Origin of the sequence: Comamonas sp. E6, assembly GCF_001010305.1 — a bacterium.
GTDB lineage: Bacteria > Pseudomonadota > Gammaproteobacteria > Burkholderiales > Burkholderiaceae_C > Comamonas > Comamonas thiooxydans.
Window position 1 is genome coordinate 228,185 of sequence record NZ_BBXH01000008.1, and the last position, 57,671, is coordinate 285,855.

At 60.9% G+C, this 57,671-nt stretch carries 47 protein-coding genes (2 of these 47 running past the window's edge); 22 read left to right on the plus strand and 25 right to left on the minus strand.

Annotated features, from left to right (window positions below; genetic code table 11):
• The 4 genes from CSE6_RS07710 to dsrO form a co-directional block, all read right to left on the minus strand.
• Window positions 1-618, minus strand: the 5' portion of a protein-coding gene (locus CSE6_RS07710) for a hypothetical protein (protein ID WP_034384266.1). It extends 57 nt beyond the left edge of the window; 618 of the gene's 675 nt are visible here — the first part of the coding sequence; the start codon lies at window positions 616-618; its stop codon lies off the left edge, out of view.
• A 729-nt stretch (window positions 619-1,347) separates the two neighbouring features.
• A complete protein-coding gene (locus CSE6_RS07715) occupies window positions 1,348-4,539 on the minus strand; it encodes a tetrathionate reductase subunit A (RefSeq protein WP_059440254.1) in 3,192 nt (1,063 codons plus the stop codon).
• A gap of 107 nt (window positions 4,540-4,646) precedes the next feature.
• The gene (nrfD, locus tag CSE6_RS07720) at window positions 4,647-5,687 is read right to left on the minus strand and encodes an NrfD/PsrC family molybdoenzyme membrane anchor subunit (protein WP_034409983.1); all 1,041 of its coding nucleotides are present in this window, start codon (window positions 5,685-5,687) and stop codon (window positions 4,647-4,649) included.
• Window positions 5,688-5,700: 13 nt separating this feature from the next.
• On the minus strand, window positions 5,701-6,549 hold the full coding sequence (gene dsrO, locus CSE6_RS07725) for a sulfate reduction electron transfer complex DsrMKJOP subunit DsrO (protein WP_059440255.1): 849 nt from the start codon (window positions 6,547-6,549) through the stop codon (window positions 5,701-5,703).
• A gap of 594 nt (window positions 6,550-7,143) precedes the next feature.
• Between dsrO and CSE6_RS07730 the strand changes: the two genes are divergently transcribed.
• The 3 genes from CSE6_RS07730 to CSE6_RS07740 are packed head-to-tail and all read left to right on the plus strand — an operon-like array spanning window position 7,144 to window position 8,258.
• The gene (locus CSE6_RS07730; protein ID WP_004340823.1) at window positions 7,144-7,455 is read left to right on the plus strand and encodes a DUF883 domain-containing protein; all 312 of its coding nucleotides are present in this window, start codon (window positions 7,144-7,146) and stop codon (window positions 7,453-7,455) included.
• 25 nt (window positions 7,456-7,480) lie between these two features.
• A complete protein-coding gene (locus tag CSE6_RS07735; RefSeq protein WP_080746035.1) occupies window positions 7,481-7,882 on the plus strand; it encodes a phage holin family protein in 402 nt (133 codons plus the stop codon).
• A 1-nt stretch (window position 7,883) separates the two neighbouring features.
• Complete coding sequence (locus CSE6_RS07740) at window positions 7,884-8,258, plus strand: hypothetical protein (protein WP_034355842.1); 375 nt, start codon at window positions 7,884-7,886, stop codon at window positions 8,256-8,258.
• Between the two features lie 78 nt (window positions 8,259-8,336).
• Here the strand turns inward: CSE6_RS07740 and CSE6_RS07745 are convergent, their stop codons facing one another.
• On the minus strand, window positions 8,337-9,383 hold the full coding sequence (locus CSE6_RS07745) for a quinone-dependent dihydroorotate dehydrogenase (protein ID WP_059440256.1): 1,047 nt from the start codon (window positions 9,381-9,383) through the stop codon (window positions 8,337-8,339).
• A 34-nt stretch (window positions 9,384-9,417) separates the two neighbouring features.
• Here CSE6_RS07745 and rpiA point away from each other — a divergent pair, with 34 nt between their 5' ends.
• Window positions 9,418-10,116: a ribose-5-phosphate isomerase RpiA gene (rpiA, locus tag CSE6_RS07750; RefSeq protein WP_034355848.1), complete on the plus strand. Its 699-nt coding sequence runs from the start codon at window positions 9,418-9,420 to the stop codon at window positions 10,114-10,116.
• A 123-nt stretch (window positions 10,117-10,239) separates the two neighbouring features.
• Here rpiA and CSE6_RS07755 read toward each other — a convergent pair whose 3' ends face one another.
• The 5 genes from CSE6_RS07755 to CSE6_RS07775 form a co-directional block, all read right to left on the minus strand.
• Window positions 10,240-10,935, minus strand: coding sequence for a glutaredoxin family protein (locus tag CSE6_RS07755; RefSeq protein WP_059440296.1), 696 nt, complete (start codon window positions 10,933-10,935; stop codon window positions 10,240-10,242).
• Window positions 10,936-11,162: 227 nt separating this feature from the next.
• Complete coding sequence (locus tag CSE6_RS07760) at window positions 11,163-13,214, minus strand: M3 family metallopeptidase (protein WP_059440257.1); 2,052 nt, start codon at window positions 13,212-13,214, stop codon at window positions 11,163-11,165.
• 199 nt (window positions 13,215-13,413) lie between these two features.
• Complete coding sequence (gene folD, locus CSE6_RS07765; RefSeq protein ID WP_034355854.1) at window positions 13,414-14,268, minus strand: bifunctional methylenetetrahydrofolate dehydrogenase/methenyltetrahydrofolate cyclohydrolase FolD; 855 nt, start codon at window positions 14,266-14,268, stop codon at window positions 13,414-13,416.
• 148 nt (window positions 14,269-14,416) lie between these two features.
• Window positions 14,417-15,070 (minus strand): response regulator transcription factor, encoded by a 654-nt coding sequence (locus CSE6_RS07770; protein WP_003055354.1) that lies wholly within the window; start codon window positions 15,068-15,070, stop codon window positions 14,417-14,419.
• On the minus strand, window positions 15,067-17,634 hold the full coding sequence (locus tag CSE6_RS07775) for a PAS domain-containing sensor histidine kinase (protein ID WP_012838307.1): 2,568 nt from the start codon (window positions 17,632-17,634) through the stop codon (window positions 15,067-15,069). The genes CSE6_RS07770 and CSE6_RS07775 overlap by 4 nt, the downstream gene beginning before the upstream one ends.
• Window positions 17,635-17,943: 309 nt before the next feature.
• Here CSE6_RS07775 and aceE point away from each other — a divergent pair, with 309 nt between their 5' ends.
• From aceE to CSE6_RS07810, 7 genes are all read left to right on the plus strand, one after another.
• Window positions 17,944-20,658 (plus strand): pyruvate dehydrogenase (acetyl-transferring), homodimeric type, encoded by a 2,715-nt coding sequence (gene aceE / locus CSE6_RS07780; protein WP_059440258.1) that lies wholly within the window; start codon window positions 17,944-17,946, stop codon window positions 20,656-20,658.
• An 18-nt stretch (window positions 20,659-20,676) separates the two neighbouring features.
• Window positions 20,677-22,368 (plus strand): dihydrolipoyllysine-residue acetyltransferase, encoded by a 1,692-nt coding sequence (gene aceF / locus CSE6_RS07785; RefSeq protein WP_034391506.1) that lies wholly within the window; start codon window positions 20,677-20,679, stop codon window positions 22,366-22,368.
• Window positions 22,369-22,483: 115 nt separating this feature from the next.
• The gene (locus tag CSE6_RS07790; protein WP_059440259.1) at window positions 22,484-23,359 is read left to right on the plus strand and encodes a hypothetical protein; all 876 of its coding nucleotides are present in this window, start codon (window positions 22,484-22,486) and stop codon (window positions 23,357-23,359) included.
• 92 nt (window positions 23,360-23,451) lie between these two features.
• On the plus strand, window positions 23,452-25,290 hold the full coding sequence (gene lpdA, locus CSE6_RS07795) for a dihydrolipoyl dehydrogenase (protein WP_012838311.1): 1,839 nt from the start codon (window positions 23,452-23,454) through the stop codon (window positions 25,288-25,290).
• A 323-nt stretch (window positions 25,291-25,613) separates the two neighbouring features.
• Window positions 25,614-25,895, plus strand: a complete 282-nt coding sequence (locus CSE6_RS07800; protein ID WP_034391508.1) for a helix-turn-helix transcriptional regulator — start codon at window positions 25,614-25,616, stop codon at window positions 25,893-25,895.
• Complete coding sequence (locus CSE6_RS07805; protein ID WP_059440260.1) at window positions 25,885-27,183, plus strand: type II toxin-antitoxin system HipA family toxin; 1,299 nt, start codon at window positions 25,885-25,887, stop codon at window positions 27,181-27,183. Before CSE6_RS07800 ends, CSE6_RS07805 begins: the two co-directional genes overlap by 11 nt.
• Before the next feature lie 235 nt (window positions 27,184-27,418).
• Complete coding sequence (locus CSE6_RS07810) at window positions 27,419-27,895, plus strand: GFA family protein (RefSeq protein WP_083994691.1); 477 nt, start codon at window positions 27,419-27,421, stop codon at window positions 27,893-27,895.
• Between the two features lie 132 nt (window positions 27,896-28,027).
• Here the strand turns inward: CSE6_RS07810 and CSE6_RS07815 are convergent, their stop codons facing one another.
• The 5 genes from CSE6_RS07815 to CSE6_RS07835 form a co-directional block, all read right to left on the minus strand.
• Window positions 28,028-29,398 carry an MFS transporter gene (locus CSE6_RS07815; protein WP_083994692.1) on the minus strand — a complete coding sequence of 457 codons (1,371 nt, stop codon included), beginning with the start codon at window positions 29,396-29,398 and terminating at the stop codon, window positions 28,028-28,030.
• Between the two features lie 760 nt (window positions 29,399-30,158).
• Window positions 30,159-30,515 carry a zinc ribbon domain-containing protein YjdM gene (locus tag CSE6_RS07820; RefSeq protein ID WP_034355880.1) on the minus strand — a complete coding sequence of 119 codons (357 nt, stop codon included), beginning with the start codon at window positions 30,513-30,515 and terminating at the stop codon, window positions 30,159-30,161.
• A gap of 129 nt (window positions 30,516-30,644) precedes the next feature.
• On the minus strand, window positions 30,645-32,501 hold the full coding sequence (locus tag CSE6_RS07825; RefSeq protein ID WP_059440261.1) for a hypothetical protein: 1,857 nt from the start codon (window positions 32,499-32,501) through the stop codon (window positions 30,645-30,647).
• Window positions 32,501-33,568, minus strand: coding sequence for an AAA family ATPase (locus CSE6_RS07830; RefSeq protein ID WP_059440262.1), 1,068 nt, complete (start codon window positions 33,566-33,568; stop codon window positions 32,501-32,503). Before CSE6_RS07830 ends, CSE6_RS07825 begins: the two co-directional genes overlap by 1 nt.
• An 87-nt stretch (window positions 33,569-33,655) precedes the next feature.
• Window positions 33,656-34,567 carry a LysR family transcriptional regulator gene (locus CSE6_RS07835; protein WP_034355889.1) on the minus strand — a complete coding sequence of 304 codons (912 nt, stop codon included), beginning with the start codon at window positions 34,565-34,567 and terminating at the stop codon, window positions 33,656-33,658.
• A gap of 204 nt (window positions 34,568-34,771) precedes the next feature.
• Here CSE6_RS07835 and CSE6_RS07840 point away from each other — a divergent pair, with 204 nt between their 5' ends.
• The 5 genes from CSE6_RS07840 (at window position 34,772) to CSE6_RS07860 (ending at window position 41,536) form a co-directional block, all read left to right on the plus strand.
• Complete coding sequence (locus CSE6_RS07840; protein WP_059440263.1) at window positions 34,772-36,115, plus strand: DUF3100 domain-containing protein; 1,344 nt, start codon at window positions 34,772-34,774, stop codon at window positions 36,113-36,115.
• Between the two features lie 15 nt (window positions 36,116-36,130).
• Window positions 36,131-37,306: a M20 aminoacylase family protein gene (locus CSE6_RS07845; RefSeq protein ID WP_059440264.1), complete on the plus strand. Its 1,176-nt coding sequence runs from the start codon at window positions 36,131-36,133 to the stop codon at window positions 37,304-37,306.
• Window positions 37,307-37,706: 400 nt separating this feature from the next.
• Window positions 37,707-38,990 (plus strand): cation:proton antiporter, encoded by a 1,284-nt coding sequence (locus tag CSE6_RS07850; RefSeq protein ID WP_004340874.1) that lies wholly within the window; start codon window positions 37,707-37,709, stop codon window positions 38,988-38,990.
• The gene (locus CSE6_RS07855) at window positions 38,980-40,134 is read left to right on the plus strand and encodes a YbdK family carboxylate-amine ligase (protein ID WP_034391522.1); all 1,155 of its coding nucleotides are present in this window, start codon (window positions 38,980-38,982) and stop codon (window positions 40,132-40,134) included. The genes CSE6_RS07850 and CSE6_RS07855 overlap by 11 nt, the downstream gene beginning before the upstream one ends.
• 172 nt (window positions 40,135-40,306) lie before the next feature.
• Entirely contained in the window at window positions 40,307-41,536 is a 1,230-nt protein-coding gene (locus tag CSE6_RS07860; RefSeq protein ID WP_034355898.1) for a GGDEF domain-containing protein, read from the plus strand.
• A 6-nt stretch (window positions 41,537-41,542) separates the two neighbouring features.
• On the opposite strand, the gene CSE6_RS07865 is transcribed toward CSE6_RS07860, so the two are convergent.
• The 3 genes from CSE6_RS07865 to CSE6_RS07875 form a co-directional block, all read right to left on the minus strand.
• Window positions 41,543-41,857: a DUF2322 family protein gene (locus tag CSE6_RS07865; protein WP_004340880.1), complete on the minus strand. Its 315-nt coding sequence runs from the start codon at window positions 41,855-41,857 to the stop codon at window positions 41,543-41,545.
• Between the two features lie 61 nt (window positions 41,858-41,918).
• The gene (locus CSE6_RS07870) at window positions 41,919-42,671 is read right to left on the minus strand and encodes a hypothetical protein (RefSeq protein ID WP_059440265.1); all 753 of its coding nucleotides are present in this window, start codon (window positions 42,669-42,671) and stop codon (window positions 41,919-41,921) included.
• Between the two features lie 88 nt (window positions 42,672-42,759).
• On the minus strand, window positions 42,760-43,611 hold the full coding sequence (locus CSE6_RS07875; protein WP_034384136.1) for a DUF2167 domain-containing protein: 852 nt from the start codon (window positions 43,609-43,611) through the stop codon (window positions 42,760-42,762).
• A gap of 200 nt (window positions 43,612-43,811) precedes the next feature.
• Here CSE6_RS07875 and CSE6_RS07880 point away from each other — a divergent pair, with 200 nt between their 5' ends.
• Window positions 43,812-44,666 carry an aldo/keto reductase gene (locus tag CSE6_RS07880; RefSeq protein WP_193751105.1) on the plus strand — a complete coding sequence of 285 codons (855 nt, stop codon included), beginning with the start codon at window positions 43,812-43,814 and terminating at the stop codon, window positions 44,664-44,666.
• Between the two features lie 33 nt (window positions 44,667-44,699).
• Here CSE6_RS07880 and CSE6_RS07885 read toward each other — a convergent pair whose 3' ends face one another.
• Window positions 44,700-45,407, minus strand: a complete 708-nt coding sequence (locus CSE6_RS07885) for a hypothetical protein (protein ID WP_059440267.1) — start codon at window positions 45,405-45,407, stop codon at window positions 44,700-44,702.
• Window positions 45,408-45,584: 177 nt separating this feature from the next.
• On the opposite strand from CSE6_RS07885, the gene CSE6_RS07890 reads away from it, so the two are divergent.
• Entirely contained in the window at window positions 45,585-46,799 is a 1,215-nt protein-coding gene (locus CSE6_RS07890; protein WP_059440298.1) for a CynX/NimT family MFS transporter, read from the plus strand.
• Between the two features lie 166 nt (window positions 46,800-46,965).
• On the plus strand, window positions 46,966-48,720 hold the full coding sequence (locus CSE6_RS07895; RefSeq protein ID WP_059440299.1) for an amidohydrolase: 1,755 nt from the start codon (window positions 46,966-46,968) through the stop codon (window positions 48,718-48,720).
• Between the two features lie 48 nt (window positions 48,721-48,768).
• On the opposite strand, the gene CSE6_RS07900 is transcribed toward CSE6_RS07895, so the two are convergent.
• From CSE6_RS07900 to CSE6_RS07925, 6 genes are all read right to left on the minus strand, one after another.
• Window positions 48,769-49,839 carry an aromatic acid exporter family protein gene (locus CSE6_RS07900; RefSeq protein ID WP_224650997.1) on the minus strand — a complete coding sequence of 357 codons (1,071 nt, stop codon included), beginning with the start codon at window positions 49,837-49,839 and terminating at the stop codon, window positions 48,769-48,771.
• Between the two features lie 115 nt (window positions 49,840-49,954).
• Window positions 49,955-51,367: an APC family permease gene (locus CSE6_RS07905; protein ID WP_059440268.1), complete on the minus strand. Its 1,413-nt coding sequence runs from the start codon at window positions 51,365-51,367 to the stop codon at window positions 49,955-49,957.
• Between the two features lie 288 nt (window positions 51,368-51,655).
• Entirely contained in the window at window positions 51,656-52,144 is a 489-nt protein-coding gene (locus CSE6_RS07910; protein ID WP_034355920.1) for an EVE domain-containing protein, read from the minus strand.
• A gap of 30 nt (window positions 52,145-52,174) precedes the next feature.
• Window positions 52,175-52,780 carry a hypothetical protein gene (locus CSE6_RS07915; protein ID WP_034384151.1) on the minus strand — a complete coding sequence of 202 codons (606 nt, stop codon included), beginning with the start codon at window positions 52,778-52,780 and terminating at the stop codon, window positions 52,175-52,177.
• Window positions 52,781-52,846: 66 nt separating this feature from the next.
• Complete coding sequence (locus tag CSE6_RS07920; RefSeq protein WP_034355925.1) at window positions 52,847-53,098, minus strand: GlsB/YeaQ/YmgE family stress response membrane protein; 252 nt, start codon at window positions 53,096-53,098, stop codon at window positions 52,847-52,849.
• Between the two features lie 197 nt (window positions 53,099-53,295).
• Window positions 53,296-53,922, minus strand: a complete 627-nt coding sequence (locus tag CSE6_RS07925) for a C40 family peptidase (protein ID WP_034349623.1) — start codon at window positions 53,920-53,922, stop codon at window positions 53,296-53,298.
• A 374-nt stretch (window positions 53,923-54,296) separates the two neighbouring features.
• Here CSE6_RS07925 and CSE6_RS07930 point away from each other — a divergent pair, with 374 nt between their 5' ends.
• From CSE6_RS07930 to CSE6_RS07940, 3 genes are all read left to right on the plus strand, one after another.
• Entirely contained in the window at window positions 54,297-54,899 is a 603-nt protein-coding gene (locus tag CSE6_RS07930; protein ID WP_004340903.1) for an isochorismatase family protein, read from the plus strand.
• A gap of 352 nt (window positions 54,900-55,251) precedes the next feature.
• Window positions 55,252-57,144 carry a propionate--CoA ligase gene (locus CSE6_RS07935; RefSeq protein WP_059440300.1) on the plus strand — a complete coding sequence of 631 codons (1,893 nt, stop codon included), beginning with the start codon at window positions 55,252-55,254 and terminating at the stop codon, window positions 57,142-57,144.
• A 243-nt stretch (window positions 57,145-57,387) separates the two neighbouring features.
• Window positions 57,388-57,671 carry the beginning of a phosphomannomutase/phosphoglucomutase gene (locus tag CSE6_RS07940; protein WP_059440269.1) on the plus strand. Its footprint extends 1,105 nt past the window's final position, so only the first 284 of its 1,389 coding nucleotides appear in the window; it begins with the start codon at window positions 57,388-57,390; its stop codon lies off the right edge, out of view.

Here is a 57,671-nt window from a genome sequence, read left to right on the forward strand (position 1 = left end):
GGAGCCTCCGAAGGCTGTACCCAGGCTGAAGCCGGTAGTTGTCGCGTTGCCAACGGAGGAGGCGCCAGAGTTATTGCTGGTCGAGGTTCCTCCCGGCCCCGAGATCGCCTGCGAGTTCGCTCCAAAGTAGGAGTTGGTATGGGCAGTGCTGTTCACCACCGCAATGCCATTGCCGATGGACGCGGTTCCAGCCACATTGTTGGTGCTCGAGTTTGCATAGCCTCCGGCGCCACCGCTGACCAGCTTGCCGGGAGCTTGGCCGAGGTAATTGCTACCTACGTCCGAATGTGCGTTGGCATTGGTGGTTCCGTAGCCGCCGGCAACGCCGCCCCCGCTGGTCGCGGCAAGACTGGTGACGGTTCCTGTGGTGGAGGCGCTTCCTCCGACACTCGATTGGCCCGAGGCCACAGGCCCCCAGGAGCCGGTGGTGCCGGTGCTGGTTCCAAAGCCGCTTGCTTGAGCGCTGGCCGTCGCACTATTGAAGCTCACAGCGCTGCCCGTGCCGGAGCTGGCAGCCGAGGAATAAGTTCCTGAGGACGCATTGGTCCCTGTGTTGGTTGCAGCAGATGCCACACCAGCCAAGGCAGCAACCGCCATGACAATCAAAGACTTTTTCATGATCATTCCTTTGAATAGCGAGTTCTCAGACCACGGGGATGAATTCAGGCGAAAGACCATTTGTCATTGCACAATGATCAATGCCAACCGGAGTTGCGCTTTGGCTTCGCAGATGCCTGTTCCAAAACGTTCTTTCGGTTAATGGCAGTTTCAATAAGCCGGAGGAAAACAGAAATACCTTGTTTGGGCACGAAATAGGATTCTGTTGATCTGCTATCGTTATTTGTGCAATTTATTGGAATTCAGAACTGCATTGCTATCAACAATGAAGCGAAATCAGATGATTCCATTATTGTTTTTAAGTGTAATTTTCAAAACAATATAATTGTCTATATTGAGATTGCTGTATACGAATATTTTCCGAGAAGAAAGCAATCTTGTTCTTCTCGACTTTTAATACCAATATTCAGTGGTTTTTAATTGTAAATAATGTACTGTCCAATTCGATTGAATAGTATTTCATGGATTCATTACCATTTTTTTTGAGTTTTCGTAGAAGCTGAAAGACGGACACTCAGGAATGGTGCCTGTGGTTTGCCATGTCCGATTTCGGGACGAACCTAATCCGGCCCCGATTCTTGTTGCAAGCCAATGGGCGGCAATGCGGTTGATCCTCGGCAGGTTCAAGATATCGCCGCGATTTGTTGGCAGTCGTTTCAAGGCCATCCCTCGTAGATGCGAGCGACGGGAATTTCTGTCCCGATCGCCCGCCAGAGCTTTAGGCCCTTATCAAGCCTTTCTCACTCTCACTGGCAACCCTTGCCTGACCACTGCCCCCGATACCCAGTCGATCCAGACATTGTCCTTTGCAGGTCGGGTCGGATCGGCAAAGCCCAGAGCATTGAGATTCACGCCATTGCCGTGCTGTGGGTTGGCATGGGTGGGCTGGCCGTCAACCTTGTGGGCCATGGTACCCAGTTGCTTGTGACCGTAGCCGTGCTCAATGGCGATCGCACCGGGCGCAATACCCGCGCGTACCAAGGCCACGCCTTGGAGTTTGCCGCCGGGGGTGCTGAGTTCGATGTGGTCGCCATTGGCGATGCCCAGCTTTGCAGCGTCGGCCTTGTTGATGCTCACTGGATTGTGTGGGTGCACCTGGCGCAGGCGTGAGGCGGCGATGGACATGCTGCTCATCAGGTTTGACTTGTAGCTGGTCATGGTCAGCGGCCAGTCTTGTTCGGAAAACACTTGGCGCATGTCCGAGCCGTCGGCCAGGCGCGTGGGGTACCAGGTGGGGCAGCCGCTGTAGCGCTCGCCGGTCATGGAGTGGCGCATCCTGGACAGACCTTCGTGCCAGAAAGTGGCCGGGAACTTGGCCTGCAGCTTGAGCTGGTCGTCCGTCCATGCGTCTTCAACCTTGTCGAAGCGGCCGCCACGGCTCATGACCATGGCGACGCGGCGTACTTCTTCGGGGGCGACACGCTGTTCCAACGATGGCATCCATTTCTCGAGGCCGGTGATTTCTATGTCGTCATCGCTGGCTTCGGGTACAGGCTTGCCCGCCTGATAGGCGATATTGCACATGCCGCGCAGGTAGAAGTCTTCGGCGTTTTCCAGGTCCAGCAGCTCGCCTTGCTTGGTGCTCATCGCATTCTTGCCAAAACCTGGCAGACCCAATTGCTTGGCCACGGCAAAGATGAAGGTCTCAAAGCTGATGGCTTGGCCGTCTGCCGTTTTGGCCGTGGCGGCTTCTACCGTGGGCCAGCGCACTGTGCTGCTCTTGGCTACGACGTCGGCCCAGGGCGCGCCAATGCCCCAGCTCTCATAGGTGACAGTGTCTGGCACGATGTAGTCGGCCAGAGCAGAGGTCTCGTTGATGAAGGGGTCCACCGAGACAAACAGCGGTAGCTTTTTCACGTCCTTGACCGAGTCTGCCAGCGCATTCTCGAAGCCGCACATGGCGTAGATGGGGTTGCTGATGTGGTTGATCCAGGCCTTGACCGGGTAGGGGTAGCCAAGCATGCCGGCGGCCAGCATCTCGCTGGAAAGGCCGCCAGGCGCGGGGTACCAGGGCGCCTTGGCGGGATAGGGGTTCTGGCCCGCCTCCTTTTTGCGCTTGAATTCGCTGGTCTTTTCGTAAGGGAAGCGCGTGCGCGACAGGGCCACACCCCGGGGTTTGACTGCGCCTTCAAACTGCGCAAAGTTGTATTTCGGTCCCGGGCCAAAGGGGCCGAACGGGCCGGCATCCATGACCCAGCCGCCGCGCACATTGAGGTTGCCGATGAGGTTGTTGAGCATGGCAATGGCATAGGCTGTGTAAAAGCCCGAGCCATTCATGGTGCCGCCGTGCGAGTTGGCCACGGCCTGTTTGCCATGGCTGGTGAATTCGCGCGCCAACTCCTCGATCTCCTTGACCGGCACGCCGCACATAGCTGCGTATTCCTCCAGCGTCTTCCTGCGTGCTTCGGCACGCAGCTTGACAAAGGCGGTGCAGACGGCCATAGGCGCAGGCTCTTCGATGGCGTCGGCAGCCTTGATGGGTGTGAATTCGCGCTCGGCAACCAGCTCGGCAGGCTGGGCCACGGTATGGGCGGCCAGGCTGCCATCGTTCAGCTGCACCACATATACATCTTCGGCGGGTGTTTTTTCGTCGATAGGATCTGGCATGGGCAGACCAATATCTGCGCCGCGCAGGAACTGGCCGTAGCGCGGATGCTTGGGCTCGTTGACCAGCAAGTGGGTGGCGTTGCTCCAGCTGGCTTCGCCAACGCTAGCCATGGCTGCGGGGCCGGGCTGGGTCAGAAACTGCTTGTCGTAGCGCTCGTTGTCGATGATCCAGCGGATCAGGCCCATGGCCAGTGCCAGGTCGCTGCCGGGTTTGACGGGCAGCCAGCGGTTGTTGTCACCTGCCGCATGACTGGACGAAGTGGGCAGCATGGGCGAGACCACTACGTATCGATAGGTGTTCTCGCCGCGCGAGCGGGCTTCGGCCAGCTCGCGGCCCACGCGCTGGAACGGGTTGCCAGACTGAGCCGGCGAGGTGCCGATGAACAGGCCAAATCGCGAGCTCTTCCAGTCCGGCTTGCCGTGGGGCATGCCGGCCATGTCGCCCAGTGCCGCGCCCGTGCCTACCCGGTAGGTCTGGCCGCAGTAGGAGCCGTGGTTGGACACGTTGATGGTGCCGAACGATTGTTTGGCAAAGCGGTTGACCAGCGGAGTACGGCCTTCGTTGGCGGCCTCCGTCACCAGCAATTGGTTGGACTTGGGGCCGTATTCGGGATTGGCTTCATCGATCAGCGTGTTGACGTCGCGGATGGCGCGCAGGCCGTCCACATGGCCTTCGCCGAAGAGATCGCCGCCTTCGCAGATTTCCTGAACCAGCTCTTCGAGCGTGATGCTCTTCCACTGGCCGGAGCCGCGTGGACCGACGCGCTTGAGCGGCTTGAGAACACGGTGCGGTGCTTTTTGGTGCTCGAGCATGGCCGAGCCGCGGGCGCAACTGGTGGCACGTCCTTCCAGGCCGTTGTCACCGCCCAGCATGGCATAGACCTCGCGAACCGGTGTTTCCATGGGGGCGGGGTGGGTGGTGGCCAGGGGGTGATAAGGGTTGCCGGCGATACGGATGATACGGTTGTCGGCAGTATCGACGCGCACACGCACGCCGCACTGTGTCCAGCAGCCCAGACACGAGGAGGGGCTGACCACCTGGCCGGGCTGGGTCGTAAGCTTGCCGCTGACGGGGTCTATACGGAATTCGGGCGTCAGCGAGTTGCCGCGCGTGGCACTTTGGGTGGCTTTGCCCGAGCTGCCGGTGATCAGCCCTTTGGCTCCCTTGGCCACGGTTTCGCCATAGCCTGCGGCAAAAGCTGCCAGACCGCCTGCGACGGCGCCGCCGCGCAGCAGCATGCGGCGGCGGTTGGCATCGGTGCGATCGGCCTCGACGTCTTGTGATTGTCCAGGGGAGAGTTTCTTGTCAGTCATTGTCTTGCCCTTTGTGTGAGGGAAGGGCAAGCGCTGCAGCGTTTCTATGGTGTTGAGAGCTGCTGGCGCCTGCTGGTATTGCGTTAGATGTGTACTTGGCTTGGTTTTTAGGCAGCGCTGGCGGGCTTGCGGGCCGGGAACAGCTCCAGCGCCCAGGTGGTCAGCGCAACCAGTGCCACGCACAGGCCTGCCATGCCCAGCATGCCCATCAGGCCTTCACCGCCCAGAGGCATGCTGTACAGATACAGGCCGGCTCCAAACTTGGGTACGCCCTGCACGCCCATGAACAGTGCCCAGCGGAAGGCCCATGCCGACGCCGCCAGGCCGGTGCCCAGCACCAGGGTGTAGCCCTTGGCTGCCAGACGATGCTCGCCGCGCAGCAGGGCCATCACCACGGCTGCTCCAAACACGGCCGAGCCCAGCATGGAGACGCGCCAGACAGGGAACTCTTTGAACAGGCGCACAGCCATGTCGAATGAAGGACTCTGGCCCGCGATGCCGGCAATTCCCCAGGTCAGGGCGCTGGCAATCAGGCCGGTGGCCAGCCACAGGCCCAGATTGCGCAGCCCTTGCAGGGCTGCCGCATCGGGCTGCAAGGATCGGGGCAGAAAGCGGTAGAGCACGAAGCCCATGCCCACGGTGGCCAGCCAGCCGCTGAGTGTCAGATTGATCGGTACCCACAGCGTGTTCCACAGCGGGCGCGATCGGATGACCATGATTTCGGCGCCCGTGTAGACCACGATGCTGAGCGTGGACAGCACCAGTACAGGCACCAGCAGGCGCATCAACCGCTGCTTGCCCAGCCACCACAGCGCGCACATCAACACGCACAGCCCGACAAACGTGGGCATGAGCACGGCACCCAGGCTCATCCACGACCAGGGCGTGAGGTGGGCATAGAAATGCCAGAAGCGTGCAGGCTGGTGCAGATCGGCCAGCAGGGCCACCGGCGCGGCAATCGCACTCATGGCCAGCACCAGCACCGCTGTGGGCAGCAGGCGCTGGAGCAAGCCTTGGGCCGGCCCGAACGCACAGGCCGAAGTCAGCAGTGCGGCCCCCGTGGCCATGCCGACCAGAAAGAAGTACTGCACGGCCCATGGCAACCATGCCGCTTCGTAGGCCGGGGTCAGGAGTTCAATGATTTGCATGAGGGCACTCCTTTCACAGATGTTCGGCAACAAGGCGAACCGTGGCCTGACCATCGACACCGTTCACAAACTCATCGGGCAGACCGATGTAGAAGACGTGCGGCTTGGTCTTCATGCCCGGCTTGAGGACCTTGATATCGTCCTTGTGAGCATTGATGCGCTGGTTGATTTCGCTGTACGCGTCGTTCAGATCGCCAATCACGCGCGCGCCACCCACGCAGCTTTCCACGCAGGCGGGCAGCAGACCGGCTTCCAGGCGGTGTTCGCAGAAGGTGCATTTGTCGGCTGTCTGCGTTTCGTGATTGATGAAGCGCGCGTCGTAGGGGCAGGCCTGCACGCAATAGCCGCAGCCCACGCAGCGCTCGTTATCGACAAGAACGATCCCGTCGGTGCGTTGAAATGTGGCTTGCACCGGGCAGACGGGCACGCAAGGCGGTTCATCGCAGTGGTTGCATAGCCGCGGCAGACTGACCATGGCGGCAGCCGTGTCGCCGGCCTGGTCGATTTCGTATTGCAGCACCGTGGTGCGGAACTGGCCGATGGGGGGCTGGTTTTCGACCGAGCAGCTCACTGTGCAGGCCTGGCAGCCAATGCATTTGCGCATATCGACCAGCATGCCGAAGCGCTTGCCTTGCATGCCGGGTCGGCGCAGGGGCTGGAAGCTGGGGTCGCCGGGCAGCGCTGCGCGGGCGCTGCCCGCAACACCGAGGCTGGCGGCCATGGCAATCAAATCCTGCAAAAAACCGCGCTTGGTGGGCGCAGTCACTGCCTGCTGAGGTGCCTGGGTAATGGATGGAGTGCTGCAGGTGCAGGCCGAACTGCTGGTTGCGCAGTCGGAGAGTTCTCGTTTCTGAAGTGGCATGGCCCTTCCTTTCATCGTCGCACTGGCACCAGAAAGCCCTGATGCTTTAAACATAAAAGAGTATTAAATTAATATCTTTTATGTCTAATTGACTATATGAAAGTTGCCGTTTGTGACACTTGATTTGAGTCAAGTCTTCGCTTGCTGAAGAGTTTTTTTGAATGGAACTCCCGCAAGCAGATGACTTGTTGCCGAGCATGCAGCCACTTTATTAATGAACTGTTAAGCAATCAGTGTGTTGCCGTATGTAATCCGCTTTGCTTGGCGGCAGATGCTGGAGATCAAGCTATGCATGCACGGCATGCCTGAGCTCAGGCTGAGGTCGCTCTGCTGCGCCAACGTAAAGGCTGCTGCAGCAAACAGATTGGTTTGGAGCCTTGAACGGCTTTATATTCCTTGACATGAGGCAGTTTCGCTGCTGTCCGACAGTGCCGCAGGCCCGCGAGTTTCTTGTAGGCGGTGCGTTTTCTGTAAGATGTTCACATGCTGCAGGTTTTATGAGCGGCCGGCCCTGATGCTTGCTGTCTCGCAGCTATCTTGGTGCACTGCCAAGTGCATGCGATATTCCAATTTCGTCACATTGAAAGGATCGATATGTCACGCTCTGTTTCCGACGCCGTTTCCACCGCCCAAGACGATCTGGAAAAACTGGTCAGCGATCTGCGCGGTCTGCTGTCTGCCCGTGAACTGGACAAGCTTCCTGAAATCAGCGTGCTTCGTCAGCGCATCGACGACGGCATGGCCAACGTGCGCGAGTCTGCCGTGCGTGCGGCTCAGGACGCCGCTCGCCAGGCGCGCGAAGCTGCCGATGTGGCGGATCGTTATGCCCACGACGAACCCTGGCGCGTCGCCGGTGCCGCGCTGGCAGTGGGTGCACTGCTGGGTTTCATGCTGGGCCGTCGCTAAGCATTGCTGAGCTGCAAAAGGACAAGTGCCTGTGAATTTGATTTCACTACTAGGTCTTGATTCCCTGCTGGAGCGCTGGCGTGCCAATCTCAACGAGGCAGCGATCGCGGCCGAAGATCGCGTTGATCTTGCGCAGCTTGAGTGGCAACAGCACAAGCGCAGCATGCAAACGCTGGCGGTGCTGGCCATTGTGCTCGGCGCACTCACCGTGGTCGTGCTCATTGTCCTGTCCATGGCTGTGCTCGTGCAGTTCTGGGATAGCGAGCATCGTCAGCTGGTGGCGTGGCTGCTGGTCGGTGGCTGGGTTCTGGTCTGGGGCCTGGGGCTGTGGCGACTGCTGGCAGCTGTCAATCAACTCTCCAGTCCTTTCAGGCTCACGCGGCGCGAGCTCAAATCGGATTGGCAGGCGCTGAAGGAGAGGATTTAGCATGAACAGCATCTCTCCCGATTTGCGATCCACAGAGTTGGAGCCCGTCAAGCCCGCAGGCATGGATGCTCGGCTCTGGGATGAAGCGACCGCCGAGCAAAAGCTGGTGCTGTCGCGCATTGCCAAGCAACGCGCGCGCGTCAAGGCCCGAGCCGCTGCCAAGGCGCAGGCGCAGGCCTTGCGCAGCACGCAGCCTGCGCATGTGGACGCCGATGCTCCCCTGCCCGAGCGCCTGCTGTCTTTTGTGCGCCTGCATCCGCTGGCAACGGCGGCAGCGGGGGGCTTGCTCATGGTTCTCGGGCCGCGCAAGCTGATTCGCTGGGGCAGCGCAGCACTGCCCTGGATTCTCAAGCTGCAGCAGCGCGCACGCGGCTGAAGGGTCCTGGAAAAACAGCCCGTCAGGCTCAGGCATGACGGGCTGTTTCTTTGTGCGCAGCCAGGCCACGCGTCAAGTTCAGTGCATATGGGCGATGGCCTGGGCGGCTTCGGTCACAAGATCGGGACCGCGATAGATCAGGCCGCTGTAGATCTGCACCACATCAGCACCTGCGCGGATCTTGCTCACGGCGTCGGCGCCGCTCAGGATGCCGCCCACGCCAATGATGGGAAAGCGGCTGCCAAGGGCTGAGCGCAGCTGGCGAATGATCTGGTTGCTGGCTTCGAGCACGGGCGCGCCGGACAGTCCGCCGGCTTCTTCGGCATGTTGCAGACCCTTGACGGTATCGCGGTTGATGGTGGTGTTGGTGGCAATCACGCCATCCATGCCGTGGCGCTCCAGCGTCGCCGCAATCACGCCGACCTGTTCCTCATCGAGGTCGGGAGCGATCTTCACGAACACCGGCGTGCGCTTGCCATGCTGGCTGGAAAGCTGTTCGCGGCGATTGGCAACCGCACCCAGCAGAGCATCCAGCGCCTCGTCGCTTTGCAGCGCACGCAGATTCTTGGTGTTGGGTGAGCTGATGTTGACCGTCACATAGTCGGCATGAGGGTACACGCCGTCCAGCGCCTTGATGTAGTCACTGGTGGCCTCTTCGATGGGGGTTGTGGCGTTCTTGCCTATGTTCAGGCCCAGCAGCATGGCGCCGCCATTGGCGCGCACTTGCGAGCGACGCACATTGGCCAGAAATGCATCCAGGCCTTCGTTGTTGAAGCCCAGGCGGTTGATCAGTGCATTCTTTTCAGGAATGCGGAACATGCGGGGCTTGGGATTGCCGGGCTGGGGGCGGGGCGTGACGGTGCCCACTTCCACAAAGCCGAAACCCATGGCGGCCAGCGCATCGATGCAGCGCGCATTCTTGTCCAGGCCTGCGGCCATGCCCACACGGTTCGGGAACTTGAGGCCCGCCAGCTCGATGGGATCGTTGATCAGAGGGCGCGCCCAGGCCTTTTGGAGCAGGGTATTTTGACCCTTTGCCATGAAATTCATGGTGAGGTCGTGGGCCGCTTCGGGGTCCATGCCGAAAAGAATAGGACGCGTCAGTGAGTAAGGAATAAGAGACATGGGGATAATCGCAGGATTACCTGGATTTTCCCTCATGACGACATCTGCTGCACCTCTTTCTCAAGATGAACTGAAAACTTTGGTCGGACAAGCTGCCCTGAAATATGTGGTCGCCGGTGAAATTGTGGGCGTGGGCACAGGCTCCACGGTCAACAAATTCATTGATGCACTGGCCACCATCAAGGATCGGATTCCTGGCGCCGTCTCCAGCTCGGTTGCCAGTACCGAGCGCCTGAAGGCGCTGGGCATCAAGGTGTTCGATGCCAATGAAGTCGCCAGCCTGGCCGTCTATATCGACGGTGCCGACGAGATCGACGGCAAGGGCTATATGGTCAAGGGCGGTGGTGCGGCGCTGACGCGCGAAAAGATCGTGGCGGCGCTGGCTCAGCGTTTTGTATGCATTGCCGATGAGTCCAAGCGTGTGCCGGTGCTGGGTAATTTTCCGCTGCCCGTGGAAGTCATTCCCATGGCGGCGGCCCAGATCGCGCGTCGCTTTGAAGCCATGGGCGCCGACGTGACGGCGCAGATTCGCATGAAGGATGGTGCGCCGCTGGTGACCGACAACGGCCAGCATATTCTGGATGTCCGCGGTCTGAAGATCGCAGAGCCGCTGGCCTTCGAGTCCGAAGTCAATCAGTGGCCCGGCGTCGTGACCGTGGGCGTGTTTGCTCACCAGAAGGCTGCGGTGTGCCTGCTGGGAACCGCACAAGGCGTGCAGACGCTGGAATACTAAGCAGCAATCTGCGGCCGGAAAGCCACCTGCTTGCGCAGGTGGTTTTTTTTTTTGTGAAATTGATAGCTGCTAACGCTTTATTGGTAAGCGTTAGAGACTGATTTCATTGAAAGTTCATGAATCCTAGAAGCGCAGGCCCGCGGGGTTGTCAGGTGTGGATGCGCCAGGGGGTGGGGCTGCTGGCGCCGTGATGCGTGCAGGACGTTCGGCGGGCTTGGCTGCTTCGGCAGCAACTGGTGCCGGCATGGTCAAAGGCTTGGCTGCGGGGGCTTTGTAGTTCTTCGGCAACTGGGGCTGCTTGGGGTAGCCAGCCGCGCTCAGGTACTGGTCCCAGCTGTCGGCGCCAAAACCCTTGAGGTGCTGGTTGCCGATCGTGGCAAAGGGCAGGCTGTCCTGCCCGCTGAGCTTTCTGAGTGCTGCAACATCGCTGCTGGTATCTATGGTGCGTTCGTTGAACGGGATGCCACGGTTTTGCAGATGAGACCGGGCCTCGTCGCAGGGGCCGCAGTCCTTGCCCGTATAGATCGTGACGGGATAGCGGTTGGCAGTCTGGCGCAGCTCGTAGGGCAGCTGTGCGTTGGCCGAAGATGCCGGGCCATCGGTGTTGCTCACGGCTTCGGTACTGGGCTTGGAGTTGGGGCCGATGGCACGGTCGGAATAGGTGACTCGCCCGTCGGGGCCTACACTGCGATAAAGGTTCTGGGCCTGGCCGACTCCGCTCGCCAATGCGGCAAAGGCGGCTACAAGCATTGTCAGCAACAGGGCGTTGCGGGAGGTCGGTTTCTCGGCCGAAGGCCGGGCAATGAAAGATCGTGGCATCTCAATCTTGGTCAATGAAGTGCAGTGAAGAGGTCTGAGGACGCGAGCGCCGATGGGCAGAGCATAGCTTGCATGGAGGACTGTCTGCTCCCATGCTCCGGCTTGTCTTGATCCGACCTCGGTGCGTGAGTCAGCTAGCGTCAGTCTTGGGTCTCTCTTATTGGGGCAATGGCAGACATGAAAAAGCGCCCGGGAAGGGCGCTTTTGGGCAGGTGGCAGCAGAAGACTCAGGCGGCCTGGCTCATACCTTGGTGGCGAAGCAGTGCGTCAATCTGTGGCTCGCGGCCACGGAAGGCCTTGAAGGACTCCATGGCAGGGCGGCTGCCACCGGCCTCCAGAATCGACTCGCGGTACTTGCGGCCGGTCTCGGGGTTGGGCGAGCCATCGGCCAGCATGGTTTCTTCAAAAGCCGCATAGGCGTCCGCGCTCAGCACCTCGGCCCATTTGTAGCTGTAGTAACCGGCGGCATAGCCACCGGCAAAGATATGGCTGAAGGTGTGGGCCATGCGGTTGTAGGCTGGCGATTGCAGCACGGACACCTCGGCGCGCACCTGGTTCAGCAGCGCCATGAAGTCGTCTGCGGGATTGTGCTCGGTGTGCAGGAGCATGTCGAACAGCGCAAACTCGATCTGGCGCAGGGTCTGCATGCCGGACTGGAAGTTCTTGGCGGCAATCATCTTGTCGTACAGCGCGCGGGGCAAGGCCTCGCCCGTGTCCACATGGGCAGTCATGTGCTTGAGCACATCCCACTCCCAGCAGAAATTTTCCATGAACTGGCTGGGCAGCTCGACTGCATCCCATTCCACGCCGGCAATACCCGAGACATCGCGTTCATTGACCTGCGTGAGCATGTGGTGCAAACCGTGACCGGTTTCGTGGAACAGGGTGATCACATCATCGTGCGTGAGCAGCGCGGGTTTGCCGTCCACGCCGGACGCGAAGTTGCAGACCAGGTGGGCCACAGGCGTTTGCAGCTGATGGGAGTCGGGGCGCAGCCAGCGTGTGCGCACATCGTCCATCCAGGCGCCACCACGCTTGCCCTTGCGCGCCTGCGGGTCCAGGTAGAACTGGCCGACCAGCTGAGTGCCTTGCTCGGTGGAGCGCTCGATACGGTAGAACTCCACGCAGGGGTTCCAGACCGGAGCTTCGTCGCGGCGGATGGAGACTTCGAACAGGGTTTCGACAATCTTGAACAGGCCTGCCAGCACCTTGGGTGCAGGAAAATACTGCTTGAGCTCCTGCTCGCTGAAGGAATAGCGGGCTTCCTTGAGCTTTTCGCCGATGAAGGCCCAGTCCCAGGGCTGGGGGTCGGCAATGCCGAGCTCAGTCTTGGCAAAGGCACGCAGATCGGCAGCATCCTTTTCTGCATAGGGACGGGCTCGTTGTGCCAGATCGCGCAGAAAGTCAATGACCTGCTTGGGCGAATCGGCCATCTTGGGCACGATCGAGACTTCGCCGAAGTTGCTGTAGCCCAGCAACTGGGATTCTTCCAGGCGCAGGGCGAGGATTTCCTTCATCACGGCGGTGTTGTCAAAGCGTTTGCCATCGCCATCGGCCTGGTCGGAAGCTCGGGTCACATAAGCCTGATAAATCTTCTCGCGCAGTGCGCTGCTCTTGGCAAACTGCATCACTGGCAGATAGCTGGGCATCTTCAGCGTCAGCTTGTAGCCTTCCTTGCCATCTGCTTCGGCGCCGGCCTTGGCCGCGGCGATCACATCGGCCGGAACGCCGTCCAGCTCGTCAATCTTGGCGTAGTAGGCAAAGGCATCGGTGGCGTCCAGCGCGTTCTCGCTGAATTTCTGGGCCAACTCGGCCGAGCGTGCCTGGATCTGCGCAAAGCGTTCCTTGGCTGCGCCCTGCAGTTCGGCACCCGAGAGCACAAAGCCGCGCATGGCATGCTCCCAGGCGGCGCGCTGTTCCTTGTTGAGGCTGGTCGGGTCAATGGCCTTGTACTTGGCGTACAGGCGTTCATCGGCGCCCAGATTGGTCCAGAACTCGGTGACCTTGGGCAGGGCTTCGTTATAGGCCGCGCGCAACTCCGGGGTGTCGGCAACGCTGTTGAGGTGATTGATGGCCGACCAGGCGGTGCCCAGCTTTTCAGTCGCCACGTCCAGCACGGCAGAGATGGTCTCCCACTGTGCGGGGAAGTCCGGTGCAACCACGGTCTCCAGCGCCTCACTGGCACGGGCCAGCAAAGTGTCGATGGCGGGTGCCACATCCGCAGGCTGAATGCGGTCAAACAAGGGCAGGGAGGAGGATTCGAGAAGTGGATTGCTCATGCTGTATTAAGTGCCGGCAAGGTCGGGAAAATCAAGCGCTCTCAGGGTATTTATTGCTATCGCGTTCATAGCGTCAGCCTGTGGTCAGAAGCGTGCTCACGCTAGGACTGCGTGCAAGCGCCACCGCGCAGCAAAGCTGTCGTCCCCCTCGTGCAATCAGAGCCAGAGAGGGAGAAGTCGCGGGGCGGCTCGGAGGGCGTCAGGCAGCGGCGCGCTCTGCCGATTCCATGGTGTTGACCAGCAGCATGGTAATCGTCATGGGGCCGACACCACCGGGCACAGGGGTGATGTAGCCAGCAACTTCCTTGACGCCGTTGAAGTCGACGTCGCCGCAGAGCTTGCCTTCGGCATTGCGGTTCATGCCCACGTCGATGACCACTGCACCGGGCTTGACCATGTCGGCGGTCAGCACATCCACCTTGCCCACGGCCGCGACGATGATGTCGGCCTGGCGAGTCATGGCAGCCAGATCGGCGGTGCCGCTGTGGGTGACGGTGACCGTGGCATTGGCGGCCAGCAGCATCATGGCCATGGGCTTGCCCACGATGTTGGAGCGGCCGATGACCACGGCGTGCTTGCCGCGCAGATCCTTCATGCCGATGGATTCCAGCATCTTCATGCAGCCATAGGGCGTGCAGGCCTTGAAGCCGACTTCGCCGACCATCAGTGCGCCGGCGCTGGCCACGTGGAAGCCGTCCACATCCTTGGCGGGGGAAATGGTTTCGATGACCTTGTGGTCGTCAATGTGCTTGGGCAGGGGCAGTTGCACCAGAATGCCGTGAATGCTGGGGTCGTTGTTCAGCGCTTCGACACGTGCCAGCAGTTCGGCTTCGGTCATGGAGGCATCGTACTTTTCCAGCACCGAGTGGAAGCCCACGTCTTCGCAGGCCTTGACCTTGTTGCGCACGTAGACCTGGGAGGCCTGGTTGTCGCCCACCAGAACTACGGCCAGACCGGGCGTTACGCCCTTGGCCTTGAGCGCTGCCGCGCGGGTGGCGACTTCCTTGCGCAGTTGTTCGGAGAGGGCTTTGCCGTCGATGAGTTGGGCTGTCATTGCTGGAGTACCAATAAAAAATGCTGCTAGCCCTTGATGAACAAGCACTAGCAGCTATCAGAATAGGAGTTGGCTAAAGCGCGAGGCCTGGCCAGTGCTCCTTGGATTATCTCGCGATTGGAGTGGCTTCCGATTTCGCGGGGAGCACTTAATTGACGGCAGCCGCCGCTTTGGCCGCAGCGCTGGTCTGGCCCTGGCCCAGTGCGATCTTGAGCAGATCGGCCACGGTGTTGGCGTTGAGCTTTTCCATGATGTTGGCGCGGTGGGCTTCCACGGTCTTGATGGAGATGCCCAGATCGTCGGCGATCTGCTTGTTCAGGCGGCCGGCGACGATGCGCTCGAGCACCTGGGCTTCGCGGCCGGTGAGCTTGGCCAGCAGAGCATCGCGGCTGGCGGCCTGTTGGTGGCCGGTAAAGGCTTCGCGGGCGTGATCCAGCATGCGCTCGACCAGACCCAGCAGCTCTTCTTCGTTGAAAGGCTTCTGGATGAAGTCCAGCGCGCCTTTCTTCATGGTGTTCACGGCCATGGGCACATCGCCGTGACCGGTGATGAAGACGATGGGCAGAGGAGACTTGCGCTCGATCAGTCGGTCCTGCAGTTCCAGGCCGGTCATGCCGCCCATGCGGATGTCGACGATCAGGCAGGCCACTTCGCGTGGGTCGTAGCGCGACAAAAAGGTCTCGGCGGAGTCAAAGCAACGCACGCGGTAGTCCTTGCCTTCCAGCAGCCATTGCAGCGAATCACGGACTGCTTCGTCGTCGTCAACTACGTAAACAGTGCCTTTTTTGGGAATCAAACTCATGCAATCGTCCTCTTTATGGGTTCGCTTGTCGTGGTGAGTGTTGTCGTCTCCACACCCGTTGCCAACGGTAGCCAGAATGAGAACCGGCAACCAGTGACTTCGCTTCCATTGTAGAGGTTCTCGGCATGCATTCGACCCTGATGTGATTCGACAATCGAGCGGCAAAGGTTCAGGCCTATGCCCATGCCTTCGCTCTTGGTGGAGAAGAAGGCTTCGAACAAGTGTTCCAACACTTCCGGCGGCAGGCCCTTGCCCGTGTCTTCCACGGTGAACTCCACACCCGGCAGGCTTTCAAAGACCTGGGGGCGCACGCGCAGTTCCACATTGCGTTGGCCCAGCGGGCGGTCGGACATATCAATTGACTCAGCACTGTTTTTCATCAAATTGATGAGAACTTGCTCAATGAGGATGGCATCGGCCATTACCGGCGGCATGCGTTCGGCAATATGCGAGGTCAGCTGCACATTGCGGCGGCGCAACTCGATACCGGCCAGCTCCAGCGCCTCGTTCACCATCTCGCCTACCTGGGCCAGCATGCGATTGGGCTCGCTCTTTTTCACGAAGGAGCGGATGCGTTGAATGATCTGCCCGGCACGCTGTGCCTGATGTGCCGTCTTTTCCAGTGCGAACTTCATCTGTTCGGGTGTAAGCGTGCCGTTTTCCAGGCGTGTCAGCATGCCGGAGCTGTAATTGCTGATGGCGGTCAGGGGCTGGTTGAGCTCGTGCGCCACGCTGGATGCCATCTCGCCCATGGTGATGAGGCGGCTGGCGGTCTGGGCCTTTTCTGCCTGGGCTGCAGCCTGTTCCTCGGCCAGGCGGCGCTGGGTGATGTCGGTGGCAATCACCATCTGGGCCAGGCGGCCGTCCACCCAACTCAGATAGCGCGAGCGGACTTCCAGCCATTTGCCCAGGCTGGGCACGAAGATCTCGGCGTTCTCGCTGCGTGCGGCAGTCAGCGTGTCCGTAGGCAAGCCCATGAGGCCGTCTTCGTTCTCGGCTTCGGGCTGGTGGCGAACCGGCAGCTTGCCGGCCTGGGCGACCAGTTGCAGATGTCCTTCGGTGTGCGAGCCAAACCACTGACGGTACAGCTTGTTGGCAAACAGCAGTTCGGCACTTCCAAGAGGGGCCACGGAAACAGAGGCATCCAGCGCCTCCAGCACAATGGTGAAACGCTCGTACGAGGCAGACAGCTGTTCGCGAATCCGGTTGGGCTCGGTAATGTCCGTCATGGACGACATCCACCCCGTGTGCTGGCCGTGGGCATCAATCAGCGGCGATACATACAGGCGCGCGTCGAACAGGCTGCCGTTCTTGCGCTTCACACGTACCTGAAAGCCGCCAACGATGGTCTTACCCGACAGCTCTTCGCGCAGCTGTGAATGCAGATTGTCGTAGTCGTTATCGGGCCAGTAGGAATAGGGTGGAACCTGGCCGACCAGATCCTTCTCGCTCCAGCCCGTCATCTGGCAGAAGGCTGCGTTCACATAGGTGATGCGGCCGTGCAGATCCAGTGCTCGCATGCCCGTCAGCACGGAATTTTCCATGGCACGACGGAAGTTGGTCTCGGCCACCAAGGCCTCCTGAGCACGCTGACGTCGGCGTGTGTGGCGCCAGGTGGCCAGCAGCAGCCAGGCCGTCATGGCCGACAAGGTGCCCACCAGCCAGAACAGGCCGCTACCGACTACGCCCAGCGAGGTCTGATAGGCTTGGGCGCGCATCATCAGCGCCGTGCCCACCGGGGAGACGGGCACTTCGTATTCATTCGCAATGGCACGCCAGTGCAGCAGCTCGGTAGGCGTCTTGCGCGGTGCCAGCGGAGTGCCGGCCAGCACATGGTTGTCGGCATCGCGCATGGTGATGGCGTAACGGGCCATCACTTCCGTGGGCGTGCCATAGCGCAGCAGACTGTCCACCGAAAACTCGGCCAGCAGCTCGCCCTGGTAGCGGCTGTTGGCGCTGATTGGCACATGCAGTTGCAGCAGTGGCGGCAACTCATTGGGCTGGGCTTTTTCCTGCACATAGATGGGCTGCAGCATCTCGCGGGCTTGCTCATAGGCTTGCAGGGTCTCGCCCTGATGCAGGCTTTCTCCCACGGCGCGCAGCTGATCCGTGGCCACCGTCGGAGCTGACTGGCTGTACACAACCTGACGCTTGTCATTGATCCAGGTAATCGATTGCAGCTCGGGGTATTGGCTGATCAACGCTTCGGTGCGACCGTCGAAGTCGGCTTTGCGCATCTCTCGGTTGCCGATGTCACGAGCCATGCGCATCAGTTGCTCCTGGCGCTCCAGCAGGCGCAGGCGCACGCGTTGTTGGGCGTATTCCACGTCGCGGCGCAGTGCCTCCTGCTCGCGATCCACTTCTTCCGTGCGCAAATACCAGAACGACGCAATGATTGCAGCCATGAACATCAGCACCGATGCCAGCGGCGCGAGCGCGGCATAGCGATCCTGCCGGGTCGGCGACAGGCTGCGCCACCAGCTACGCCACCAGCGCACAGGGGATGCAACGGATTGCGCGCTTTTTGCGTCCTCTTTTTCTCGTTCGTGATTGCTTGTTTGCATGCCTCCAGTGTAGGGGAGAGACCTAGTGGAATCTGCGACTATTTCTGTCGCGTAAAAGACAATCTATAGAGGCTTCACTGTATGTGCATTTGCAGCATTTTTTTATATAGTGAAATCACGAAGCACAATTTGAAATTTGAAAAAAATGTGCGAAACTCGCCAGCGATCGACACAGTGAATCGGTTTAATCCGGGGAGCACCCGAAGGTGCTGTGCCACGCGTTATGCGGTGTGGCGCTTGCCGCACCCGTGTGATGCCGCACTCACTGCTTCGTGATAAAGCTACCCCCTCTCGAAGGAGACACTCACAATGACAGCTCAGACTGATCCCAAAGGCGCTGGCTTTCCTGCCGGCCTGGACCAACAAGAATCGCGCGAGTGGATGGATGCCCTCTCTGCGGTGATCGACCGCGAAGGTGCGGACTATGCTCACAAGCTGATCGAGGATCTGCTTGAACACGCGCGCCAGAACAGCGTGGACATGCCTTTCTCGGCCAATACAGGCTACGTGAACACCATCGAGGCCGATCAGGAAGAAAAGTGCCCCGGCAACCTCGAGATCGAAGGTCGTCTGCGTGCCTACATGCGCTGGAACGCCATGGCCATGGTGGTCAAGGCCAACCGTATTCACCCCCCCGAAGGTGGTGATCTGGGCGGTCACATCGGCTCCTTCGCTTCGCTGGCCAATATGTTTGCGGCCGGCTTCAACCATTTCTGGCATGCCGAGAACGAAAACCACGGCGGCGACTGCCTGTATATCCAGGGTCACGTCTCGCCCGGCATCTATGCCCGCGCCTACCTGGAAGGCCGTATCTCCGAAGAACAGCTGCTGAACTTCCGCCAGGAAGTGGACGGCAAGGGTCTGTCGAGCTACCCCCACCCCAAGCTGATGCCTGACTTCTGGCAGTTCCCCACGGTGTCCATGGGCCTGGGCCCGCTGATGGCCATCTACCAGGCACGTTTCCTGAAGTATCTGCACGCACGCGGCATTGCCAACACCGAAAACCGCAAGGTCTGGGTGTTCTGCGGCGACGGTGAAATGGACGAAGTGGAATCCCTGGGCGCCATCGGTCTGGCTTCGCGCGAGAACCTGGACAACCTGGTCTTCGTGATCAACTGCAATCTGCAGCGCCTGGACGGTCCTGTGCGCGGCAACGGCAAGATCATCCAGGAGCTGGAAGGCGAATTCCGCGGTGCCGGCTGGAACGTCATCAAGCTGCTGTGGGGCAAGGGCTGGGACGAGCTGCTGGCCAAGGACAAGGACGGCGTGCTCAAGAAGATCATGATGGAGTGCAACGACGGCGACTATCAGGCTTTCAAGGCCAACGATGGTGCCTACGTTCGCCAGCATTTCTTCGGTCGCGATCCTCGCGCCCTGAAGATGGTCGAGCACATGTCCGACGATGAAATCTGGAATCTGCGCCGCGGTGGCCACGATTCGCAGAAGGTCTACGCAGCATTCGCCGCTGCCAACGGCCACAAGGGTCAGCCTACCGTGCTGCTGGTCAAGACCGTCAAGGGCTTCGGCATGGGCAAGATCGGTGAAGGCAAGAACAACGTTCACCAGACCAAGAAGCTGAGCGACGAGGACATCAAGGCCTTCCGCGACCGCTTCAACATCCCGATCCCCGACAGCCAGATCGCGGACATTCCCTTCTACAAGCCGGCCGACGATACGCCGGAAATGAAGTATCTGCACGAGCGCCGCAAGGCTCTGGGCGGCTATCTGCCGCACCGTCGCCAGCAAGCTGACGAGCAGTTCACCGCTCCTGCGCTGGATACCTTCAAGGCCATCCTGGAGCCCACACCCGAAGGCCGTGAGATCTCCACGACCCAGGCTTATGTGCGTTTCCTGACGCAGCTGCTGCGCGACAAGAACATCGGCCCCCGCGTGGTGCCCATCCTGGTGGACGAGGCCCGTACCTTCGGTATGGAAGGCCTGTTCCGTCAGGTCGGCATCTACAACCCCCACGGTCAGCAATACACCCCGGTCGACAAGGACCAGGTGATGTACTACCGCGAGGACAAGGCCGGCCAGATCCTGCAGGAAGGCATCAACGAAGCCGGCGGCATGTCCAGCTGGATCGCTGCAGCCACCAGCTACAGCCATAGCAACCGGGTCATGATCCCGTTCTATGTGTACTACTCGATGTTCGGCTTCCAGCGCATCGGCGACCTGGCCTGGGCGGCTGGCGACCTGCAAGCGCGCGGCTTCCTGCTGGGCGGCACTTCGGGCCGTACCACGCTGAACGGCGAAGGCCTGCAGCACGAAGATGGTCACAGCCATATCCTGGCCAATACCATCCCCAACTGCGTGTCCTACGACCCCACCTTCGCTCACGAAGTGGCCGTGATCATGCAGGACGGTCTGCGTCGCATGGTGCAGAACCAGGAAAACATCTTCTACTACATCACGCTGCTGAACGAAAACTACCCCATGCCTGGCCTGGAAGCCGGCACGGAAGAGCAGATCCTCAAGGGCATGTACATGGTCAAGCCTGGCCAGAAGGTGCCCGAGAGCGGCCTGCGCGTTCAACTGCTGGGCTCCGGCACCATCCTGCGCGAGTCCTTCTTCGCCCAGGAACTGCTGGAAAAGGACTGGGGTGTTGCCGCCGACGTCTGGAGCTGCCCGTCGTTCAACGAACTGACCCGCGAAGGTCAGGAAGTGGAGCGCTTCAACATGCTGCATCCGCTGGAAGCCGCCAAGGTTCCCTTCGTGTCCCAGCAGTTGGCTGCCCATCCCGGCCCCGTGGTCGCCTCGACCGACTACATGAAGGCCTACGCCGAGCAGATCCGTCCCTACATGCCCAAGGGCCGTACCTACAAGGTGCTGGGTACAGACGGCTTCGGTCGTTCGGACTTCCGCGCCAAGCTGCGTGAACACTTCGAAGTCAACCGTCATTACATCGTGGTGGCTGCACTGCGTGGTCTGGCCGATGAAGGCAAGATCAACGCCACGACCGTGGCCGAAGCGATCAAGAAGTACGGCATCAACGTCGACAAGATCAACCCGCTGCACGCCTAAGAAGGGGAGACAGATAACATGGCATTGACAGAAATCAAGGTCCCCGATATTGGCGACTTCTCCGAAGTCGGCGTGATCGAAGTGCTGGTCAAGGTGGGTGACACCATCAAGGTCGAGCAATCCCTGATTACCGTGGAGTCCGACAAGGCTTCCATGGAAATCCCCTCCAGCCAGGCTGGCGTGGTCAAGGAAATCAAGGTTGCCCTGGGCGACAAGGTCAAGGAAGGCTCCGTGGTCGTGATGCTGGAAACCGCCGACGCGGCTCCCGCACCTGCCGCCGCAGCACCCGCACCTGTGGCTGCCCCCGTGGCCGCTGCTCCTGCTCCCGTGGCTGCAGCTCCTGTGGCGGCCGCTCCCGCAGCGTCTTCTACCGTGGACATCAAGATCCCCGATATCGGCGACTTCAAGAACGTGGCCGTGATCGAGATGCTGGTCAAGGTGGGCGATACCGTGGCCGTCGAGCAATCGCTGTTCACCGTGGAGTCCGACAAGGCCTCGATGGAAATCCCTTCACCCTCGGCAGGCACCATCACGGCGCTGACCATCAAGCTGGGTGACACCGTCAACGTGGGCGACGTGGTCGGCCAGATGACGGTGCAGGGCGCAGCAGCTGCTCCCGTGCAGGCCGCCTCTCCCGTGGCAGCCGCTGTTGCCGCCCCTGTGGCTGCTGCAGCTGCTCCTGTGGCCGCTGCTCCCGTGGCTGCAACTCCTGCTTCCACACCTGTGGCAGCGCCTGCAGCCCACAACCCCACCGTGGCGCCTTCGGGTCAGTTGCCCCATGCCTCGCCTTCGGTGCGCAAGTTCGCTCGCGAACTGGGCGTGCCTCTGGCAGAAGTCAAGGGCTCGGGCAACAAGGGCCGCATTACGGCCGAAGACATCCAGTCCTTCACCAAGTCGGTGATGGCTGGTGCCGTACAGACCCTGGCGCAGCAGGCGGTGGCTCCCAAGTCTTCCGGCGGCAACGTCGGCGGTCTGGAAGTGCTGGCCTGGCCCAAGGTCGACTTCGCCAAGTTCGGCGCTGTCGAGCGCAAGGAACTGTCGCGCATCAAGAAGATCTCGGGCGCCAACCTGCATCGCAACTGGGTGGTCATTCCCCACGTCACCAACAATGACGAGGCCGACATCACCGAGCTGGAAGCCTTCCGCGTGCAGACCAATGCCGAAAGCGCCAAGGCCAAGAGCGACGTCAAGGTGACTATGCTGGCTTTCGTGATCAAGGCCGTGGTGGCTGCGCTCAAGAAGTTCCCCGAGTTCAACGCCTCTCTGGATGGCGACACTCTGGTCTACAAGCAGTACTTCAACATCGGCTTTGCTGCGGACACACCGAACGGCCTGGTCGTTCCCGTGCTCAAGGATGCCGACAAGAAGGGCATTCTGCAGATCAGCCAGGAAATGGGCGAGCTGGCCAAGAAGGCCCGTGACGGCAAGCTGGGCGCTGCGGACATGCAAGGCGGCTGCTTCTCGATCTCGTCTCTGGGCGGCATCGGCGGCACCAACTTCACGCCCATCATCAATGCGCCTGAAGTCGCCATCCTGGGTCTGTCCAAGGGCGCCATGAAGCCTGTGTGGGACGGCAAGCAGTTCGTGCCTCGCCTGATGCTGCCTCTGTCGCTGTCGTACGACCACCGTGTCATCGACGGTGCAGCCGCTGCACGCTTCAACGCCTACCTGGGCGCTGTGCTGGCCGACTACCGCCGCATCCTGCTCTAAGCAGCTGACCAGCAGGCCGATTTTTAGCGAAATCGGCCTGTAGCGCTTATCTGAACTGCGCAAGTAGCTATCTTTTTAGATGCCTTGCGCTTCACCTTGCCAGTCCATGAGTGAGATGAAGAACCTGAGACAGCATCCCATCGAGCATCTGCGTGGCGTCATCCCCGGTATCCTGCCCTTTCCGGATGCGTCTGACGTCTTCGCCGAGCCGGTCGAGAAGTACGCGCGGCATTTTCTGCCGCTGGTCACCATCGATCTGGCCTTGCTCGACGATGCCTGGAGCGGGCCGATTCATCTCGTCGCCCCTTGCGAGCCCTACGAAGGGCAAGTCGGGGAGTGGGGAGGCGAGGAGTTTGGCAATGCGCTGCTCAAGCCTGACTGGCTGGCTTTCAAGCTCAACGAACAAGGCAGGTACGAGTTGCTGGGTGACTGGCGCTACTTCATGCTGGAGCAGGATCGGGCCGACTGGGCGGAAAAATCGCTCGACTGGCGCGAGGTGCGCACCCAGCATCGTGAACTGGTCAAACTGGGCGTGGAGCCGCCGTTTGAACTGCACCACGGGGCCAAGTACTCATGGCGCGATGTGATGGAGTTGCATTACGCAACCCAGCACGCGGCATATGGGCAGGCCAGGCGGGACTTTCTGGCCCATGGCTGGAATGCTGCCAAGCCCTGGGATGACGCTGCTGAAGTTGCCAAGCTGCCCTTGTATGAGCCAGGCACGGATTGCTATGACTCCACTTCAGGTCGCTATCTGCTCGGTGTGCTGGGCGGGCCTGCATGGGGTGGTAATTGGAGCAATCTGACCAACCCACTGCTCAGCGACATTGGTACGGATGACGGCATTCACCCCATCCACCCGGAAACGGGCGCTGCGTTCGAGTTCATCACCAGCACCTATGCCAACGAGTTCACCGGTAGCGACTGCGAAATTCTGATGTTCTACGAGCCACAAAGCCGCACCGTGCTGCAGACCTTTGATTGGAGCTAAGGCGTCACCGTCCGGCTTCAAACCGAGAAAAACCGTTTTTGCTGCCTGATTCTTCAGGTGGCGCAGAGACAAAAACCAAGATAGGAGCGCATATGAGCCTCATCGATATCAAGGTGCCTAACATTGGCGACTTCGCCGAAGTGGGCGTGATCGAACTGCTGGTCAACGCTGGCGACACCGTGTCCGTGGACCAGTCCCTTATTACCGTGGAGAGCGACAAGGCTTCCATGGAAATCCCTTCCAGCCACGCCGGCGTCGTGAAGGAAATCAAGGTCAAGGTCGGTGACAAGGTTGCCGAAGGCTCCGTCGTGCTGTCGCTGGAAGTGGCAGCCGGTGCTGCCGCACCTGCACAGGCCGCCGCCCCTGCACCCGCCGCAGCCGCTCCAGCACCTGTGGCGGCCCCCGTGGCTGCCGCTCCAGCTCCCGTCGCCAGCAACTTTGCCGGCACTGTGGACATGGACTGCGACGTGGTCGTTCTGGGCGGTGGCCCTGGCGGCTACTCGGCAGCCTTCCGCGCCGCCGACCTGGGCCTCAAGGTCGTGCTGGTCGAGCGCTACGCCACCCTGGGCGGCGTTTGCCTGAACGTGGGTTGCATCCCATCCAAGGCGCTGCTGCACGTGGCTGCCGTGATGGACGAGGTCAAGCACCTGGAAGTGGCCGGCGTGAAGTTTGCCGCTCCCGAAGTCAACATCGACCAGCTGCGCGGCCACAAGGAAAAGGTCATCGGCAAGCTGACCGGCGGTCTGGGCCAGATGGCCAAGATGCGCAAGGTCACCGTCGTGCGTGGCTACGGCAACTTCGTGTCTGCCAACCACATCGAAGTCGAAGAAACCACCGGTTCCGGCCAGGAAAAGACCGGCAGCAAGAAGATCGTTCAGTTCAAGAACGCCATCATCGCTGCGGGCTCGCAAGCCGTGCACCTGCCCTTCATGCCCAAGGATCCCCGCGTGGTCGATTCCACCGGCGCTCTGGACCTGAAGGAAGTGCCCAAGCGCATGCTGATTCTGGGCGGCGGCATCATCGGCCTGGAAATGGGCACCGTCTACTCCACGCTGGGTGCACGCCTGGACGTGGTGGAGATGATGGACGGCCTGATGCAAGGCGCTGACCGCGACCTGGTCAAGGTCTGGCAAAAGATGAACGCGCCACGCTTCGACAACATCATGGTCAACACCAAGACCGTGGGTGCCGAAGCCACGCCCGAAGGCATCAAGGTCACGTTCGCTCCTGCCAAGGACGGCGTCACCGTGCCTGAACCCCAGACCTACGACCTGGTTCTGCAAGCCGTGGGCCGCACGCCCAATGGCAAGAAGATCAGCGCCGACAAGGCTGGCGTGGCCGTGACCGACCGCGGCTTCATCGACGTCGATATCCAGATGCGCACCAACGTGCCCAACATCTTCGCGATTGGCGACATCGTGGGCCAGCCCATGTTGGCGCACAAGGCCGTGCACGAAGCGCATGTGGCCGCTGAAGTCATCGCTGGCGAGCTGCAAGGCAACAAGGAACTGGCTTCCGCTGCCTTCAACGCCCGCGTGATTCCTTCGGTCGCCTACACCGACCCCGAAGTGGCATGGGTGGGTCTGACCGAAGACCAGGCCAAGGCACAAGGCATCAAGGTCAAGAAGGGCCTGTTCCCTTGGGCTGCCTCCGGCCGCGCCATCGCCAACGGCCGCGATGAAGGCTTTACCAAGCTGCTGTTTGACGATTCCCCTGAGGCCCACGGCCATGGCCGCATCCTGGGCGGCGGCATGGTCGGCACGCACGCTGGCGACATGATCGGTGAAATCGCCCTGGCCATCGAAATGGGCGCCGACACGGTGGACATCGGCAAGACCATCCACCCGCACCCCACGCTGGGCGAGTCCATCGGCATGGCGGCGGAAGTGGCGCATGGTTCCTGCACGGACGTGCCACCCGCACGTAAGTGAGCGTTTCGCTTGCTTAAAACAAAGGCAGCCTTCGGGCTGCCTTTTTTATATTTCCATAGCTGTTTGTGCTTGCTACATAAGTGCTTGAGACCGACTGATTCTCAATTTTCCATCTGTGATCGTGCAGCTTTGAGCGCTTAGACTAGTTTTGATAGCTGCCAGTGCATGATGCATAAGCGCTGGAGCCTGTTTTATCTTGAATTTTTGGCGTTGGTGCTTGAGCTTGTCTGTCAATGAATTTCCCGATCGGGAAATATCGATTCCTTTTCTGCATGCTTTGCTTCATAATTTCCCGAACGGGAATTTTCAAGCTAGACCACCTTATGCCCACCATCCACACCACCGACCAACTGGGCACGGCCCTGCGCATCGCCCGCAAACAACTGGGGCTGACCCAGCCGCAGCTTGCCTTGGCCGCAGGCGTGGGCACGCGGTTTATTGTGGATCTGGAGTCGGGCAAGCCCACGGTGCGGCTGGAGCATGTGCTGCGGGTGATCGATGCGCTGGGGGGAGAGTTGCAGTTGGGCGGCTTGCCGGAAGCGGCGCATGAAGACGGGGCAGGCCAGGCTGCCGCAGCAACGGAGGGCGCAGACCATGACGCATGAACTCGAAGTCTGGCTGTTTGAGCGGCGCGTGGGAAGCCTGTCGCTGGTGCATGGGCGGCTGAGCTTTGCCTATGCGACCGAATGGTTGGCGCTGCCGCAGGCCACGGCTTTATCGCAGTCGCTGCCGCTGCAGGCTGAGCCCTTTGGCGATCACCAGACCCGGCCATTCTTTGCCGGTCTGCTGCCCGAGGGGCAGATGCGACGCCTGATTGCCCAGCAATTTCAGGTGTCGGGCCAGAACGATTTTGCGTTGCTGGACCATATTGGAGGCGAATGCGCGGGGGCCGTGACCTTTCTGGAACCAGGGCAAGCCTTGCCGCAGACTGACGGGGCTGGGGCGACCAGGGAATCGGGTGATGTGGAGTGGCTCAGCGATCAAAAGCTGCTCGCCTTGCTGGACGAGCTGCCGCGCCGCCCCATGCTGGCGGGAGATGACGGGCTGCGGCTGTCGCTGGCCGGGGCGCAGGACAAGCTGCCCGTGGTGGTGGACGACAGCATTCCGGGCGCAGTGCGTATCGGTCTGCCGCGCAACGGCGCTCCCAGCTCGCATATCTTGAAGCCCGCCATCCATGCGGTGGAGGACAGCGTAGCCAACGAAGGCTTTTGCATGCTGCTGGCCCAGGTCATGGGGCTGCGGCCTGCCAATGCCCGAATCCAGAGCGTGCTGGGCCGCTCGTTTTTGCTGGTGAAGCGCTATGACCGGGTGCTGAAGGACGATGCGCAGGGCCAAGCGCAGCTGCAACGTCTGCACCAGGAAGACTTTTGCCAGGCGCTGGGCGTGGTGCCCGAGCTGAAGTACCAGAACGAGGGCGGGCCAGGCCTGGCGCAATGCTTTGCCTTGGCGCGCAGCGTGACCCGCCCCAGCGCGCCGCAGGTTCTGCGGCTGCTGGATGGGGTGATCTTCAATGCCCTGATCGGCAACCATGACGCACATGGCAAGAATTTCTCGCTGCTTTATGGAGGAAGGGCGCCTGTGCTGGCACCGTTCTACGACCTGCTGGCTACGGCGATTTACCCCCAGCTGACGCCCAAGATGGCAATGAAGATTGGCAGCAAATACAAGTTCAGCGAGCTGGAGGCCAGGCACTGGGAGCAGTTTGCGGAAGAAGCAGGCCTTGCCAAGGCGGCGACGCGCAAGCGTTTGCAGCAGCTGGCGAACGAACTACCCGCTGCCGCGCGCAAGCTGCAGGCCGCGCCACCGCATGGTTTTGCGGGCAATGCCGTGGTGACGCAGATCGTGCAGCTGATAGAGCAGCGCTGCGCCTTGACGCTGAGGCGCTTGGCCTGAGCACACGCGTGATTTCACACCTAGATCGGAGCGCCGCGATGCCAGTTAAATTTCCCGAACGGGAAGTATGTATTTAAATTAGTTGCGGCAAGTTAAAAATTTCCTGATCGGGAAATTTTTAAGATTCATAGCTTCTTGCGCTTGTTGCATGAGCGCTTGAGCTTGATTTGACCGATATTGGATGCCGTTGATTCAGCGCCAGCCATATAAGAACCGTATTGATGGAGACAAACCCATGCTTAGCCCCAGCCGCGATTTTTCCCGACCGCTCCAAGCCGCCTGCCACTGCGGCGCAGTGTGCTTTACCGTTCTGTTAAGCGATGGCCTGAACACCGCGCGGCGCTGCAATTGTTCGTTTTGCCGCATGCGCGGGGCCGTGGCGGTGTCGGCTGATTTGAGCGGAATCGAGGTGCTGCAGGGACAGGATGCGCTGACGCTCTACCAGTTCAACACCGGGCAGGCCAAGCATTTCTTTTGCAAGCATTGCGGCATCTATACCTTCCATCAGCGACGCTCGTCGCCGCATCAGTACGGTGTGAATGTGGCTTGCATAGCGGGCATGAGCCCGTTTGACTTTGCCGAAGTGGTGGTGAGCGAGGGGCGCTCGCACCCCAACGACCGCCGCGCAGGCGCTGCTGCGGGCAAGTCTGTAGCGGCAGGCTGGCTGAGTTACAAGGCGAATCCCTTGGCCGAAGCGCAGCTTGAGGAATGATTTTGATAGCTTCTAACGCTTTACAGGTAAGCGTTGGCGGTCGTTTTTAATGAATTTTCTGCGTTCAGCATCGAATCAGCCAGCCAGATGAATCCGGGTCGGGCGCTGCCTGGCAAGCGCGCCGGGCATGGCTTAGCCGCGCCTGGTCTTGGAGTCGCGCACTGCCACCATCAGCACCAGTGCAGAGAGGATCAGCATGACCAGCACGAGATAGATGCTGTAGTGCCTGTTGCCTGTGTGCTGGGTCAGCAGGCCGGCCAGGGTGGGGCTGGCGGCCGAGCCCAGGTTGCCCAGGCTGCTGATGAGCGCTATGCCGCCGGCGGCTACGGCCGGCGGCAGATAGTCGCTGACCAGGGCAAAGAACAGCGGGGGCAGGGCCGCAAGTCCGATCAGCGTGAAGGCCAGGGCAATCAGCGAGCCCTCAAGATGGCCGTGCATCTGCAGGGTGACGATCAGGCCGGCAATGGCCATGCCGGTGGCGATGAACAAATGCCAGCGGCGGTCGCGGAACCGGTCGGAGCTGGCACCGAAGGCAATCATGCCGAAGAAGCCTGCGACAAAGGGAATGGCCGAGTAGATTCCGACATGCAGCACGTCCTGCACACCCAGGCCCTGAATCACGGTGGGCATCCAGAAGACAAACAGATAGGTGGCACCGTGCATCATGAAATACACGAGTGACAGGGCATAGACCTTGGGGTCGCGCAGCAACTGGCCCAGAGTGGCGCTGCTGTGGGCCGCCTTGTGCCCGTGGCCGCCATGATGAGCAACTTGGCCGCCGTCGTTGGCGATGTTGTGTTGCAGGCGCGCTTTTTCGGCGTCTGTCAGCCATTTCGCGTCGGCTGGCTTGTCCTGCAGATAGAAGTAGAGGATCAGACCCAGAATGCAGGCGGGAGGACCCTGGATGAGAAACAGCCACTGCCAGCCATGCAGACCGTCGATGCCATCCATATATTTGAGAATGGCGCCGCACAACGGGCCGGCCGCAATCGCCATGGTCATGACGGCTGAGAGAAAGATGGAGATCACGCGGCCGCGGCGTGCCGAGGGATACCAGTAGGTGAAGTAGAGAATGACGCCGGGAAAGAAGCCGGCTTCGAAGGCGCCCAGTAGAAAGCGTGCCACATAGAACTGCATGGGGGTGGAGACCCAGGCCATGGCGGTGGCGATGACGCCCCAGACCAGCATGATGCGCATCAGCGTCTTGCGCGTGCCAATCTTCTCCAGCAGCAGATTGCTGGGCACTTCAAACAAAAAGTAGCCTATGAAGAACAGGCCTGCGCCAAAGCCGTAGGCGGCGTCGCCGAAATCCAGCGTCTGCTTCATCTGGATCTGGGCGTAGCCGATGTTGATGCGGTCCAGGTAGGCGACCATGTAGCAGATCAGCAGCAGGGGCAGCAGCCGCCAACTGACCTTGGCATACAGCGCGTTGTCTGCATCGATGTTGTGGCTGGTGTCCTGCCTGGGCGTTGCGCCCGAAATGGTCGTCGCGCTTGGGGTCATGCTTGTCTCTTGGAAGTTGGTATGGGGCGCTGGGCGGTTCCTTGCGGCACGTCTTGCAGCATCACGACGTAGACGCTGCAAGCCGCTGTGCTAGGGCTATGCCGGGCTTTTTTGTTGTCTTGAATACAGGGGGAACTGCGCAGAGGCCCACAGCATCAAGCCGTGGGGCACAGGCTGCCAAGTCTTGGTACCTGGAACTCACGAGGTCACGGCGGAGACTGTGGTTGTGACCAGTGATTGGATTGCTTGCCTTCGAGTTCCCGGTTCATTTCCTGCTATTGCCCTTCATGGCCTGGACCTGGCTGCGCACAGGTATGCATCAGCCTGTATTGACCTCTGCGGGGGCAGAAATCAAGGAGTTCGAGGGGGCAATGTAGGGCTGGTGCCCTGAATGGACTTAACGCATGCCGCAATTCAGTTGCCAGATCATGACATCTGAGGGTAAGCCTTAGGGTCGGCCTTGCTGCGGCAAGGCGGCGGGAGATGCTGCAGTTTTGCGCGGCGATGGCGTGTGCCATCGACAGCCATGCTGCGCCTGAACTAGCACTAGCACGGGGGCAGACAGCCGTTTCATCTGCGGATAGCTGATGTGGCCGAGTATGTATTTTGATAACGGCCAGCGCGGAAAGGAGCCAGTTGGGCTTCTATTCGCGAAAGCGGGTTGCCAGAGCTTTTGAGCCGCCACATTGTGCCAGCGGATACGCCCGGCATGGCTCCGGGCGTTGGTGGATCGCTGGGTTCAGCGATGGGGAGTGCTGCCTCAGGCCTTTTTCAGAAACTCGGATTTGAGAATGAATGGACCCTGATCAGTCTTGCAGTCTACGTCATGGTCGCCGTTGTCATAGACCAGGCGAATGCCTTTGATCTTGGTGCCTTTTTTGATGACGGTAGAGGAACCTTTGACCTTCAGGTCCTTGACCAGCAGCACGCTGTCGCCGTCGGCCAGCGGCGTGCCGTTGGCGTCCTTGATGATGCGGGGGCCGTTGTCTTCATCGGCAATGGCTTCTGCATGGGCCGACCATTCATGGGCGCAGTCGGGGCAGATCAGCAGATCGCCATCGGGGTAGGTATTGCTCAGGCCGCATTGGGGGCAAGAGGGAAAAGTCGTCGTGCTCAAGGATTGGCTTTCTTTCAAAATAACAAGCACCAAGCCTAGCCGCAAAGCAGTAGTGGGTCGCCCAGGTGTGGATTGAGAGGCCTTTGCGCGCCGATATGGACGGCATGCGCTGCATGAGCCTGGCTGGTTTCAGTCCATCACAAAGATGGGCGCAGCCGTGCGAAACGGCAGCTTGCGGCCGGGCGGCAGCAGATAGGCATGCTCGCGCGGCACGCGCAGCTGGTCGCATTGACCATCGGTGATGATGAGGATGGGGCCGTCCTTGGGAAAGTCGTCGTCCTGGAGCAGCAGATCCACGCCCGGTTGCAGCACGGTGCCGCCACGGCCCTTGAGGGCGATGCGCTGGGCAATGTCGGCGGCAGGCAGATAGCCCAGATCGTAGGCGGCAGCGTCGCAGCATATCAGGCGCACAGCGGGCACATTCTTGGCATCGGCGTAGCTTGCGATGGCGCCCAGAGCCTTGGCCAGCACATGGCGCTCCATGGAGCCCGAGGTGTCCAGCACCACGCCGAAGGTGCGGCCTTCCAGCCAGCGGCTGTCGGCCTGAATGCGGGGCCGGGGAATATCGGGCGTGGCGCTTTGACGGCGGCTGATACGGGCATAGCTGCGCCGCGTCTCTACGGGCGGAAAGTGGTGGTCGAACCAGCGCGCCAGCTCCACCTGCCAGTCAATCGGCGGCTGCAGCAGAGCGCGGATTTCCTCGATCAATCCCGCAGGCAGCAGGCCGCGTGCGTCTTGCTCATGGCGCAGCAAGCCTTTGCCCAGCTGGGTGCGGCAGAATTCGTCGATATCGGTGTAGTCGCCAGCCTTGCGCTGGCCGCCCACATTGCGCTCCAGCATGTCGCCCTGGCCACCGGCCAGGGTGCGCAGCTTGCGCATGCGGCGCAGATCGCCCGCGATGCGGTCGTAGACCTCTTCCGCGCTGAGTCCGCGCAGCTCCGGGTAGTAGAGCAGGCCTATGCCCGGCGGCTGGCCCACGTCCATCTGAATCAGCCAGTCGTTGATGACGAAGTCGCAGGCCACGTTCCAGAGAAACGGCTCGCGCCCGCGCCGTCGCGGCAGATGGCGCAGGGCGACGTGCAGGACTTCGTGGGCGATGACGAAGCGCAGCTCCAGCTCGGACAGGTGCGGGCCGGGGTTGATGTAGATGGTGCGCAGTATCTCGTCGACCGCGGCGACGGCAATGTCCTCGCGCTCGCAGATGCTGGCGTCCTCCATGATGTCAAACGCCGCGACCATGCTGCCCAGCAGCGGAAAACTGTCCATGAACCAGTGGCGTGCGCGGTCTAGCGCGCTGCTGGCAGGCAGGCTCTGGCCAAACTCGCGGCGCACGCCCGCAGCCATTTCCACGGATTGGGTGACGGAGCGAGCCAGGCCCGCAGCAAACATTTCGGGCCAGTTGCCGTACCTGCGCCAGTACGGCTGAGGCTTGCTGGTGGATGAGGCCGGCTCAGGCCATTGCTCTGGCAAGGCCAGGCTGGGGTGAGCGCCGCCCTGGCCGGGACCGGCAAGACTCAGCGCCTGCGCCCAGTCGGGTATGCCTTGTTCGCAGAATTGGACGTACCACTGTGCCTCGTCGCGCTGGGGCAGTCCGTCGGGTAATTCCATGCCTTCGGGCGGACGTCCGAGCTTGATGGTCTGGATGAAGCGGGCCGTGACCACGTCGCAGGCCGCGCTCCATTGCGCCCAGTGGCTGCGGTCGCGTTGAAACAGCTCCAGCGCGTAGCTGAGCGTGGCCCGCCCAAGGCAATATGCCCATTCCTCGGGACTGGCCATGCGCTTGGGGTGGATGTCGATCTGGCCGGTAAAGCGCTGTTGGTTGAGGCTGGCCTGCGCCCAGCCATGGGCCGGACACTGGGAATGGGCGCTGCGCACAAAGCCCAGGCTGCGGCTGAGTTCGGTAAAGATGGGGTGTGCCTGCAGCATGGCCAGGCCTTGCGTATAGGCCTGGGTGGCTGGCGTTTCGCGCGTTGGGGGCTTGGCCATCAGGCTCTGGCCGCTTCGCGCGCTTCCACCAGGCGTGGCAGGTCGCGCACGATTTCCACCATATACCAGGCGGGCAGGGTCTGGCCGTCGCTTTCGGCGGTGACGATCTGCGCCATTTCCAGGCTGATCTGAGCCAGCTCCTTGAGCATGGCCTTGGAGCGGTGCACGGTTTGCTGCAGCTCGCCGCCGCTTTGCTGCTTGTCGGCGGGCAGGATCTTGAGCAGACGCGCACGGAAGGCCTGGGCCAGGAAATACAGCACATCCCTGTCCTGCGGCGCATGGGGCCAGTTGGCGTCGCCCTTGAAGATGGCGTCCAGACGGTGACGGTCGTCGGTCAGCTTGTAGAAGGCCTTGAACTGTGCCGCATGCTGGGGCGTGAGGCAGCCGCTGCTCAGGGCTTCCAGCGTCTGCAGGTTCAGCGCATCGCCATAGGACTGCAAGGCATCGCTGAGCATATGCCAGGAGCGCGGCGTGGAAAACGCCTCTTCGTGCTTGGGCGGCTGGCTCCACAGGTGATCGGGGCGCTGGGCCAGGTATTCGAGCACCAAGGCATGCAACTGGGCTTGCTGCGCCCATTGCAGCCACTCGCTGGCGCTGACCTTGAGTTGCACGTGAATCATGCGGTTGACCAGCGCCGAGGACATGGTGCGCACAATCGCGGAATCCTGGGCGCGGTTGCCAGCCGCAATCACGATGGAGCCCTCGGGCATCAGGTACTCGCCCACGCGGCGCTCCAGAATCAGGCTGTAGAAGGCTTTTTGCACATCCTGGCTGCAGGCGTTGAGTTCGTCCAGGAACAGGCAATAAGGCTGCTTGCGCGCAATCATGGCGGGCGGGCAGAAGCGGGTTATGCCGTCAATGATCTGCGGCACGCCCAGCAAGTCCTCGGGAGCGAGCTGGCTGCCCAGCAGGGACACGCAATCAAGCCCCACGCTTTGCGCAAAGTTCTGGACCAATGCCGATTTGCCTATGCCTGGCGGTCCCCAGATGAACACGGGGCGTACGGTAGCGACGTTGAGAAGGAATTCGCTCAGTTGCGAGGGAGTGAGAGCCAGACTGGTTTGCATGCTGCGTGCAGTCTAAGGCAAGTGCAGCGGCGTCCTCAGCATGCTCAGGCGGCCTGACCTGGAGTCTTGCGGGCCGCGGGTCGCCGCTCATGGTTCCTGGAACGCCTGCATGCCTTGCATGCAATACAGCAAAAAGCGATTGGCGGCAGGGGACAGATGGCGGCCGGTACGGGTGATGAGCTGCATCTCCGCATCCTGAAATGCAGGGTTGTGAATGGGAATGGCACGCAGGCGCCCGCTTGCCAGCTCGGCCGTGACGGAGCAGGGCGGTAGCAGGGTCACGCCCTGGCCGCTGGTGACAAAGGCCAGCAGCACGCTGATGAGATTGCTGGTCAGCGCGGGGCTGAGGTGGATCTTGTCCTTGCGTTCGGCATATTCCACGAGCTGGCGAATGCCATACACACCTTGAAGCATGGCAATAGGCCATTGGCTGAGCTCCTGCAGCGAAGTCTGGGCAGCGCTGGCCAGCGGGTGCTGGGAGTGGACGATGGCGTGCATGGGCTGGCGCGCCGTACCGCGTGCGGTGATATGGCTGTCGGCGGGCGGGTAGTAGACCAGGCCGATCTCGGCAGCGTCCTCGCGAATCCGGCGCATGATCTCGGTCGTGCCGTAGATTTCCAGCGAGATGCTGACGCCCGGATATTGCTGGCGAAAATTGCGTATGGGCCCGTCGATAAGCTCCTGCGCAAAGCCTTCGCCGCTGACCACGCTGACACTGCCGCTGTGCAGCCCGCGAAGCGCATCGACCTTGGCCAGCATGTCGTGGCGGTGGGCCGTGTGTTCGCGGTGATAGTCCAGCAGCAACTGGCCGGCCTCGGTGGGTACCACGCCGTTGCGATGGCGCTCCAGCAGGGCCAGGCCCAGTTCCTCTTCGAGCAGGCTGATCTGGCGGCTGACGGCCGAGGGCACGATGCCCAGTTTTTCGGCTGCGGCACGAACGGAGCCGCAGTAGACGGCTTCAAACAGATAGCGGGCGCGGGAGTCTTGAAAGGCGGGCATGCTGCGATTGTCGTCGCCAAATTACATCTGTATTCATACGTATGTTCACTTTTTTAGAACAGAAAAAGAATGCATATGCAATAAATGCATTGTTATATTCAGCGCCCGCATGGGTGAGCGCCAGCTTGGGCTGGCCGTGCCCATTTTCAGGGTTCAAAGCTATTTCAGCGCGTCGGCAGCGGCCGTCGTGCGCAAGGAAAGTTGATGCGTACAGAGGTGCAGCCGGCCAAGGCCGCGTTGAATGTGGGCAGCGTGGTGCAGGTATTTGCGCTGGCGCTGGTGATCGCGGCATTGTCCGAGTGGCTGGGGCCGCTGCCCATTTCGCTGGGCGTGGGCAAGGTGGTGCTGCTGCCCATGATCTGGGCGCTGCTCATCGGCCTGGTGCTGGGTCTGCTGCGCAAGCGCATGCCCGGCCCGCTGCAACTGAGCCTGTACAGCCAGAATCTGGCTGCCGCCGTGCTGTCCTGCGCGCTGTTCCTGTTCATTGCCAAGCTGGGCCTGCTGGTCGGTGGTTCGCTGCCCAAGCTGGCGGAAGTCGGCTGGGGACTGGTGTTGCAGGAGTTGGGCAATCTGGTCGGTTGCGTGGCCCTGGGCATGCCCGTGGCGCTGCTGCTGGGGATCAAGCGCGAAGCGATTGGCGCGACGTTCTCCATCGGCCGTGAACCGGGCCTGGCCATCATCGGCGAGCGTTTCGGCATGGATTCGCCCGAAGGCCGCGGTGTGCTGGCCGAGTACATCACAGGCACTCTGATCGGCGCCATCTTCATCTCGCTGCTGGCCGGCTTTGTCTCCAGCCTCAATATCTTCCACCCGCTGGCCCTGGGCATGGGCGCCGGCGTGGGTTCGGGCAGCATGACGGCCGCCGCCGTGGGCGCGATCGCCGCCCAGCATCCCGAAATGAGCGACCAAATCGCCACTTTTGCCGCTGCCGCCAATCTGATCGCAACGACGGTGGGCACTTATCTGACGCTGTTCATCTCGCTGCCCCTGGCCTTGCGCGCCTATCAATGGCTGGAGCCGATTCTGGGCCGCAAGCGCAAGCAGGCCGTGGTGGAGCAGGCCGTGGATCTGTCGGTAGCCAAGGACGAAGAGCAGGCGCAGGTGCCAGCGCTGGGTCTGGGCATGCGCTTCGCTTCCTGGGTCCTGGTCGGCGCCATGGTGCTGATTGGCAACCGCATCGGCCATGGCGTGCCGGTGATGGATGCGCTGCCCGGCGTGCTGCTCATCATTGCTGCCGTGTTTGTCGGTGATCTGATCTACGTCGGCACGCGCCGCATGCTGCCTGCCGTGTGCTGGATCTCGTTCATCGCCATGGCCATGACATTCCCGCTCACGCCTTATGCCGCCGAAGTGGCTGCGCTCACCGGCAAGGTCAACTTTCTGGCCATGATCACGCCCATGCTGACTTTCGCGGGCCTGTCGCTGGCCAAGGACATCCCGGCCTTCCGCCGTTTGGGCTGGCGCATCGTCGTGGTTTCGCTGCTGGCCAATGCCGGTGTGTTCCTGGCTGCGACCCTGATCGCCCAGACCTTTGTCCATACGCTGTAAAGCCGGAGCACGACCATGATGAACACCATCAAGTGGCCCGGCCAGCAGGAACTGCAAGCCTGGCGCCATGACTTTCACCGTCATCCCGAAACCGCGTTTCAGGAGCACCGCACCAGCGCACGCGTGGCCGAACTGCTGAAGAGCTTTGGTCTGGATGTACACACCGGCCTGGCCGGTACGGGCGTGGTTGCCGTGCTCAAGGGCAATATGGGCGCAGGCCCCTCCATCGGCCTGCGCGCCGATATGGACGCGTTGAATGTGACGGAGCTCAACCAGTGCGAGCATGCGTCCACGCACGCCGGCCGTATGCATGCCTGCGGCCATGACGGCCATACCAGCATGTTGCTGGGGGCGGCCCAGGCTCTGGCCTCGGCGCCCGATTTTGCGGGGACCGTGCATTTCATCTTCCAGCCCGCCGAGGAAAACGAAGGTGGCGCGCGAGCCATGATCGAAGCCGGGTTGTTCAAGCGCTTCCCCATGGACGCGGTCTACAGCATGCATAACTGGCCGGGCCTGCCTGTGGGAACGGCAGCGGTGCATTCCACGGCCGTGATGGCGGCCTTCGACATCTTTGACCTGACGCTGACCGGCAAGGGTTGCCATGCCGCCATGCCTCATCTGGGCAAGGACGCACTGCTGGCTGCCTGCCAACTGGTGACCCATCTTCCCGCGCTGATCGCGCGCGAACAGGAGGTTCACAAGCCGGCCGTGCTTAGCGTAACCAGCTTCAACGCCGGCGATACCTACAACGTGATGCCCGAAGTCATCAAGCTGCGTGGCACCGTGCGCTGCTTTGACATGCCTCAGCGTGCGCGCATCGAACAGCGTTTTCGTGATGCGATCTCCGCGACTTGCGCGCTGCACGGCCTGGAGGCCCATCTCGACTACCGCGTCAGCTACCCCGCGACCATCAACAACCCCCAGCATGCCGAAGTCTGCGCCGAGGTGCTGACCAGCGTGCTGGGCGAGGGCAAGGTGCGCCGCGATATGGTGCCCAGCATGGCCTCGGAAGACTTTGCCTTCATGGCGCAGGAATACCCGGGCGTCTATATCTGGCTGGGCAATGGCGAGGACAGTGCCTCGCTGCACAATCCCAAGTATGACTTCAATGACGCCAATCTGCCGCTGGGCATGCGTTACTGGGTGGCGCTGGTGGGTGCGCTGCTGAAGGACGGCAAGCTGCCAGCCTGACAGCGCAGTTTTGCCATACATGCCTACGCCGGGTCAACGCAGAGTTGAGCCCGGCGTTTTTCATGATCCGCTGGTTTGCAAAACTGCACCAAGCAATGCATTCGGTCACAGAAATGTCGGAAGGCTGACACCCTGTAACGCCATTGGATGCAGGAGCTCTATGATGTTTGTAGCGCTCCGAGATAGTTTCTGTCGTTATCTGAACAGGAGCTGGGGCGTACGTGGCGGCCGCCTTGATCCTGTGGGTGAAGAGCTGGTTGCGCAATAGCAGGTGTTGCATTCTGGCGCATGGCCGGAATTTCACGCGGCGCTGACCGCATCTCTTTCGCAACGCTGCCTGCACCAACCCTGGTGACGCGATTTGTCGCACTGTCCGGGTCTTGATACAGGAGGGCGCTATATGCCGTTCGGCAATCTGGAGGCGGGCATCTGGCCTGCCGGCTTTCCACCGCTGCTGAGCTGGTGCGTGCTGGTTTCGGCCGCCGCCTTGCTCGGCCATCTGGTTCATCGCTTTACCGGCTATCCACGCATGCTGGGCTACACCATGGTCGGCCTGGTGGCCGGCTGGGTGGGGTTTGGTGACCTGCCCTGGCCTCTGCAGGGCAGTTCGGCGCTGTTGCTGGAGCTGGCCGTGGGTGCGAGCCTGTTGCTGGCTGCATCTCAGGTTTCCCTTCCCTGGCTGCTGCGTCAGCCCTGGCTGCTGCTGCAAAGCCTGGGCGAGTCGTTGTTGACTCTGGTGGTGGTGACCGCCGCCTTGTTGGCGCTGGGTTGGGGCTGGGCCGTGGCGCTGGCCGTCGGCGTGATATCCATGGCAGCATCGCCGGCCGTACTGCTGCGCATTGCCGATGATTTGCGTGCCAGCGGTGCAGTGACGGATCGCAGTCTGCTGCTGGCAACCATCAGCACCTTGCTGGCGCTGCTGGGGGCGCTGGTGCTGACGGTAGTATTTGTTCCTGCCGCAGCTGCGGCGGGCGGCGGCCTGCAGTTCTCGGCTGCGGGACTGGGGCGTTTGCTGCTCAGCCTGCTGCTGACCCTGTTCTGGGCCTTGCTGGTCACGGCCGCTTTTTGGCCGGTGTTGCGTTGGCAGTCATCGCGCAGCGACAGCACGGCCTTCTATCTGCTCGCGGCAATGACTGCGGTCTGTCTGCTGGCAGAGCAATGGGGTGGTTCGGCCGCGCTGGGCTTTATGGTAGCGGGGCTGATGCTGCGCAATCTCAGTCCCATGCCATTGATCTGGCCCCAGGCCTTTCAGGCGGCCAATGCCATGCTCAATCTGCTGATGTTTGTACTGGTTGCCAGTATGGCAGCCCAGGTCGGCATGTCGTTCGCTCTTGTTTCGGTAGTGGCTAGCGCCGTACTGGCAAGGGCAGTTGGCAAATTTTCTGCAGTTTTGCTATTGGGGCACGGTACGGCCATAGGCTGGCGCAGACAGTGGCCCGTGGCCTGCGGACAGTTTGCGCTCTCGGGTGTGGCCCTGCTTATGGTCTCTGCTCTGGTGTCGCAGTGGACTGCTTTCAATGCCAGCGTGGCCCAGCAGCTCGCGGCCATTGCCTTGCCCATGATTGCCTTGTGTGAGGTACTGGGTGTGCTGCTGGCTGCCACGGCGCTGTGGCGCAGCGGCGATGCCCATCGCGGCGTGGGCCGCGCAGCCTTGCAAAGAGGGGAGAGGCGTCATGACGCATGAAGTCGAACACATTCAATCGGCAGCGACCGATGGTCTGGGCGAATTCGCGCCATCTCAGGCGTTGACGCTGGGCGTGGAGCTGGAGCTGCAGTTGCTCAACACCCATCACTACGATATGACGCCTTATGCGCCCGATATGCTGGCTCTGCTCAAGAACGCCAAGGTTCCGGGCTCCATCGTTCCCGAGGTGACGGCCAGCATGATCGAAATCTCGACCGGCATTTGTAGCGATGCGCAGGACGCGTATGAGCAGTTGGCGGTCACGCGCGATGCCCTGGTCAAGGCGGCTGACCGGCTCAATATCGCGCTGGCCGGCGGCGGTACGCACCCGTTTCAGCAATGGCACCAGCAGCGCATTTATGACAAGCCGCGCTTCAAGGAACTGACGGCGCTGTACGGCTATCTGACCAAGCAGTTCACCATCTTCGGCCAGCATGTGCATGTGGGCTGTCCCAGTGCCGATGATGCGCTGATGATGCTGCACCGGCTCTCGCGCTATATCCCGCATTTCATTGCGCTGTCCGCATCCAGTCCCTTTGTGCAGGGGCAGGACACGGCGTTTGACTCCGCGCGTCTGAACTCGGTGTTCGCATTTCCGCTCTCGGGGCGTGCGCCATTTGCCTTGCACTGGGAAGACTTCGAGCGCTATTTTGTCAAGATGGCTGCCACGGGCGTGATTCACAGCATGAAGGACTTTTACTGGGATATCCGTCCCAAGCCCGAGTTCGGCACTGTGGAAGTTCGTGTCTTCGATACGCCGCTGTCCATTCATCGCGCGGCGCAACTGGCGGCCTATGTTCAGGCACTGGGCGCCTGGTTCCTCAGTGAGCAGCCCTTCGAACCCAGCGAAGACGACTATCTGGTCTATACCTATAACCGCTTCCAGGCCTGCCGCTTTGGTCTGGACGGCACCTATGTGGACCCGGCCACCAGCGAGCAACTGCCGCTGCGCGAGCATATCGAGCAGACGCTGGGGCGCATCACCGGTCATGCGCCGGCATCCGGCAAGAGCGCTTTGCAGGAGCTGGCCCAGGTGCTGCAGGGCGGCAACGATGCGAGCTGGCTGCGCGAAAGCTATGCCCGGGTGCAGCAGTTGCCGGAGGTGGTGCGCCAGGCGTCGCTCAGATTCGCTGGCAGGCCCTGACCGGCGTTGACATTATCGGCTCGGCGCAAGGCATTAGAGTTGCCAACACTTGAGAGTGGGGAGGAAGGCATGAGTAAAGCCTGGACCAGACCTGCTTTGTTGATCCGCAGGTCCGGCTGTTCTCATTGCCTGGGCCAAACGGCGCCTAGCTTTATCGGATATGAGCGATTTCATGGTTGCGACCGTCATCCTTGGCATGCTCTGCGTGCATCTGTTGTGTTTTTGCGTTCTGTTCATGCTGATCAGTCGCAGGCTGCCCGGCAGAAAAATGGGCATGGAGGTCTTTGCGCTGGGCAATCTGCTGCTTGGTTGTGCCTATATATTGCAGTTGCTGGGCGGCAAGCCTGGCTGGAGTGTGATGAGCCTCGTCAATCACACGCTGACGCTTTGCGCGCCGGTAGTGTATGTCGTGGGTGCGATGCGGTTTTTCAATCGGCCGACGCCGGTCTGGCGTCCGCTGCTGATTTTGGCACTGGCCTACAGCGCGGCTCAGGTGCTGGTGCAGTCTACGCTTGGTCTGGAGGCTCGCCAGGCCATGTTGGCTGCGGCATGCACTTTGCTGTTTCTCTGCATGACGATCACTTTGCTTTGGGGAACGCGCAGCTTTGCCAGGAATATGGCCGTGGAGATGGTGGTGTTTGCCATCCTTATCGCGGGCATATGTGTTCTCAATGCCATGAAGTTCATGCTGATCCTGCAGGGGGGATTGCAGGCTCTGGACATGAACAGCCGTTTCCAGATGGTGTTCTATATCTATATGTCCTTCCTCGGTACGGTGATTCCGCCAGGCGCTGTCTGGCTGGCGTTGCGCCGTCTGACGGACGAGCTCGGCAGCATGGCAGCGCAGGATCCGCTGACCAAGCTGCTCAATCGTCGTGGTTTGCTAGATGGGCTGGAGGCGCATTTTGCAGTCAGGAAAGCCGCTCCGGTCCACCTCTTGATCGTGGACATTGACCATTTCAAGCGCATCAACGACAACTATGGGCACCAGTTTGGCGACAACGTGCTGTGTCGCGTGGCAGAAGCGATTCAGCAAAGCACGCGCAGGAGTGATCTGAAATGTCGTCTGGGCGGCGAGGAGTTTCTGGTTCTTTGCCCTGGCCTGAAGGGGGATGAAGTTCTGCAACTGGCCGAAAGAATACGTGCGGCGATTGCGGAAATCGCGATACCTGGCATCAGCCTGCACGGCTCTGTCACTTGCACGGCGACGATTGGTGTTTCCAATCCGTTCATCACTTCTCAGGCATTTGACATCACGCTGCAGCAGGCCGATGCCGCTCTTTATCGAGGCAAGAGCGCCGGGCGCAACCGCGTTCAGCGTGCGGACCCCGAATATCTTCTGCCTCAGGCGCTAGAAAGCAAGGCAAGAAGGTCAAGCCTTTCTAACCGGGAAAGGGCCTGAAGACGCTCAGGCTGCAATCACCGTTACGGCATAACCCTTGCCGCTTGCAATCACCTCCAGCAGTCGATCGATATTGGGGTGAGCGCCGGGGCGTGCCTTGGCGTCTTCGGTGTGCTCTGCAAACAGCTGCAGACCCTCTTCGGCGGCGGCGACATTGATGCTGCCATGTTTTGCGTAGAGGGCGTTGTAGACCGTGACAGAGCCGGCCTTTCCAGGCGCATTCGGAATGCTTGCGGCAAGCTTGCCGTCGGAGTCGATCAGCTGTAGCTCGGCGACATGGGCGATGGAGGGAAGTTGCTTGAGGTTGTCGGCAAAGGCCATGGTGTGCTCGCGATGGTCGCTGTGATGGAAGCCGCTATTGTGAGGCAGTCTGACGGCGTGTTCAGCTGCGGGCGCTGTTTTGCTCCAGCACCCGCAGCGCCTGCTGCATCTGCGCAAGCGTTGGCGCATATTCGGGCAGCTCGGCAATTTCATCCATTTCGCGCTGCATCAGCTGCTGAACCTGTGCTGCAAGGTCCTGCCACTGTGCGGCGCTCATGAGGGCCTGCGCCGCCTGCAGCAAATCGGCTTCAGTCTCGTAGGACAGCGAAAGCTTGCGCACCACATTGAGGGCAAATGGCGGGCACAGCAAAATCTGAAACGCCGTAGAGCGCGCGAAGGCCCGATTGCTGTGGCCCTGCTTGCCGTGGCGCAGGGCCAGCCAGCTCAGGCAGGCCGTGCTCAGATAGATCAGCGCGAGTGCGATCAGCTGCAGCAGTTCGGAATGCAGCACCAGCAAGGCAGCGGGAAGACAGAGAAACAGCAGCGCAGCCAGCAGATACAGCGGCAGCGCAAACGCTTTGAAGCTGCGGGCATGTGTCTCCATTGCCTTTGAAAATGCCGCGTCACCGGGCAGATGAATCTGTGTGGCGCTCCAGCGCTGCCGGTAGACGGGCTGGTGTAGTGCAAAAACAGGCAGCCATAGCAGGCGGTTCTGACGCAGCTCGAAGCCCCGGCTGGCCAGCTGTACCCGCCATCCCGAGCGCAGCGGGCGCAGCAAACCCTCTTCTGGCTTGAGCAGCAAGGCCGCGTCATAAAGATAGAACAGGACAATGGCCAGAACTACCTGCAGCTGCGTGGAGATCGTGAAGTACAAGACGGCTTTCGGGAAAAGACAAACCCCGCGATCTTAGCGATGCGCGGGGCGGGGTTACAGGGGTTGAGGCTGCGACCGACCGACGGTCTTATTCTGCGGCTTTCTTGCGGCCAAACAATTTGCCTATGCCTGCGAACAGCGCGACCGCTGCGGCTGCAATGATCTTCCAGCCTGCAGCCAGAAAGCCTGCAATCGCACCCCAAAGGCCTTTCTTTGTGGCCACTGCGGCAGCGCCGCCGAGCACCAGTGCACCCAGGCCGATGGCTGCGACCTTGTCACCGTTCTTGAACTCGGCATAGGTCTGGCCGCTGTTGTAGTCGAAGCCGGCGAGTACCTTCTTGAATTCATCGGTGTTCTGGGCCAGTGTGGCGGTGTCGGAGACCAGGGTGGCAGTCATCACGCCGCTTCGGCCCAGAATGCGCGAGGTGTAGTTGACATTCTTCTCGCCCGACTCGCCGCGCAGACGTAGACCCCACTCCAGTCGCTTGGTGGCTGTGTCGTAATGTGGGGGAACCTGCCAGCCATCGGTGTAGAGCGCTTCAAGACCCAGCTTCTTGCGTTGCTCGTTGCCGGCCTTGTCGCCTGACTGCATGGATTTGAGCAAGTCGTCGGCATCGATCTTTTCGTCGTCCTTCACGTAACCAGTGTCGTCATACGAGAACACGGCAAACCAGTCCAGCGATTTGGGTGCTATCAAAAAGTGATCGCTGCTGGGCGGGTTGCCAAATGCCTGCAACAGCTTTGAGGTGTCGGCCTCGCCGAGAAAGGCATAGCCCGATGGAATCTTGACGCTGGCCTTGTCAGCGATTTCTCCCTTGCCGCTTTCCTGCCAGTGCAGGGCCTTGATTTCAGGCGGTAACTCCTGAGTGGCTTCGGTCTTGGCCCAGACGCCCAGAGAAAGTGACAGGCCGAGAACGGCGGCCGCGATGGACTTGAACATTCAATGAACTCCCGTGTTATGAATTTATTGAGGATTGCTATTGGTAATAGCGAACTTGATTTCACATACTCATTCGAATCATCAGTCGTTGATTCGCACGCGAAGCATAACGCGGCTCAAACTGAGCTGACAAAATTAGCAGGATCGATAGCTCAAAGCGTCAGTAATATCGGACAAAAAGCATGTTTTAAAGATTTTTCATGGAGATCGATCATATGCACAGTGCCATATCTTTCTTGCAGGGACATGCCAATCTGGGCATGGGCAGCTGGCACCTTGGCCAGGGGCGGCGTAGCTGGGACGAGGAGAAAGCGGCCTTGCTCACCGGATTGCAACTCGGCTTGAGCGTGATCGACACCGCCGAGATGTATGGCGACGGCCTTTCCGAAGAACTGATTGGCGATGTGCTGCGTGACTGGCCGCCAAGTCGGCCCCGGCCTTTTCTGGTCAGTAAGGTGCTACCCATGCATGCCAGCCGCAAGGGAGTGGTGCGTGCGCTCGAGGCCAGCGCCCATAAGCTGGGAGTGGACTGTATCGACCTCTATCTGCTCCACTGGCGCGGAAATACGCCGCTGGCCGAGACGGTAGCCGCGTTTGAGGACCTGAAGACGCAGGGCAAGATTCGTCATTGGGGCGTTTCCAACTTCGACACTGACGATATGCGGGAGCTGTGGCAAGTTCCGGGCGGACGCAACTGCGTGGTCAATCAGGTGCTCTACAACATTTTCAGCCGCGGCATCGAATATGACTTGCTGCCCTGGTGCCAGAAGAATGGCGTGACCGTGATGGCTTATTGCCCGCTAGGACATGGAGAGCTGATTGAGCACAGCCTGCTGGCTGAAATCGGTGATCGCCATGGTGTCAGTGCCAGTGTGGTGGCTCTGGCCTGGGCTCTGCGCAGCGGCAAAGTGCTGGCGATTCCCGAGAGCGGCTCCGAAGACCATATCCGAGACAACGCCCGTGCACTGCAGCTCAAGCTCGGCCCGGAGGAGCTTGCGCTGATCGACGCTGCCTCGCCCCCGCCGCGCTTCAAGCAGCCGCTGGACATTCTCTGAGCAAGAAGGGCCTGAGGTTTAGGCGAGGCGGTGTCATGAGCGACGGTCCGTGAGATCCTCGCTGCCCGTACCAGTGCTCAGACCTGAACCCAGTCCGGCGCCCAGCCCCAGGCCTCCCGCTCCCATGTCTGTGCCCTGAGCGCCTGCGCCACTGCGACCGCCCGAACCCTGAGCTTCACCGGCCTTGCGATTCCCTCCGGCTCCCCCGGTATTCGGCCTTGCCGGGCCCTGGGACGGTATCTGGAGATGCGAGGGAATGGGTTCAAGATCCAGAGCGTCGCGGATAAAGCCGCGCAGCGAGGTGACCAGCGCGGCGGTCTCGATAGGTCGACCGGCCACCATATCCCGGGCGGCCCGGGCCGCCAGTTCCACCTGCTCCTCGGTACCCAGCAGGATGATGTCGGACAGCGCGGCTTCCACGGCATCCCGGATACGACGCCGGCGCTCGTTCAGGCTAGCTCCGGCTGGCGGTTGCGGCGGCGTCTCATCGTTTTGCCTGAGCTCGCGCAGATGCAGAGGGCTCACGCTCAGCGTGCCGGTGAACGAGCTGCCCAACGTTTTGTAGGCGGCGATCAAGGTCTTGAGTCGTTCGTTGATCTGCCGGTTCTCACGCTCGCGTCGTTTTTGCACGGTCTGCATGAACAACAGGCGAATGCCCATCATCAGGCAGGTCACCAGCAACAGGCCCAGCACAGTGGAGAGCAAGGAGGTCCAGGAGCTGAAATCAAGCGAAGAGCGCATGGAGTTCTTTCAAACGGAGTCGTCGGCCATGAAAGCGAGTTTGCACAATTTTTACGCGATCAGGGCGAGAGTGGCATGCTCCGGCAGCGCTTGCAGCAAAGCTTGTCAATCGGTCTCGCGTTTTGCCATATGCTAGATAGTTGACATATCACCTAGCTGAGAAAAAGAGACAACGTGGTGGAGCCTGTGACTAACCGGGGTCTGAACCCCTCATGGATCATCGTCGCAGCCGGCGTCAGTGCCTCGCTGCATGTGGGCAAGCTGCCGCCCGCCGTGCCCCTGCTGCAGCAGCAACTGGGCGTGTCCCTGGTGCAGGCCGGATTTCTGCTTTCCACCGTTCAGGTGGCGGGCATGGTGCTGGGCCTGGTGGTGGGCCTGGGCGCCGACAAATGGGGTCTGCGTCGCAGCTTGCTGATGGGGCTGTTATTGATGGCGCTGTCCAGCATGGTGGGCGCTGCGGCCACGGGCTTTGCCTGGTTGCTGGCGCTGCGCGCTCTGGAGGGTCTGGGATTCTTGCTGGTCGCCATGCCTGCTCCAGGGCTGATTCGTCGCAGCGTCAAGCCGTCAGAGCTGGGGGCGCGAATGGGCTGGTGGGGTTCCTATATGCCCATTGGCAGCGCCATGGGCTTGCTGCTTGGGCCTTGGGTGCTGCAGGCGACCAGTTGGCAGGCCTGGTGGCTTGCGCTGGGTTGTACCTCCGCCTTGGCTGCCTATGCCGTTTGGCGCATGGTGCCTGCGGATGCCACTGCAGCGGTAGCAGCCACTGCCGATGAAGGATGGCGTCCGCGTCTGGCGCTCACATTGCGCAGCCCCGGCCCCTGGCTGGTGTCGCTGGGCTTTATGGTGTATTCGGGTCAGTGGATGGGCATTGTCGGCTTTCTGCCCACGCTCTATTCTGAGGCCGGACTCAGTGCCAGGCTGGCCGGCCTGCTGACTGCCGTGGTCGCTGCCAGCAATATGCTGGGCAATGTGGCTGCAGGCAGGTTGTTGCATCGGGGCTGGAGTCCCGCTCGCTGCCTGCAGACCGGCTATGTGCTGATGGGGCTGACGGCGCTGCTGGCCTATGTGCAGATCGGCGGCGAGCCTTTGGCACCGCTGTGGCTGCGCTTCGTGGCCGTGGCACTGTTCTCGGCGACGGGCGGCCTGATACCGGCGACCTTGTTCACAACGGCCATGCATCTGGCGCCCAGCCAGGCCACGGTGTCAACCACCGTGGGTTTCATGCAGCAATGGTCTTGCGTGGGGCAGTTTGTGGGTCCGCCGCTGGTGGCGGCCGTGGCCATGCAGATGGGCGGTTGGCAGTTTACGTGGATGGTGACAGGCAGCATGTGCGTGCTGGGCTGGTTGCTGGCGCTGGGAGTGGGCCGTTGCTGGAGCAGCCTCAGGGCCTGAGATTTGGGAGTGATGCTCTGTATTCGTGAGCTTGCAGTTCTTGGTGGGAAAGTGCTGTAGCTCGATTTGGTGTGTTGTTTTGAGCTGGCGCAGAGGGCTCAATTGCCAGCCCAAGCATGATTCGAGTCTGAACTGCGGTTAGGCTGCAGTCTTGTGGAGGTTCATGATGCAAAAGCGCCAGTTTCTCGCCACCGCAGCTTCGCTGACGGCATTGTCATCAACGCCCTGGCTCGCGGGCTGTGCTTCGCGTCGTACCAAGACGGTGGTCAAGCCCGCCGAGCTGATCTATTACGGCGGCCCGATTCTCACCATGAACGACGCCCAGCCCCAGGTGGAAGCTGTGGCGGTGAATGCCGGAGTGATTGCTGCCATCGGCTCACTGCCGGAGCTGGAGGCCTTGCGCGGTCCGGCCACGCGCATGCTGGACTTGCAGGGGCGCACGCTGATTCCGGGCTTTGTGGATCCGCACAGCCATATCGGCGGCGTGGGACTGCAGGCCATTTCGGCCAATCTGCTGCCTCCGCCCGACGGCGACAATGCCTCTATCGCCGACTTGCAGCAGACGCTGCGCGAGTACATCCAGACCTCGCCCGAGGTCAAACAACTGGGCATCGTGCTCGGTTTTGGCTATGACGATTCCCAGCTCCAGGAGCGGCGTCATCCCACACGCGACGACCTTGATGCCGTTTCGCGTGATTTGCCGATTGCCGTGATTCATCAGTCAGGGCATTTCGGCGCACTCAATTCCACGGCCCTGGCCCGTGCCGGCATTGGTCCGGGCACACCCAACCCCGAAGGCGGAGTGATTCGTCGTCGGGCCGGCAGCCCGGTGCCCAACGGGGTGCTGGAGGAGAACGCCTTCTTCCACACCCTGGGCCGGATCATGCCCAAACTCACTCTGGAGCAGTCCATGGACTGGCTGGAAAAAGCCCAGCAGCTCTATCTGGAGTTCGGCTACACCACTGTGCAGGACGGGCGCTCCGACGCAGGCGCGATCGCCTCGGCCATGGCGGCTGCCGAGTCGCGTCGGCTGGTCATCGACGTGGTGTCCTATCCCGACATATTGCAGTTGGGTGATGGCGCGCTGGCCAACAAGCTCAAGTTCAGCCGGAACTATACCAATCGCTTTCGCATTGGCGGTGTCAAGCTCACGCTTGATGGCTCGCCCCAGGGCAAGACAGCCTGGCTGACCGAGCCCTATCTGTTGCCGCCAGATGGCCAGAAGGCTGGCTACCGTGGCTATGGGGTGCTCAGCGATGCCAGGGCCAATGAGCAGGTGGCCAGGGCCATCCACAACGGCTGGCAGATTCTGGTACATGGCAACGGCGACGCGGCGATCGACCAGTTCATCGCTGCCGTGCGTGCCAGCGGCTCCGTGGAGCAGGCGCGTGCCGTGCGCCCGGTGCTGATCCATGGACAGACGCTGCGGCGCGACCAGGTGAGCCAGCTCAAGGAGCTGGGCATTTTCCCGTCGCTGTTTCCCATGCATACCTTTTACTGGGGCGATTGGCACCATGATTCGGTGCTCGGCGATCCTCGCGCGCAGAACATCTCGCCGACAGGCTGGGTGCTGGCCGAGGGCATGGTGTTCACCTCTCACCACGATGCGCCTGTCGCTCTGCCGTCGTCGATGCGTGTGCTCGATGCCACGGTCAATCGAACCACGCGCTCGGGCCGCGTGCTGGGGCCCGAGCATCGCGTCTCGCCCTGGGTGGCGCTCAAGGCGCAGACCATCTGGTCGGCCTACCAGCATTTCGAGGAAGACCGAAAGGGCTCCATCGAGGTCGGCAAGCTGGCCGATCTGGTCGTGCTTTCGGGCAACCCGCTGACTGTGGAGCCTCATCAGCTTGCCAGCCTCCAGGTGCTGGAGACCATCAAGGAAGGGCGCACGGTTTACAAGCGCGATGGGGCAAACTTCTGATTTGAGAGCCACTTGCGATTGATAGGTATGCGTTTGGGTGAATGTTTTTCACGCATCGCGCGAGCCGATAAGGGCGCGCAGCGCACGCTCCAGTTGCCGGGCGTTCTCATGCACCAGCAGCCATTCGGGCTGCAGTACTTCCGTTGGTGCAGGTGATGCAGGGCAGCTATCCATGGTCGCAAGTGGATCATCGGCCCTGAGTGCGACCACGGTTGGCTGGTTGGCCAGATCCAGACAGGCATGCGTCAGCCAGCGACAGTATTCCGCTATTGCCGCAGGCGGTGGCATCCCGGTGTGGGCGGTGGCACGATTCAGACTTTCGGCCAGCAGTAGAGCCGTGGCATAGACGCGCACGGCGTGTCGGTCATAGCGACGGGTGACAAAAGCCAGTCGCTCTGCATTGAGCCGTCCGCGCAGGGTCCAGCGGCGCGAGGAATGGGCCTGGCCTACGGCGGCGCGCAGGGCGGCCAGCGATTCATGGGCCAGTGATAGCTGGCCGAGAGCGGTTTCGGCTGCATCGGCTTTTTGCTGCTGGCAGGCCCCGAGGATCAGATCCAGACCGTTGGCAAGCTGTTTGAGAAAGATCGAGGCGGCCCGGCCCATATCCTTGATGGGGTTGGAGGTCAGCAGCACCTGGCTGAAGATAAGCCCGACCGCAGCGCCGACCGTGACGTCCAGCAGACGGGCTCCGCCCGCCATGCTGGGGCCGAGCACCAGCACCAGAATCACCGAGACCCCTGCTTGAATCGGCACCACGGGCGCGGGGCCGATGATGGCACCGAGCAGGATGGAGAGAAATGCGCCCAGACTCATGCGCAGCAACAGATGCTGCTCGGGCAACTGCCACAGCAGATCGCCGATCACGATGCCCAGTGTGCAGCCTATGAGCAGACTGCGCGCCTGTTTCAGATGGCTGGGCAGTCCAGGGGCGAGGCAGATCACGGCGGTAACCACGGCGAAGGCGGGCTTGGGGTGGCCCCAAAGCTGCTGGGCGATGACCCAGGCCAGCATGCTGGCCAGTGCGGCGGCAATCGCATCACGCAGGGCCAGCCTGGCTCGCGATGGAAAAGTGGTCTTGGCACGGCGCCAGGCCAGCATGAAGGGGGTGCTCCAGCGCAATCTCAAACTCCTTGGCATGGCCGTCAATCAGACTCTGATTCAAGGATGTTAGAGGGCGTAGCGAGATTGTCCTGTGGGAAATACGCCACGTCACCCGGAAATGCAGCTCGGCGGATCAGTCTGCCGAGTCGTCGTACTGGGGCGGGGCCTTGCGAAAGCCACTGGTGATGATGGCCAGATAGGCAAGGCCGATGCTGCCCCAGATGAGGCCCGAGCTCAGCGAGCTGGGCTCCACCTCCAGCCACATGGCGCCTACGCTCATGAAGCCCAGCACCGGGGTGACAAGATAGCGCAGCAGGTCGCCCGGGCTGTGCCAGCGGCCCTGGCGCCACATATATTCGGCCAGCACCGACAGATTGACAAAACTGAAAGCCGTCAGTGCGCCGAAACTGATCAGGGCGACCACATATTCCAGACTCAGAAAGCCAGCGGTCAGCGCCACCGCGCCCACCAGCAGAATGTTGTAGGAAGGCGTGAAGGACCTGGGGCTGATGTGGCCGAAGAAGCGCTGGTGGATCACGCCGTCGCGGCCCATCACATACATCAGGCGCGATACACCAGCGTGAGCCGCGATGCCCGAGGCCATGACGGTGACGATGGCAAAGGACAGCACCACTGACTTGAACAGCGCACCGCCCACCAGATAGAGTATCTCGGGCTGGGTTTCGTCCACGGCCTCGAAGTACTGACCGGGGTCGCCAGGGAAATAGAGCTGCAGGAAATACGTGGCCACGATGAAGATCAGGCCGGAAATCAGCGCCGTCAGAAAAATGGCCTTGGGCAGGGTGTTTCGGGTGTCGTGGGTCTCTTCGGCCAGTGAACTCAGCGAGTCAAAGCCTGTGAACGAAAAACAGAGAATGGTGGCTCCCGTAATCAACGCACCGATCTCGGCCTGGGCGCTCCAGAAGGGCGACAGCGTCCACAGGCCCAAGCCGCCATGCCCGGCAATCGCACCCAGGGCATTGCGGCCCGCATGCAGATCGCGCCAGACCATGTAGGTGAAGACGGCGATGACGAGCAGCTGGAAGAAGACGATCAAGCCATTGAAATGGGCGACGAAGCGAATGCCGCGCAGGTTCACGCAAACCATCAGCGCGGTCAGGCCGACGATCCAGACCCAGTGGTTGACCTCGGGGAACATGGATGTCAGATAGATCTTGGCCAGCAGGATATTGACCATGGGCGAGAGCAGATAGTCCAGCAACGACGACCAGCCCACCATGAAGCCCACGTTGGGGTGAATGGCCTTTTGCGCATAGGTATAAGCCGAGCCCGAGGAGGGGTAGCGCCGGATCATGTGGCCGTAGCTCAGCGAGGTCAGCAGCACGGCCAGCAAGGCAACAAAGTAGGAGGTGGGCACATGCTGCATCGAATCTCGCGAGACCATGCCGAAAGTGTCCAGCAATGTCATCGGCTGGATATAGGCCAGGCCGATGATGACCACATGCCATAGCAGCAGAGTCTTTTGCAGGCCGGCAGGAGCAGGGGGCGAGGCCGCCTGGGCTGGGTGATCGGTCAGTGCAGTCATCTTCTACAAGAACAAGAGAGCCGGCACAAAACCTGTGCCGGCCTGCGCGTGGCAAGGCAGCGGGCGACGAGTCCCCGGCTGGCAGCCACCGTGTTGTCAATGGTTTGGGCACACCCCGAAGCAGGGCGCCGTTCTTGGGTTCCGCTGAACCTCGGGTCGGGCAGCAGCGAAAAGCCGGCATTATCGGCTTTTGTTACTGTCGAGGTTGCTTATGATGAAAATCTCATTAAATTCAAGGCGGTATCAGCACAGCTTGCTATGACTGGAAGAGCATGCACATGTTCAGCCTCAACTCCCTTGCAGCAGAGACTGAATGCATTGCCATTCGGCTTCGGTCACCGGGGTAATGGAGAGACGATTACCTTTTTGCAGCACGCGCATCTGCGCCAGTTGAGGTTGCTCGCGCAGCTCTGGCATCAGCAGGGGGCGGATCTTTTTCAAGGCCTGCACATCCAGCATAAGCCAGCGCGGTTTGTCGGTCTGGGACTTGGGATCGTAATAGGGGTCTGCAGGGTCGAACTGTGAAGGGTCCACACGCAGATTGCCGGCAATGCGGGCAATGCCGTAAATCCCAGGTTCGGCGCAACTGGAATGCCAGTACAGCACACCGTCACCCACCTGCATATCGTCACGCATGAAATTGCGTGCCTGGTAATTGCGCACGCCATTCCAGGCAATGGTCTGCTCGGGGGACGCCAGAGCATGGTCGATGGAGTACTCGTCAGGCTCGTTCTTCATGAGCCAGTAACGATGGGCTTGGAGGCTGCTGTCGTTCATGGGTGCATTGTCGGTGAGGAGGTTGCTGTCTCAGTCATCACGGTCTCGCTGCCAGGGACCGCGATCCTGCTGCCAATTGCGCACCAGATCGCTATTGCGTTGCAGCAGATTTCGGGTGTCCAGCCAGCGGCCCGGAATGTCCAGCTCGGCTTCTTCCACCACCCGCATACAGTCCTGAATATGGCGCTCGCCCAGATAGCGCAGAGTCGCGTAGCCTATGGATGCAGCTGCGAGCTGGCCCAGTAGCGGCACATATCTGGCGGCCTGCTTGGTGCTCATGCGCAAACCCAGGGTTTTGCCGAGGCGCAGCACTACGTCGCGGGTGATGAACTTGCCGATCAGCACGGAGCCAACCATGGCGATGGCTTTCTGGACTTGCTCGCGCTTTCCTGGCGTGAGTTGGTCGAGTTGCTCTGGCGTCAACCCGAACTCCTGGTTGATGCGCGGATAGAGTTGTGCGAGCAGGGCGGCATCAGCAGCCCAGTCCAGACCGGGTATGGGAATGGCACTGGCGGCAGCGCTGACGAGTGCCCGTCTTCTCAGTAGTTTGCGGGCCCGTTCAGCGGCTTGGGCAATGTCTTTGCGCTCCGCTCTGGTCGCACTAAGGTTTCTGAAGCTCGGGTCTTTTTTCCACATATTCGATAAGGAGATGACGGAAATAGAAAAAGGGGCTTGTCGGCCCCTTTTGGTCGGAATTCAGATTCAGTTGGCCTTACCGCGCACCATGCCATAAATAAACAAAAGAATCACGGCCCCAATGACCGATGCGATCCAGCCTGCGGTTTGCCCGGGCTGGTACCAGCCCATGGCCGAGCCCAGATAGGTAGCTACAAACGAGCCGACGATACCGAGAAGAATCGTCATGATCCAGCCCATGCTGTCATTGCCGGGCTTGATGGCCCGTGCAATCAAACCGACGATAAGACCGATGATGATGGTTCCGATGATGGACATATTCTGTTCCCTGTTGGTGCTTTGACGAAAGTGACTCTACGCGGCCCGGCAGATCGACTCTGTCGGACGATTCTGAATGTCGGCGCGAGCGTGGTTCTTGCATGAAGACATGCGGCGGCATGGGCTACATCAGGGCTCAAGGAAAAAACAAAAACGCCTGCAGAAAGCAGGCGTTTTGGTCGAGCTCTGATTCAAAATCAAGGCTGCAATGGACCCAGGGCGCTATATGCAGCAGCCGTGGTTGCCGAAGCGTCAGCACCTTCGACGCGGCGGGCGCCGTCGAAGCGGCGAGCCCAGTAGGAGGTCTGCATGCTTTCCACACGTACGCTGGCACCGGTGCGCGGTGCGTGGATGAATTTGCCATCACCCACGTAGATACCCACATGGCTGAATGTGCGGCGCATGGTATTGAAGAACACCAGATCACCGGGCTTGAGGTCGCTGCGGTCGATCTGCTGAGTGGCATTGGCCTGTTCGGCAGAGACGCGAGGCAGAACCTTGCCCATGGTCTGGGAGTAGATGGCCCGCACAAAACCGCTGCAGTCGAAGCCGGTTTCTGCGTTGGTGCCGCCCAGACGATAGGGAACGCCAAGGAAGCCCATGGCCGTCACCACCAGATCGGAGGTTTTTTCGGCCACGTTCTGACGTGCTTCGCGCACGAAATCAGTCGTCTTCTCGGCCACGGAGTGTCGAGCTTCACGCAACTGGGTGATGAGGCCGCGGTTGACCAGCAACTGGGCCATGTCGTCGTCACGCTGCTCGCTAGGCGCTGCGTGCGCTGAGGTAACGCCGACAAATAGAAGTGCAATAAGCCATCGGGACATGGGGCGTGAGGGTAACACGTTCATTTGTAGGATGGGGGCTCTATTTCCAATTTTTTCTCTTGGTTTTTGATGCAGCACAGCAAGTGAGCTGCGGGCATAAGCTTATTGCGTGAGCTGCTCTCAAATTTGCAGCGTATTGCAGTAAGTGATTTCCCCATTCTGGTGAATGCGGGTCGGGAATGCAGCAATTCATGGTATTGACATGCGAGAGGCGTTGCATTGACGGACTTTCAACCCCGGCATGCGCTTGCAGCGACAATAGCGCCATCGATTGCAGCCGATGCGACACGCTTCCTCAGCGTGCCGCGCGCCTGTCCTGCGCAAGCGCTGCGCTTTTTAGCAGTGGCTTGACACGGTTTTAAGAAAGATTTGCCATGTTGTTAGAAGCTTCCGAGTCGCAACTGGTTCTGGTGGACTACCAGGACAAGCTGATGCCTGTCATTCACGAAGGCGCGCAAGCGCTGGCCAATGCCGTCAAGCTGGCCAAGATGGCGCAGCTGCTGGATGTGCCTGTCTGGGGAACTGAGCAGAACCCCTCGCGCCTTGGCGCCAATAATGCGGAACTGAAGGCGCTGTGCCAGAAGACGCTGGAGAAAATGTATTTCAGCGCCGTGCCTGAGGGGCTGGGTGAATGGCTGCGTCCTCCCGCCAAGCCGCAGGGCGGCAATGCGCGCAGCCTGCCCAAGCATCTGCAAAAGCCCCAGCAGCAGGCGCCCGAGCGCAATATGGTGGTGATTGCCGGCTGCGAAACCCATGTCTGTCTGTTGCAGACGGCGCTGGAGCTGCTGGAAGACGAGTTCGATGTGTGGGTGGTGACGGATGCTTGCGGCTCGCGCACCGAGCGTAACCGCGATGCAGCGTTTGACCGTCTGGCGGGCGCCGGCGCCGAACTGGTGACCACCGAGATGGTGATGTTCGAGTGGCTGCGCACCTGCGAAGACCCTGCCTTCAAGGAGATGCTGGCTCTGGTCAAGTAATCGCTTGCAGCTATTCAGGAAATAAGCGCCTTCTGGGCGCTTTTTCTTTTGGCTGCGCGCTGATCGCCACATTTCCATTCAGTGGCGCTCAGATCCCAGGAATCGCTGCCTGGCTTGCAGATGGTATCCATGGGGTGTCCACCGAGGAGTCAGCATACCCTATGGCACGGCGGACACGATATCCTAGAAGATGGTTTCAAGGAGGACCCAGGAACTGAACGTGCTTGGGCCGGTGCTCTGATGCGGCGTTGATGCGATAGTCAAGTGCTGTCAGTTTTTGGCAAGCGCGTTATGAATAATTATGAATTCAGAAAACTCTCTGCAAAAGACGGAGAGTCAAGGAGACATATTCATGACCACGCGTTTCGAAGATTTTTATCAGCGTTCCATTCATGACCGCGACGGCTTCTGGGCGGAGCAGGCCGGCCTGATCGATTGGCAGCAGAAGCCGCAGCAGATTTGTGACTACAGCAACCCGCCATTCGCCAAATGGTTTGTGGGCGGCACCACCAATCTTTGCCATAACGCCATTGACCGCCATCTGGCAGAGCGCGGCGATCAGAACGCGTTGATCGCCATTTCCACCGAAACCCAGACCGAGAAGGTCTATAGCTATCGCGAGCTGCATGCGGAGGTCAATCGCATGGCCGCCGTGTTGCAGTCGCTGGGTGTGCAAAAAGGCGACCGCGTGCAGATCTATATGCCCATGGTTGCCGAGGCCTGCTTTGCCATGCTGGCCTGCGTGCGTCTGGGCGCCATTCACTCCGTGGTGTTCGGTGGCTTTGCCTCTGGCGCACTGGCGTCGCGCATCGATGATGCCGAACCCAAGGTCATCATCAGCGCCGATGCGGGCTCGCGTGGCGGCCGTGTCGTGGCTTACAAGCCTTTGCTGGATGAAGCGCTCAGGCAATCCAGCCACCAGCCCGCTGCCGTGCTGATGGTCAACCGCGGGCTGGCTGAAATGCCCATGAAGGCAGGTCGCGACCATGACTGGTCGGCCTTGGGCGCCCGGCACATGAATGCACAGGTGGATTGCGTCTGGGTGGAGTCAACCCATCCCAGCTACACCCTCTATACCAGCGGCACCACAGGCAAGCCCAAGGGCGTGCAGCGCGATACGGGCGGCTATACCGTGGCGCTGGCGGCCAGCATGCCGCATATCTTCGATGCCCAGGCCGGACAGACCTTCTTTTGCACCAGCGACATCGGCTGGGTCGTGGGTCATAGCTACATCATCTATGCGCCGTTGATTGCGGGCATGGCCACGGTGATGTACGAAGGCCTGCCGGTCAACCCAGATGCGGGCATCTGGTGGAGCATTGTCGAAAAATACAAGGTCACGCACATGTTCTCGGCGCCGACGGCGATTCGCGTGCTCAAAAAGCATGATGCTGATTACCTCAAGCGCTACGACATCTCAAGCCTCAAGGCCCTGTGGCTGGCCGGCGAGCCGCTTGACGAGCCCACGGCGACCTGGATCAGCCAGGCCATCAACAAGCCCATCATCGACAACTACTGGCAGACCGAGACCGGCTGGCCCATCATGACGCTGTGCAACGGCGTGCAAAAGCAGGCCACGCGTTTTGGCAGTCCGGGCCGGGCTGTCTATGGCTACAACGTCAAGCTCATCGATGACGCCAGCGGCGAGGAGCTGACCCAGGCGAATCAGAAGGGCGTGCTGGCGATTGAAGGTCCGCTGCCGCCCGGTTGCATGCAGACGGTCTGGCGTGACGACAACCGCTTTGTCAACACTTACTGGAAGAGCATTCCGGGTCGGCTGATCTACAGCACCTTCGACTGGGGCATTCGCGACGAGGACGGCTACTACTTCATCCTCGGCCGTACCGACGATGTGATCAATGTGGCGGGCCATCGCCTGGGCACGCGCGAGATCGAGGAGAGCATCTCTGCCCATGCCCAGATTGCCGAAGTGGCCGTGGTTGGCGTTGCCGACAATCTCAAGGGCCAGGCTGCGCTGGCCTTTGCCGTGGTGCGCGATGCGGCCTTGGTGGCAGATGAGGTGTCCAGCAAGGCCCTGGAGGCCGATGTGATGAAGCTGGTCGACTCGCGTCTGGGTGCGGTTGCGCGTCCGTCTCGCGTGATTTTCGTCACGGCTCTGCCCAAGACGCGCAGCGGCAAGCTGCTGCGCCGGGCCCTGCAGGCCGTGGCCGAAGGTCGTGACCCTGGTGATCTGAGCACCATGGAAGATCCTGCGGCCCTGGCTCAGGTCCAGCAACGCTTGTAACTTCAGCAAGCCGGAGCCTGTGGTGATGGCTCTCCAAATCACCACAGTCCAGGCAAGGGCCGCCCCGCAGCAAAGTCCGTCGTCCCCTCAGGGAAGACTCGAAGCGACTCAGGGGACATTTGAATACAAGGCCTGCGACCATCAAGGCGCAGGCCTTGCTGTTTGCAGCCTAAAATCGCCCGATCGCGCGCGCAGTCCGCTGCCTGGCGCTATGGAATTGAAAAACTTCGAGAAAGAGCTGTTGTGCAAATTGCATCCTCCATCTTCAAGGCCTATGACATTCGCGGCATCGTGCCGTCGACACTGACTGAAGAAGTCGCCCGTGGCATAGGCCGCGCATTCGGTATGGCAGCGCTGGTAGCCGGCGAAAAAACCGTAGCGGTGGGCCGTGATGGACGTCTGTCGGGTCCCGCGCTGTCGGAGGCATTGATGCAGGGCCTGACCGATGTGGGCGTGAATGTGATCGACATCGGCCTGGCCACCACGCCCATGCTGTACTTTGCGGCCGCGACCTTGTGCACCAGCGG

What these genes read in the sequence shown, in the direction of transcription:
- CSE6_RS07715 (WP_059440254.1), bottom strand. Translation starts at nt 4,539, where the DNA reads ATGACTGACAAGAAACTCTCCCCTGGACAATCACAAGACGTCGAGGCC.
- nrfD (WP_034409983.1), bottom strand. Translation starts at nt 5,687, where the DNA reads ATGCAAATCATTGAACTCCTGACCCCGGCCTACGAAGCGGCATGGTTG.
- dsrO (WP_059440255.1), bottom strand. Translation starts at nt 6,549, where the DNA reads ATGCCACTTCAGAAACGAGAACTCTCCGACTGCGCAACCAGCAGTTCG.
- CSE6_RS07730 (WP_004340823.1), top strand. Translation starts at nt 7,144, where the DNA reads ATGTCACGCTCTGTTTCCGACGCCGTTTCCACCGCCCAAGACGATCTG.
- CSE6_RS07740 (WP_034355842.1), top strand. Translation starts at nt 7,884, where the DNA reads ATGAACAGCATCTCTCCCGATTTGCGATCCACAGAGTTGGAGCCCGTC.
- CSE6_RS07745 (WP_059440256.1), bottom strand. Translation starts at nt 9,383, where the DNA reads ATGTCTCTTATTCCTTACTCACTGACGCGTCCTATTCTTTTCGGCATG.
- rpiA (WP_034355848.1), top strand. Translation starts at nt 9,418, where the DNA reads ATGACGACATCTGCTGCACCTCTTTCTCAAGATGAACTGAAAACTTTG.
- CSE6_RS07755 (WP_059440296.1), bottom strand. Translation starts at nt 10,935, where the DNA reads ATGCCACGATCTTTCATTGCCCGGCCTTCGGCCGAGAAACCGACCTCC.
- CSE6_RS07760 (WP_059440257.1), bottom strand. Translation starts at nt 13,214, where the DNA reads ATGAGCAATCCACTTCTCGAATCCTCCTCCCTGCCCTTGTTTGACCGC.
- folD (WP_034355854.1), bottom strand. Translation starts at nt 14,268, where the DNA reads ATGACAGCCCAACTCATCGACGGCAAAGCCCTCTCCGAACAACTGCGC.
- CSE6_RS07770 (WP_003055354.1), bottom strand. Translation starts at nt 15,070, where the DNA reads ATGAGTTTGATTCCCAAAAAAGGCACTGTTTACGTAGTTGACGACGAC.
- CSE6_RS07775 (WP_012838307.1), bottom strand. Translation starts at nt 17,634, where the DNA reads ATGCAAACAAGCAATCACGAACGAGAAAAAGAGGACGCAAAAAGCGCG.
- aceE (WP_059440258.1), top strand. Translation starts at nt 17,944, where the DNA reads ATGACAGCTCAGACTGATCCCAAAGGCGCTGGCTTTCCTGCCGGCCTG.
- aceF (WP_034391506.1), top strand. Translation starts at nt 20,677, where the DNA reads ATGGCATTGACAGAAATCAAGGTCCCCGATATTGGCGACTTCTCCGAA.
- CSE6_RS07790 (WP_059440259.1), top strand. Translation starts at nt 22,484, where the DNA reads ATGAAGAACCTGAGACAGCATCCCATCGAGCATCTGCGTGGCGTCATC.
- lpdA (WP_012838311.1), top strand. Translation starts at nt 23,452, where the DNA reads ATGAGCCTCATCGATATCAAGGTGCCTAACATTGGCGACTTCGCCGAA.
- CSE6_RS07800 (WP_034391508.1), top strand. Translation starts at nt 25,614, where the DNA reads ATGCCCACCATCCACACCACCGACCAACTGGGCACGGCCCTGCGCATC.
- CSE6_RS07805 (WP_059440260.1), top strand. Translation starts at nt 25,885, where the DNA reads ATGACGCATGAACTCGAAGTCTGGCTGTTTGAGCGGCGCGTGGGAAGC.
- CSE6_RS07810 (WP_083994691.1), top strand. Translation starts at nt 27,419, where the DNA reads ATGCTTAGCCCCAGCCGCGATTTTTCCCGACCGCTCCAAGCCGCCTGC.
- CSE6_RS07815 (WP_083994692.1), bottom strand. Translation starts at nt 29,398, where the DNA reads ATGACCCCAAGCGCGACGACCATTTCGGGCGCAACGCCCAGGCAGGAC.
- CSE6_RS07825 (WP_059440261.1), bottom strand. Translation starts at nt 32,501, where the DNA reads ATGGCCAAGCCCCCAACGCGCGAAACGCCAGCCACCCAGGCCTATACG.
- CSE6_RS07830 (WP_059440262.1), bottom strand. Translation starts at nt 33,568, where the DNA reads ATGCAAACCAGTCTGGCTCTCACTCCCTCGCAACTGAGCGAATTCCTT.
- CSE6_RS07835 (WP_034355889.1), bottom strand. Translation starts at nt 34,567, where the DNA reads ATGCCCGCCTTTCAAGACTCCCGCGCCCGCTATCTGTTTGAAGCCGTC.
- CSE6_RS07840 (WP_059440263.1), top strand. Translation starts at nt 34,772, where the DNA reads ATGCGTACAGAGGTGCAGCCGGCCAAGGCCGCGTTGAATGTGGGCAGC.
- CSE6_RS07845 (WP_059440264.1), top strand. Translation starts at nt 36,131, where the DNA reads ATGATGAACACCATCAAGTGGCCCGGCCAGCAGGAACTGCAAGCCTGG.
- CSE6_RS07850 (WP_004340874.1), top strand. Translation starts at nt 37,707, where the DNA reads ATGCCGTTCGGCAATCTGGAGGCGGGCATCTGGCCTGCCGGCTTTCCA.
- CSE6_RS07855 (WP_034391522.1), top strand. Translation starts at nt 38,980, where the DNA reads ATGACGCATGAAGTCGAACACATTCAATCGGCAGCGACCGATGGTCTG.
- CSE6_RS07860 (WP_034355898.1), top strand. Translation starts at nt 40,307, where the DNA reads ATGGTTGCGACCGTCATCCTTGGCATGCTCTGCGTGCATCTGTTGTGT.
- CSE6_RS07865 (WP_004340880.1), bottom strand. Translation starts at nt 41,857, where the DNA reads ATGGCCTTTGCCGACAACCTCAAGCAACTTCCCTCCATCGCCCATGTC.
- CSE6_RS07875 (WP_034384136.1), bottom strand. Translation starts at nt 43,611, where the DNA reads ATGTTCAAGTCCATCGCGGCCGCCGTTCTCGGCCTGTCACTTTCTCTG.
- CSE6_RS07880 (WP_193751105.1), top strand. Translation starts at nt 43,812, where the DNA reads ATGGAGATCGATCATATGCACAGTGCCATATCTTTCTTGCAGGGACAT.
- CSE6_RS07885 (WP_059440267.1), bottom strand. Translation starts at nt 45,407, where the DNA reads ATGCGCTCTTCGCTTGATTTCAGCTCCTGGACCTCCTTGCTCTCCACT.
- CSE6_RS07895 (WP_059440299.1), top strand. Translation starts at nt 46,966, where the DNA reads ATGCAAAAGCGCCAGTTTCTCGCCACCGCAGCTTCGCTGACGGCATTG.
- CSE6_RS07905 (WP_059440268.1), bottom strand. Translation starts at nt 51,367, where the DNA reads ATGACTGCACTGACCGATCACCCAGCCCAGGCGGCCTCGCCCCCTGCT.
- CSE6_RS07910 (WP_034355920.1), bottom strand. Translation starts at nt 52,144, where the DNA reads ATGAACGACAGCAGCCTCCAAGCCCATCGTTACTGGCTCATGAAGAAC.
- CSE6_RS07915 (WP_034384151.1), bottom strand. Translation starts at nt 52,780, where the DNA reads ATGTGGAAAAAAGACCCGAGCTTCAGAAACCTTAGTGCGACCAGAGCG.
- CSE6_RS07920 (WP_034355925.1), bottom strand. Translation starts at nt 53,098, where the DNA reads ATGTCCATCATCGGAACCATCATCATCGGTCTTATCGTCGGTTTGATT.
- CSE6_RS07925 (WP_034349623.1), bottom strand. Translation starts at nt 53,922, where the DNA reads ATGTCCCGATGGCTTATTGCACTTCTATTTGTCGGCGTTACCTCAGCG.
- CSE6_RS07930 (WP_004340903.1), top strand. Translation starts at nt 54,297, where the DNA reads ATGTTGTTAGAAGCTTCCGAGTCGCAACTGGTTCTGGTGGACTACCAG.
- CSE6_RS07935 (WP_059440300.1), top strand. Translation starts at nt 55,252, where the DNA reads ATGACCACGCGTTTCGAAGATTTTTATCAGCGTTCCATTCATGACCGC.